Consider the following 55,814-nt stretch of genomic DNA (forward strand, 5'->3'; position numbering starts at 1 on the left):
CTGTTTATATACCCTCTCTAATGGAGCAATTGAAGGCGTTAATAATAAAATCAAGAACATTAAACGTTCTGGGTTTGGTTACCGAAATTATAGTCACCTGCGTGCGCGCATTCTCATCAGCTACCGCCTAACAGCCAGTCGTTTTGAACCGAAGGCGCTACGGCATAAAGATGAAGTGTATCGACAAGGAGAAAAAGAAAAAGCCAAAGCGAAAAATTAATTCTCGCTTTGACTTTTATAGGGTCCACCAACACGATTTGACATAGAACCGAAAAAAGCCAAAGTGACTGAAAATGTCAACTTTGGCTTTTTTTTAAAAATTAATTAATATGGCTACGGTAGAGACCCACGACCTTACCCAAGATACGGACATCATCTAAAATGATGGGTGCCATCGAATCATTTTCCGGTTGTAGGCGGATATGGTCTTTTTCCTTGAAGAAACGTTTGCATGTTGCTTCGTCCTCATCAGTGATAGCTATAACTATTTCGCCATTCACAGCGCCATTTTGTTTCTTGACAATAACTGAATCGTTATTCAGGATACCGACCTTAATCATGCTATCCCCTCTGATGGTCAACATGAATAAATCATCGGAGATATTTTTGAAATCTGGAGGGATAGGGAAGAAGTCAGTTGCTTCTTCAACTGCTAAAATGGGTTCTCCGGCAGTTACAACGCCAAGTAAAGGCATTTGATCACTTTTTATACCTAATTTACTTAGACCGAGGTCAGTTACTTCAATCGCTCTTGGTTTTGTCGGATCCCTAAATATTAATCCCGCTTTTTCCAGACGTGACAGATGACCATGTACAGTAGAAGTTGATGATAAATCAACTGCATTTCCAATTTCTCTTACAGTAGGTGGATAGCCTTTCTCCTGGACTTGCGAATATATATAATTTAAAACTTGCATTTGGCGAGTATCCTTGCTTCCAGCCATAATCACATCATCTCCGTTATTTTTTATTAGGTTTATTGTACCATAGCGAAAAAACTAAATCAAACAAACGTTCGGTCTCTGTTTGAATAAACAATTCGCACCCTCGTGACGTTAGACGTGAGTCGTTCAGATATATAAAAACACAGTTTCTATTTCTTTTTTATCTGAAATCTTGTAATATAATATAATGAACAGTTTCTTAAAGAAGGAGGAGATTAAATGACTACTGGAGCTTGGATATTTATTGTTATAATAGGAATCCTTCTAGGCGCAGTTGGCGGATTTTTCTTGGCACGTCGTTATATGATGAATTATTTCCAAGAAAACCCACCAATTTCTGAAGATATGCTACGTGGCATGATGATGCAAATGGGCCAAAAACCATCAGAACGTAAAGTTAAGCAAATCATGGCATCAATGAAAGCACAATCTAAATCAACAAACAAAAAGAATAAAAAATAATTTCAAAAAAGAAGTGATGGAACCCATCACTTCTTTTTATATTCGTGCTTAAATTGTGGATTGATTTTCTTGTCCAGGGTTTCAAATGCTTTTTCTAGCTGATTATCTATTTCAGCCATTTGCTCTTTTGAAAGCCTGCCTTCCGGAATGTGAATCGGTTCAGCAAAACGGACATATGCCTTTTGGCGGGAGATAAGTTGCCCGAATGTAAATGGTCCTTGGTAAACAACTGGCACTATCGGAACTTTGGCCAAACGGGCAATGGTTGCTGTACCACCTTTAACTTCAGAATCATAGCGTGTGCCTGTAGAGAAAATAAAAAAGTTTAATTTTCCTTCTTTCAGGACTGATACTGGATGCTTTATAGCGCTTGGACCAGGATTTTCCCGGTCAACTGGAAAAGCATGCATTTTCCTCAAAAATTTATCGGCAAACTTATTTTTGAATAGCTCTTTTTTGGCCATCGTCGTATATTTATGAGGAAAGGCGGCAATGGCAATAAATACTGGATCCAACCAACTGCGGTGGGGTGCTGCTAAAACATAAGTGCGGTCGCTAGGTAAATTTTCGTTATTTTGAACATGGATCCGACCATTTAATATTAAAAGTATAAATTTAACGATATGAATGACAGTGTTATAAAACATCAGGGAATACCTCCAAAATTAATGAATTGTTTCTAGTATGCGCTATTTAACTGTGTATTTCAAGACAGAATAATGGTGCTTTTTCGACAAGGGAATTAACACCCGAATATTCATCATAAAAAAATAATATTTTCGCTAAGATATTGCTTGCATTTTTTTATGGACCTTGTATAATTGATTACGGTGCTTAAGCACTAAATTTCACACCTTAGTTGATATGAGAGTGGGTGCTTCTCACGGGAGTCACTTTTTTAGGAGATACTAGGGGAGGAAAAATAAAAACCAAAATGGAGGAAACAAATCATGGCAGTTATCTCAATGAAACAATTGCTTGAAGCAGGTGTTCACTTCGGTCACCAGACACGTCGTTGGAACCCAAAAATGAAACAATATATCTTTACAGAAAGAAACGGAATCTACATCATTGACTTACAAAAGACAGTGAAATTGGTAGACAATGCTTACAATTATATGCGTAATGTTGCTGAAGACGGCGGCGTTGCTCTTTTCGTAGGTACTAAAAAACAAGCGCAAGATTCAATTAAAGACGAAGCTATCCGTTCTGGTCAATACTTCGTTAACCACCGTTGGTTAGGTGGAACTTTGACTAACTGGGATACAATCCAAAAACGTATCAAACGTTTGAAAGCTATTGAAAAAATGGCTGAAGACGGAACTTTCGACGTACTTCCTAAAAAAGAAGTAGGTATCTTGGTTAAAGAACAAGAACGTCTAGAAAAATTCTTGGGTGGTATTAAAGATATGCCAAGAATCCCAGATGTAATGTTCATCGTTGACCCAAGAAAAGAAAGAATTGCTGTTCAAGAAGCTCATAAATTGAACATTCCTATTGTTGCTATGGTTGATACAAACTGTGATCCAGATGAAATTGATGTTGTTATCCCATCTAACGACGATGCAATTCGTGCAGTTAAATTAATTACTGCTAAGATGGCTGATGCTTTCATCGAAGGTAATCAAGGTGCAGACCAAGAAGTAGAAGAAGCATTTGCTTCTAAAGCTGATGAAGCAACTTCATTAGAAGAAATCGTAGAAGTTGTTGAAGGCGACAACGCTAACGCTTAAGCCTTTTAACGATTTAACAAGATGAAACCAAATGGCTGTCTCATAAATAAGAAAGATATTGCAGCAAAAGCCAGCATCTCTCTATTTTTGGGACAGCTTTTTATATGAAAACACATATAACAGGAGGAACTTATAAAATGGCACAAATATCTGCAAAATTAGTTAAAGAATTACGTGATATGACTGGCGTTGGTATGATGGACGCTAAAAGAGCTCTAGTTGCTGTTGAAGGCGACATGGAAGCAGCAGTAGATTACCTGCGTGAAAACGGATTGGCAAAAGCTGCTAAAAAAGCGGACCGCATTGCGGCTGAAGGTTTGACAAACGTTGCAGTTAACGGTAACACAGCTGTTATTGTTGAAATCAATGCTGAAACAGACTTCGTAGCTAAAAACGACCAATTCCAAGGTTTGGTTAAATCTGTAACTGAATTGTTGGCAGCTAACAAACCGGCTGATGTAGAAGCAGCTTTAGCTCTACCTACTGAAGAAGGCACATTGAATGAAACAATCCAAACAGCGACAACAAAAATCGGAGAAAAAATCTCTCTACGTCGTTTTGAAATCGTTGAAAAAACTGATTCTCAAGCATTTGGCGCTTACCTACACCAAGGTGGACGTATTTCTGTATTGACAGTAGTTGAAGGTGCAGACGAAGAAACAGCTAAAGATGTTGCGATGCACGTAGCTGCTATCAACCCTAAATATGTATCTCGTGATCAAGTTCCTGCAGAAGAAATCGAGCATGAAAAGAAAGTTCTTACAGAACAAGCTTTGAATGAAGGCAAACCAGCTAACATCGTTGAAAAAATGATTGTTGGACGTTTGAACAAATTCTTGGCTGAAATTTCATTAAACGACCAACCATTTGTTAAAGATCCAGATGCTACTGTAGCAAAATTTGTTGAATCTAAAAATGGTTCTGTATTGTCATTCATTCGTTTCGAAGTAGGCGAAGGTCTAGAGAAACGTCAAGAAAACTTTGCAGAAGAAGTAATGAGCCAAATTAAAAAATAATGGTCTTTATGAGTAGCCTGGGGCAAATGTCTCAGGCTCTCTCAATATATAGTTGGAAAAAGATTTCTGAACTTATCAATGGAGGATAGAATTATCATGGGTCAACCAAAATATAAACGCGTCATTTTAAAGTTAAGCGGTGAAGCCTTGGCCGGTGAGTTAGGTTTCGGAATCAATCCACCGGTTATCAAAGAGATGGTTAAAGAAATCAAGGAAATTCATAAACTTGGTATCGAAATCGCAATTATCGTCGGTGGTGGAAATATCTGGCGTGGCACTACAGGTGCTGAAATGGGTATGGAACGCGCACAAGCTGATTATATGGGGATGTTGGCGACGGTAATGAACTCGTTGGCACTACAAGATGTACTTGAAAATGAAGGTGTTCCTACACGTGTACAAACTTCAATTGAAATGCGTCAAGTAGCAGAACCATATATCCGTAGAAAAGCAATGCGCCATTTGGAAAAAGGTAGAGTTGTTATTTTTGCAGGTGGAACGGGCAATCCATATTTTTCAACAGATACTACAGCTGCTTTACGTGCAGCAGAAATTGACGCTGATGTCATCTTGATGGCCAAAAATAACGTGGATGGCGTTTATTCAGCTGATCCAAGAAAAGATGAGAATGCAGTCAAATTTACTGAGTTAACTCATTTGGATGTTATTTCAAAAGGTTTACAAGTAATGGATTCAACTGCAAGTTCATTGAGCATGGATAATGATATTCCTTTAGTTGTCTTTAATATGAATGTACCAGGCAATATTCTTCGTGTTATAATGGGCGAAGAGATTGGCACAACTGTTAGGGGGAATAAATAGTCATGAAAGATATTTTAAATAATGCATCTGATCGGATGAAAAAAGCAGAAGCATCACTAGAACGTGAACTGGGTTCAATTCGTGCCGGCGTTGCTAATGCTAGCCTTTTGGATCGGATTGAAGTTGAATATTATGGTGCTCCAACACCAGTTAATCAACTTGCATCCGTGAATGTTCCGGAAGCCAGAATGTTAACCATCACACCATACGATAAATCAGTTTTATCTGATATCGAACGTGCAATTTACCAAAGCGATTTGGGAATCAGCCCAACGAATGATGGCACATTGATTCGTTTGGTTATTCCTGCATTGACTGAAGAAAGAAGAAAAGAACTAGCTAAGCTCGTAGGGAAAAATAGCGAGAATGCTAAAATTGCTGTGCGTAATATTCGTCGTGATGCTATTGACGCTTTGAAAAAAGCTGAAAAAAGTGGCGATATTACTGAGGATGAGCTACACACTCATGAGAAAAAGGTTCAAGAATTGACGGATGCAAGTACGAAACGTATTGACGAAATTGCAGCTAACAAGGAAAAAGAATTGTTAGATAAATAACCTCGAGCCTAAAGCCTGGTCTAAAACCAGGCTTTTTTCTTTGGATTTATCATTTATGGTGTTGATAGGTATTTTTATCGGAAATCCCGAAGGTAGTTCCTTCACCAACTCCAAACAACCAAAAACCTTTTCTTAGTGACACAATTTAAGGAACAAATAATATATTCTTGGTTGGTAAACAGGTGATTGTTTGCTAAAATGAAATGAGTTAACTAGTTGAAAGTAGGTACAGAGATATGGCTTTTTTTGAAAAAAAGAAAACCTACCCGTTTGATAAAGAAGGGTTAATTCCTTCCCATATAGCTATCATCATGGATGGCAATGGCAGATGGGCAAAAAAACGTATGATGCCGCGAGTATTTGGGCACAAAGAGGGAATGAATACTGTAAAAAAAATTGCCCTACATGCGGATAAACTTGGCGTTAAGGTTTTGACACTATATGCTTTTTCGACCGAAAATTGGAAACGTCCCGAGGAAGAAGTATCCTTCCTGATGAACTTGCCAATTGACTTCTTCGATGTTTTTATGCCGGAATTAATTGAAAATAATATTCGGGTGAATGCAATTGGGTGGGGGGAACAACTACCGGCAAGTACTAAAGAAAAGGTCATGCAGGCCGTTGATCAGACTAAAGACAACACCGGTATGATCTTAAACTTCGCTTTAAATTACGGCTCTCGTCAAGAAATTACACAAGTGGTAAAGAAAGCAGCTGAAAAAGTATCATCAAAGGAAATAGACTTGGATGATATTACTGAAGATTACATCTCTAATGAATTGTTTACGGGGCAGCTTGGGGAAAATCGTGATCCCGAACTCATGATTAGAACAAGTGGTGAAGTGCGAATCAGTAACTTTCTTCTTTGGCAGATTGCTTATAGTGAATTGTACTTTACGGAAGAATTTTGGCCCGATTTTACTGCTGAATCCCTAGAAAAAGCTATAGCAGATTATCAACATCGCCATCGCCGTTATGGCGGATTGTGAGGTGGAATATGAAAACTAGAGTTATTACTGCATTAATGGCTTTTGTAATTTTTATACCTATTGTTTGGTATGGTTCGTGGCCGCTTCTGATCGGTACCCTGATTTTGGGTATTATAGGGCTGTCTGAAATATTTTCAATGAAAAAAATTCCATTTTTCAGTTTGATAGGATTATTTACGACCTTCATTACTATTTTGATTATGCTACCGACAGAATATTTAACGTTTATGTTGGATGGTCTCGGTATTTGGCATGTATATTTTGTTTATGCCATGTCTTTGTTGGTCATGACTGTTTTATCAAACAATACTTTTACATTTGATGATGCCGGGGTATTCTTGTTATCATCATTGTATATTGGAACGGGATTCCATTATTTTTATGAAACGGCTAAGATTGGATTTCTGATGGTGATGTTCGTGATGTCCATTATTTGGGCAACAGATATTGGTGCTTATTTGATAGGCATGCGTTTCGGAAAAAATAAGTTAGCACCTATTATCAGTCCCAACAAATCCATTGAAGGAGCAATAGGTGGTGTTGTTACTGCCGTTCTTGTTTCATTAATTTTCATTCAATTTTATAATCCATTAAATTTTTCAGTCCCTATTGTTATCTTGATTGCTGTCCTTTTATCAATTGTAGGACAATTAGGCGACTTAACTGAATCAGCTTATAAACGGTATTTCGGTGTCAAAGACTCCGGTAAAATATTACCAGGACATGGCGGAATTTTAGACCGATTTGACAGTACATTGTTTGTAATGCCACTGTTCCAGATTATTCTGCATTTCGTTCACTGAGCTTAGATAGATAGGATGTGCTTTTTTTGTTACAAACAATTCTGATATTCTTGATTATATTTAGTATCTTGGTGATTATCCATGAATTTGGACATTTCTACTTTGCAAAAAAAGCCGGGATTTTAGTACGCGAATTCGCAATTGGAATGGGTCCAAAAATCTTTTCACATCGGAAAAATGGCACCACATATACTGTACGCTTATTACCATTGGGTGGATATGTGCGAATGGCCGGATACGGTGATGATGAGACTGAGTTAAGAGCCGGGATGCTTGTCAAAATTCTGCTCGATCAAAATGAGAGAATCACTCATATTGACTTAAGTGATAAAGAACAATTGGAGGGCGTGCCGATGGAACTTATCGGTTATGACCTTGACGAAACAATGTATCTTGAAGGAAATGTTCCCGGCAAGGACGGGCTCGTTCGTTATACCGTCAACCGTGATGCACTCATTACAGAGGCAGATGGTACCCAAGTGCAGGTTGCCCCATTGGATGTACAATTCCAATCGGCGCCACTTGGCAAGAGGATGATGACAAACTTTGCAGGTCCCATGAACAATTTTATTTTAGGGATTATTGTGTATACCATCCTTGCTTTTGCCCAGGGTGGGGTAGCAGTTAACGACAGCATCTTGGGTGAAATTGAAGCCGACAGTCCCGCTGCTACTGCAGGTTTGGCTCGGGGTGACCGCATTGAGTCAGTAAATGGAGAAGAGATTTCAACATGGATCCAGCTCGTTCAAAATATTCAAGCTAATCCTGAAGAAGAAGTGGAATTGCTTGTTCAACCCGTGGAAGGGGGAGCAGTCGAAACGGTGACTGTTGTTCCTGAAAAACAAACGGCTGAAGATGGAACCGAGTACGGCCAGTTAGGCGTTTATCAAGCATTTGATACTTCTTTTCAAGCCAAAATAGTATCCGGTTTTGTTCAAACCTGGACGATTATCACATCTATCTTTGGCTTAGTGGCTTCAATGTTTACGAAAGGATTTAATATCAATGCTTTTGGTGGTCCGTTGGCAATCTATGCGGCTACTGAAGAAGTTGCGAGTTACGGATTTTTGAGTATTGTCAGCTTTCTAGGCTATTTAAGTGTGAATTTGGGTACCGTCAATCTACTCCCAATCCCAGCTTTGGATGGAGGTAAACTTCTTCTTAATGTGATAGAAGGCGTACGAGGAAAACCATTAGAACCAGAAAAAGAAGGAATTATTACTTTTGTGGGAGTCATCTTGCTTCTTATGTTGATGGTATTAATTACTTGGAATGATATCCAGCGCTTCTTTTTTGGATAATAAATAACAGAGAAATTCAAAGATTTCGATTCGATTTCTTTGGATTTCTCTTGGTTTTTGATAGGAAAGTAGGTTAGTGAGTGTGAATAAAAAAGAACTGTTTCAAACGTTAATCGAACAAATCAACCTTCATCATGTTCCGGAATACCAACCATATTTGGTTGATGCTGCGGTTGAACAAGTTTTGGTTTATAAAAAAGAAAAACATTGGATTTTTATTTTGGAATTCAATGATATTTTGCCTTTCGAAATTTTCCAGGATTTATTGAACCGTTTAAAAACAGCATTTAAACATGTAGCAACGGTCGACGTGCGCATTAAAACACGTCAGCCACTTCTTACAGATGAAAAAATTGCTGATTATTGGCAAATTGCAGTGGAGAGAAGTAATATTTCTTCACCAGTCGTTAGCGATATACTGCGTAAAAATGCGCCTAAAATAGCAAATAACAGTGTGACATTGACGCTCGCAAATGAAATTACGCAAAACCATTTGAAAGATAACTATTTAGGAATTATCCAACAAAACTTCAATGTTTTAGGTTTTCCAGAATTCCGTATTCAAGTTGATATAAATAAAGAAGCCTCAGAAATGATGCATCAACAATATATGGAACGCAAGCAAGAGCAAGAAGAGTTACTGATTCGTCAAGCGGAACAAAATTTAGCTAATCAAGAAGCAGTTCAAAATAAGCGTAATGAAAATGGCGGAGAGAGTGGCCCGATTCAACTGGGAAATCGCATCCCTGATAAAGAAGAAATCCGCCAGATGATTACCATAACGGAAGAAGAACGCTCTGTTGTAGTGCAAGGTAATATTTTCGATAGTGAAATCCGAGAATTGCGATCAGGAAGAAAATTATTGGTCTTCAAAGTTACAGACTATTCTTCTTCCTTCAGTATCAAAATGTTTTCCAACAATGAACAAGACGAGATGACCTTTGAAAAAATAAAAAAAGGCAAGTGGGTTAAAGTACGTGGGAACGTCCAGGAAGACACCTTCATGCGTGACTTGGTTATTAACGCCCGTGATGTGAACGAGGTTAAAGTTCCAGAACGTACAGACCGTGCCCCAGAAGAAGAAAAAAGGGTTGAATTACATTTACATTCCAACATGAGCCAGATGGACGCCACTAATTCAATCAGTGATTTGGTTGCTCAAGCAGGTAAATGGGGACATAAAGCAATCGCCATAACCGACCACGCTGGTGCTCAGGCATATCCAGATGCCCATGCGGCAGGGAAAAAACATGGCGTGAAGATTCTCTATGGGATTGAAGCAAATATTGTGGATGATGGTGTTCCGGTAGCGTATAATCCAGCCCACCGTGAATTATCAGAAGATACTTACGTCGTTTATGACGTTGAGACCACCGGCTTATCTGCTGTTTATGATTCCATTATCGAGTTGGCAGCTGTAAAGATGTACAAAGGAAATGTCATTGACACTTTTGAAGCGTTTGTAAATCCAGGCGTTCCTCTATCACAACTTATTATTAACCTGACCGGTATTACCGACAGTATGCTCCGAGATGCTCCATCTGAAGCAGAAGTCATACCAAAATTCCGGGAATTCTGTGGTGATGCAGTGTTGGTCGCCCATAACGCATCTTTTGATATGGGCTTTTTAAATAAAGGCTACGAACGATCAGGTTTTCCTGAAGCGACCAACCCTGTAATTGATACGTTAGAATTATCTCGTTTCTTGCACCCCCAATTGAAATCTCATCGTTTGAACACATTGGCCAAGAAATACAATGTCAATCTGGAGCAGCATCACCGGGCGGTATTTGATGCGGAGACAACCGGCCATCTGTGCTGGATATTCCTAAAAGAAGCGAAAGACGACCATAATATCACCTATCATGATGAGTTGAACATTGGAGTGGGAAGAGGAGATTCTTATAAACAAGCCCGTCCGTTCCATGCCACCATTTTAGCTAAAAATCAGGCAGGGTTAAAAGAACTCTTTAAGTTAATCAGCGCTTCAAGTGTTCAATACTTCTACCGCACGGCACGTATTCCACGAAGTTTATTGATAGATCATCGGGAAAACTTGTTGGTTGGTTCTGCTTGTAGCAATGGTGAAATTTTCGAAGCCATGATGCAAAAAGGGAAAGACGAAGCACTTGAAAAAGCAAAATTTTATGATTACATCGAAGTGATGCCAAAAGGAGTTTATAAACCGTTAATCGAAAGAGAATTAGTCAAAAATGAATCTGACTTGGAAGAAATTATCAGCGAACTCGTGGCTATTGGTAAAGAATTGAACAAACCGGTTGTTGCAACTGGAAATGTTCATTACTTAAACCGGGAAGATGCCATTTATCGCGAGATTCTTTTAGGTTCCTTGAAAATTAATCAAGGGAAAACCTTGAATTTACCTGAAGCGCATTTCAGAACCACTGATGAAATGTTAAATGATTTCAATTTTCTTGGAGCGGATGTCGCCAAGGAAATAGTTGTGACCAATACCAATAAATTGGCAGATGCAATTGAAGAAGTAACACCTATTAAAAGTGAACTATACACCCCCAATATCGAAGGTGCCAATGATGAGATCAGAAAACTCTCCTACGATGAAGCGAAACGGCTGTATGGCGAAAAACTGCCGGAAATCGTTGAAAAACGACTTGAGAAAGAACTTAAGAGTATTATCGGTAACGGTTTTGCCGTAATTTATCTGATTTCCCAAAAACTCGTTCTCAAGAGTAATCAGGATGGCTACTTGGTAGGATCACGGGGGTCTGTAGGATCGAGTTTCGTCGCTACGATGACCGGAATTACGGAAGTTAATCCACTACCGCCGCACTATCGTTGCCCCAATTGCCATTACAATCATTTTATCCAAGATGGTTCAATTGGTTCTGGGTATGACCTTGAAGAAAAACCCTGTCCTGAATGTGGCACCTATATGGATCGCGATGGCCATGATATTCCGTTTGAGACGTTTTTAGGTTTTTATGGAGACAAGGTTCCTGATATCGATTTAAACTTCTCTGGTGAGTATCAAGCCAAAGCCCATGCTTACACAAAATTACTTTTTGGCGAGGACTATGTGTATCGGGCAGGAACTATCGGAACCGTAGCTGACAAAACTGCATATGGTTATGTTAAAGGCTATGAGCGGGACCATGGTAAGCACTACTCCTCAGCAGAAATCGATCGATTGGCCAAAGGATTTACCGGCGTAAAACGTACGACTGGGCAACATCCTGGCGGGATTATTGTTATACCCGACTATATGGACGTATATGATTTCACACCCATTCAATTTCCAGCAGATGACCAAAAGTCGGAATGGAAAACGACTCACTTTGATTTCCATTCGATTCATGATAACGTATTAAAACTCGATATACTGGGCCATGATGATCCGACCATGATTCGTATGCTTCAAGATTTATCAGGAATAGATCCACAGACCATACCACCAAACGATCCTGAAGTCATGAAAATATTCAGCGGTACGGATGTATTGGGAGTAACCCCAGAACAAATATTCAGTAACACGGGTACGTTGGGAGTTCCGGAATTTGGAACACGTTTCGTTCGAGGGATGTTAGAGCAAACGAAACCATCTACTTTTGCAGAGTTACTCCAAATTTCTGGTTTGTCCCATGGTACGGACGTTTATTTAGGTAATGCGGAAGTACTGATCCGGGAAAATAACATTCCGTTGGCTAATGTTATCGGTTGTCGGGACGACATCATGGTTTACTTGATTTATCACGGATTAGAAGATGGTTTAGCCTTTAAAATCATGGAAAGTGTTCGTAAAGGCAAGGGGATTCCAAACGAATGGCAAGCGGAAATGCGTGCGAAAGAAATACCGGAATGGTATATTGAATCATGTCTGAAGATAAAGTACATGTTTCCTAAAGCCCATGCGGCTGCTTATGTTTTGATGGCGCTGCGGGTAGCGTATTTCAAGGTGCATGATCCGATTCTCTATTATGCGGCTTATTTCTCAGTCCGGGCTTACGACTTCGATTTGGTAGCAATGTCCCAAGGGAAAGAAACTATCAAAGTTAAAATGAAAGAAATCATGGACAAAGGTTTGGATGCTTCGGTCAAGGAAAAGAGTCTCTTGACAGTTTTGGAAATCGCCAATGAAATGGTTGAACGTGGCTTTACTTTTAAAATGGTTGATATTGAAAAGTCGGACGCAAAGAATTTCTTGATTGAAGGGGACAGCTTGATTGCACCGTTTCGTGCCATTAACGGATTGGGTGAGAACGTGGCTAAACAAATTGTTCAAGCGCGTGAAGAGCAACCCTTCTTATCGAAAGAAGATTTGGCGACCAGAGGTAAAGTATCCAAAACAATTATTGATTACATGGATGAGAATGGCGTCTTAACCGGTTTACCAGACGAAAACCAATTATCACTGTTTGATTTTTAATTACAAGAGAGCTGAATAGCGGTTTTCTTGCATTTCAAGCATTTCTGGTGTATGATTAGTAAAGAAATAAACTTTGGAGGGAGTGAGCGGAAACGCTCGCTCTTTTTAACGCAATCGACCATTTTTTGGAAAGTTTGTTGATATTAAAGGGAGGGTTTTTGTGAGCCGAGTAATTGATATTGTAAAAGAAGTAGTCTCACCAATCGTTGACAGTCATAATTTTGAACTTGTAGACATTGAATTTTTGAAAGAAGGCAAAAATTGGTTTTTACGTGTATACATTGACAAACCAGGCGGAATTGACATAGAAGAATGTGCTTTGGTGAGTGAACAATTGAGTGAAAAAATGGATAAGATGGATCCAGATCCAATTCCACAAGCCTATTTCTTGGAGGTATCCTCGCCTGGCGCAGAGCGTCCTTTAAAAACAGAAGATGATTTCATAAAAGCAATCGGGGAATACGTTCATCTTTCTTACTATCAAGCAATTGAAGGTGAAAAATTCCATGAAGGCACGCTTCTATCTGTTACTGATGAAACAGTAGAATTAGAAATCATGATAAAAACACGCAAAAAAGTAATCGCAATTCCTCGTGAAAAAATTGCAAAAGCGCGTTTGGCAATCAAATTTTAATGATGGAGTAAGGAGTGAAATAGAGAATGAATAAAGAGATGCTGACTGCTCTTGATATCTTAGAAAAAGAAAAGGGAATCTCTAAAGAGATTGTGACCAGCGCTTTGGAGGCTGCACTTGTATCTGCCTACAAACGTAACTACGGTCAAGCACAAAACGTGGAAGTTCTTTTCAATACTGATTCTGGTGATATCCATGTATATTCCGTTAAAGAAGTAGTTGAAATGGTATTCGATTCAACTCTGGAAGTTGGGCTTGAAGAAGCATTAACTATTAATAAAGCATATGAAATAGGCGATAAAATTCGTTTTGAAGTAACACCTAAGGACTTTGGCCGTATTGCAGCCCAAACAGCGAAACAAGTAATTATGCAACGTATCCGTGAAGCAGAACGCAGTATCGTATATGATGAATTCATCGCATATGAGAATGACATCTTGAATGGTGTTGTAGAACGTCAGGATTCCCGTTATATTTATGTTAACCTTGGGAAAATTGAGGCGGTACTAGCAAAGCAAGAACAAATACCTGGAGAAGTTTACCAAGCTCATGACCGTATTAAGGTCTATATCACTAAGGTAGAAAATACTTCTAAAGGACCTCAAGTATTCGTAAGTAGAAGTCATCCAGACTTGCTAAAGCGTTTGTTTGAACAAGAAATCCCTGAAATTTACGATGGTGTTGTTGAAATTGTTTCTATTGCCCGTGAAGCAGGAGATCGTTCCAAGGTCGCAGTAAGATCTCGTGACGAAAACGTAGATCCAGTCGGTACATGTGTAGGACCACGTGGTCAACGTGTTCAAGCAATTGTTAATGAACTTCGTGGCGAAAATATGGATATCGTTGAATGGAGTGAAGATCCAGCAACCTATATCGGTAATGCTCTGAATCCAGCCCAAGTTATTCAGGTTGATTTCCACCCAGAAAACAATAGCTGTACTGTTGTGGTTCCAGACTATCAATTATCATTAGCTATTGGTAAAAAAGGACAAAACGCACGTTTAGCTGCTAAGCTGACAGGCTTCAAAATCGATATTAAATCTGAGACAGACTACAATCGTATGTTGATTGACTCCGAAATCGCAGTTGCAGCAACCGAAGACTTTGTTGAAGAGTTAGAAGAGCTGACTGAAGCAGAACAAATTCTTGAAAACGATGAAATCGGTGAAAACATTATGGACGCTGATGACGTTGAAGAACAGATTGCAGAAGTAGAATTGGATCCAGAACAAGACTATAATGAATTGTTGGATGAATCCGAACAATAAGAGGTGACGACTCATGAAGAAGAAAAAAATTCCAATGCGCCGTTGCATTGTTTCTAACGAGATGAAGCCAAAGAAAGAAATGCTTCGCATTGTTAAAACACCTGAAGGTGAATTGGCGATTGATCCGTCTGGAAAGAAAAACGGGCGTGGAGCATATGTTTCAATGGAACCGGAGTTAGTTGAAAAAGCCAGAAAAAATCGTCTTTTTGATAAACAGTTCGACATGACAGTCACTGATGAATTCTATCAAGAACTCTATGACTATGTTGAGCATCAAAAGGCTAGGAGCTTACTAAAATGACACCACAAGAAAAACAGCTAAACCTTTTAGGTTTAGCTGTTAAAGCAGGAAAATTGATCACTGGTGAGGAATTAACCATCAAATCAATCCAACGAAACGAAGCAAAACTTGTTATTGTTGCTAGTAATGCAAGTGACAATACCAGGGAAAAATTAATAAATAAATGTAAGTATTATAATGTTCCACTAGATATTTCTTTTACCACTGACGAAATCAGTGCAGCAATTGGAAAAAGCCGTTCGATTTGCGCCTTTACTGAAAAGGGTTTTGCGAGCAGTTATCTAAAACTGAAAGGAACGAATAATATGAAATAAGGATGGTGAAGACATGGGTAGTAAGAGGGTCTACGAATTTGCCAAAGAGCACAAAATGTCCAGTAAGGATGTTATGCAAAAAGCAAAAGAAGTTGGAATCAACTTTCAAAGCCATATGTCAATAATAGGAGATGAGGAAATTAATAAGATGAATAAAGCAATGAATAATAAGAGCGAGGGTTCAGGTCAACCCAATAAGAATTCCCAACCAAAACAAGGCCAAGGGAACCAAAAGCCAAGTCGGCCAGCAAGTAGCACGAACAAAACACAAGCATCAAGACCAGCTAATAATACGAATAAACCTCAAACGAGTCGTCCAAGTTCTGGAGATGCAAAAACAACAGACACCAACCGTAATAAAAAGCCAGCCGCTAATCGTGCCCCACAAGGCCAAGGTCAAGGTCAAAACCGGAGCCAAGGTGGTGGCGGTTATAAAGGTTCAAAAGGCGGCTATAATAAACGTGGCCGTAATAAAAACCGTAAAGTTAGCAGCACGCCTAAAGCGCCAATGCCACAACGTAAATTCCGTGAGTTGCCAGAAGTGTTTGTCTACACTGAAGGCATGAACATCCAAGATGTCGCAAAAAAACTTCACCGTGAACCGGCTGAAATTATCAAAAAATTGTTCATGATGGGCATTGTGGCAACACAAAACCAACCATTGGATGCTAATACACTAGAATTAATTGCTACAGATTATGGTATTGAAGCGGAAGAGAAAATCGAAGTTGATATTTCTGATTTAGCGGTTCATTTTGAAAGTGAAAATGACGAAGATGAACTAGTAACACGTCCACCAGTTGTCACAATTATGGGACACGTTGACCATGGTAAAACAACTTTGCTGGATTCGTTGCGTAATACCAAAGTGAGTTTAAGTGAAGCTGGCGGTATCACACAACATATCGGAGCTTACCAAGTAGAAATCGATGGTAAACCAATTACATTCCTGGATACACCTGGTCACGCGGCCTTTACGACGATGCGTGCGCGTGGAGCAGATGTTACAGATATCACGATTATTGTTGTGGCAGCCGATGATGGTGTGATGCCTCAAACAATCGAAGCAATCAATCATGCTAAAGCAGCAAATGTTCCAATCATCGTGGCAGTGAACAAAATCGATAAGCCTACAGCTAATCCAGACCGTGTAATGCAAGAATTATCAGAACATGGTTTGATTCCTGAAGCTTGGGGTGGCGACACTATCTTCGTAAATATTTCAGCTAAATTTGGTCAAGGTATCGAGGATTTGCTTGAAATGATTGTGTTGGTTGCTGAAGTGCAAGAATTGAAAGCAAATCCATCTCGGTTAGCTGTTGGTAGTGTAATCGAAGCACGTTTAGATAAATCCAAAGGACCTATTTCAACTGTACTTGTACAACAAGGAACACTGAAGATTGGGGATCCAATCGTTGTCGGAAATACATTCGGACGTGTTCGGGTTATGGTCAACGATCAAGGTCGTCGTGTTAAAATTGCAACACCATCAACCCCCGTTGAAATCACTGGTTTAAACGAAGCGCCCCAAGCAGGTGACTTGTTTGCAGTGTTCGAAGATGAGAAAACAGCTCGTGCGGTTGGGGAAGAAAGAGCAAAACGTGCACAATTAGAATCACGTTCTAAACAAAACCGTGTCACAATTGATAACTTGTTCTCAAGCTTGAGCGAAGGTGAATTGAAAGAAGTTGCTGTTATCATCAAGGCGGACGTACAAGGTTCCGTTGAAGCACTTGCAGGTAGTTTGCAAAAAATTGAGGTAGAAGGTGTACGTGTTCGTATCATTCACTCAGCCGTAGGTGCAATCAACGAGAGCGATGTTACATTAGCAGCCGCAAGTAATGCTATTATCATCGGTTTCAATGTTCGTCCAACACCACAAGCTAAAATTCAAGCAGATCAAGAAAGTGTAGATATTCGCCTACACCGTATTATCTATAATGCTATCGATGAAATCGAAACAGCTATGAAAGGGATGCTTGATCCTGAGTATGAAGAAAAAATTACCGGTCAAGTTCAGATTCGTGAAACATTTACTGTTTCTAAAGTTGGAACAATCGGTGGTGGATTCGTAACTGATGGTGTCATTAAACGGAGCAGTAAAGTGCGTGTCATTCGTGATAACATTGTAATTTATGATGGTGAACTAGCAAGCTTGAAACGCTTCAAGGATGATGTCCGTGAAGTGAAAAATGGTTTCGAGTGTGGTTTGATGGTTGAGAATTACAACGATATTAGAGTTGACGACGTGATTGAAGCGTACGAAATGGTAGAAATCGTAAGAAAATAATCCGTTTTGTCTAGGAGTGAAAAAAATGGCTAATTACAGAGCTGGAAGAATCAAACAAGAAATTCTTCGCGAAGTGAATGACATTTTGAAAAAGAATGTTAAAGATCCGCGTGTTCAGGACGTAACATTAACAGATGCTGAAGTAACAGGAGATTTACAAATTGCTACCTTGTACTACAGCACATTGAGCGATTTGGCAAGTGAGCGTCAAAAAGTCCAAACAGGGCTAGAAAAAGCAACTGGCCTCATTCGTAAAGAATTAGGCTCGCGCTTATCTGTTTATCGGACACCTGAACTCATCTTCAAACGGGATGAATCCGTCGACTACGGTAATCGTATCGAAGAATTAATCCGTAAAATGAAAGATGAAGAACTTGATTAAATAATTGATTAAAGGACTGGAGAAATCCGGTCCTTTTTGTTTTGCCTCTCGCTTCTATGCTAAAATAGAGGTCAAAGAAAGCATTTTTGGAAAGAGGTTGATGATGTGAGCCTGCAATTTATAATCGGTCCTCAAACCGCAAATAAGCGGGAATCTTATATCAAAGAAATAAAAGCGATAATGAACGAAAAGCCGGAAGCGAAATTCTTCATTATCGTACCGGAGCATGCAAAGTTCGAAGGAGAAATGACCATTCTCGAAGACCTATGGAATCTGGATACATCTGCGAATTCTTCTTTTATGGGTTCTATTAATCTTCAGGTTTTTAGTTTTAGTCGGTTAGCTTGGTACTTTTTGAAGGATGAGCAAATCTTTCAAAAGAAACAACTCAGCGATGCTGGGATGGCGATGTTGTTACGAAAAATACTGTTGGAAAATCGGGAGGAATTAGTTTTATTCCGGAAAGAAGTCGATAAAAAAGGCTTTATAGAACAACTGATTAATCTTTTTAAAGAGTTTTTAGCCGGGAATATAACCACGGATGATTTGCAACAATCAATCCATAGCGAAGAGACAACTGTTAAGTTGTTAGATCAAAAAACAAAAATCAGTGAATTGATTATGTTGTATCAAATGTTTGTTTCAGAGATGAATAAGAATGATTATATCCGCTATGAAATAATTCAAGAGGAAATGGTTAAGGAAATTTATCGGAATGATTTGACCGATACCTACATTTATATTGATGGCTACTATTATTTTTCGGCTCGGGAAAAAGATATCATATTGGCTTTCTTGGAAAAAACAACAAAAGTCAGTATCGTTATGGATTTAGATAAACCTTATACTGAAAGTCCCCCGGATATGCATCAGTTGTTTTATGTCGCAGGAAAAACGTATTATCAAATGTACCAATTTGCACGCAACAACAATATCCAAGTTTTACTTGATAAACGCGTTCCTGCCAAGGAAAATGGCTACACTGCAGGTTTCGTGGAACTCGATGCGTATTGGAGAGACACAACTTCGGGAAGCAGACAAAACAATCGTGTTGAAGAACAAAATAAAGAAATAAGAGATATCTTGGAGGTTTGGGCATGTGATTCCAAGCAAGCCGAGATATTTCATGTAGCCAATCGTATTAATCAGTTGGTTAAGGATGAGGGGTATCGTTATCGTGATTTTTTGATTCTTTCCAGGCGGGTAGAAGATTACGAAACGATTTTGAAACCACTCTTTAATCGGGCAGAATTACCCGTCTTTTATGATAAGGCTGAGGAGATGCGACACCATCCCTTTACAGACTTTATCGATACGCTATTCCGGATTCGTGTGAATTATTGGCGCTATCCCGATATGATGCGCCTCCTGCGGACTGAATTACTCGTACCCCATGAAACAACTCCTGAAGTTTTCCGTGACTGGGTAGACAGAACGGAAAATATCCTTCTTGCTTATGGTTTTGAAGGGAATGCGTGGTTTAACAAGAATGATTGGCAAGCGCATATCTTTCAAGAGGAAGAATTACAAGTTGAAGATGAAATGGACTTATTTAAAGAAGCAAACCAAATTAAGAACTTCCTGCAATCAACTCTGTTGCCATTCTATCAAAAGGTAAATAAAATCAAAACCGGTCGTGATGCAGCAACTTTGCTATACATGTTTTTAGTTGAAAATGGTATTGATAAACAGATCCTTCATTGGCGGGATCAAGCCATTGAAAAAAACCATTTGGAAAAAGCCCGTCAACATGAACAGCTATGGCAGACTTTTAATACGATTTTAGATGAGTATGTGGAGACATTGGGAGATTATCCTTTTGATGAAGCAACTTTCCACGATATTTTAATGACTGGTTTTGAAACGGCTACTTACAGTATTGTTCCGCCGACCTTGGATGAAGTGGTCTTCTCAAGCATTGAAGGAGCCAGATTCAAGCCAGAAAAAATTGTTTTCTTGATAGGTGTTACCCAGGAAAATCTGCCTCGCATCTATGAGAATAAGACGTTGTTAACAGAAGAAGAACGGCAGTTGATTCAGTCAAATTTAGGTGAAGAGATAAATAAACACTTGAATTTGTCAGTATCGGAATCGACAGCCAGTGAACCATACGTTGCTTATCAAGCTTTTTTATCCGCAACTGAAAAAATATTCGTCACTTATCCGTTGAGCATTGACGGAAATAATCGCATCTCGAAATTATCTCCCTATGTGGCTCGAATAGCTTCAGATGCTGGAGTTACGGTGCAACATAGAGCTGCTAACGTAACTGAAGCTCACTATCCGATTAATTTTGTAGGCTCGAAAATCCAAAATATCGGTCAATTGGTTCAACTGTTACGTGAACAATTCATTTCCCAGTCAAAAATGCCCCTGCTTTGGCGACATATATTATCCTATTTGTATAAAGATGAAAGCATCCAGGAGAATCTGAAGCGTGTTTTTGCAAGTTTGAAATACAAAAACGTACCTGCCCAATTGACCCCGGAAATAGCTGAAGCCCTATATGGGAAGAATCTTTACTTATCTGTATCGCAATTGGAAAGTTATTATCTGGATTCTTACAGCCATTTCTTAAAATATGGCTTACGCATTAAAGAACGGCAAAAATATGAATTGAACAATGCAGGAACAGGCGAGTTTTACCACGAGGCTTTGGAACATGTTGTGAGCGAAATCCGTGGCCAAAAAGAGTTAAGCCCACAAGAATTAAATAAGTTGACCACGCGAATATTAGAAAATCTGTATGGCACTTATAAGTATGAAATACTGTCCAGTTCTAATCGCATGCAATTTATCCGTGATCAATTATCGGAAACAATTCAAAGGATGGCATATGTCATCAGTAATCAGCGGGCCAAAACGACTTTCGAAAATCTGAGAACAGAGGCTGTTTTTGGAATAGCAAGCGGAAAAGAGATGTTAAAAGGCATCCAGTTCCCGCTCAAAGGCGGGCGTTCCATCAACATCCGCGGAAAAATTGACCGAATCGACCGGGTAAAAACAGAAGATAAGCAGTTCCTGACTGTTTTGGACTATAAATCGAGTAAGCATGCTTTTGATTTTTCAGAAGCTTACTACGGCCTAGCCATGCAGATGATAACCTATTTAGATGTTGCCATGGTAAATGCTTCCCAGCTCGTTGAAGGAGAAGCAACACCGGCCGGAGCATTTTATCTGCATATCCAAAATCCATACCTGAAAGTAACAGATCAACCCACAGAAAGCGAATTAGCAGAATCACTTATGGCTAATAGCAAATTAAAAGGACTTTTGATTGCTGATAAAGAAATGACCGAGCAAATGGATCCGCATGTTAATGAAGGGGAAAGCTCATTAGTTTTGCCTTTTAAATACAAGAAAGACGGTAGTTTTGCAAAAGTGGCGGATTTAGTGGCGGCCGATGAATTGGAGCTTTTAATCTTGAACAACCGCCGACGCATTGTAGAAGCTGGGGAAAATATTTTATCCGGTGAACTGAAAATGAATCCAATCAAGGATAAATTGTTTATTCCAACCGTACAGGGACCTTACCGGGCTATTTCACAGTTCGACAGTACACTGCGCGAAAACAAATACCGTCGAATAGAGAAATTAGATAAAAATACTGTTTTGAATCGTCTTCGTGAAGAGTTAATAAAAGAGGAAGAGGAGGGATCTGATAATGGCAATGATACCGCCAAAAACAGCAAATGATCGTTTTACTGATGAACAATGGCAAGCTATTTATCAAACCGGGGATAATTTATTAGTCGCTGCCTCAGCAGGTTCGGGTAAAACGACAGTTTTGGTTCAAAGAATCATTGAAAAAATAAAAAATGGTGTCAACGTCGATGAACTGTTGGTCGTGACATTTACGGAATCAGCAGCTGTTGAAATGAAAGAGCGTATCAGGATTGCCATTCAAAAAGCCATTAATCAAGCCGTTGATGATGACCAGTATCGGCACCTATTGCGCCAAACAACCTTATTGCCACAAGCGAATATCAGTACCATTCATGCTTTTTGTTTGAAAGTCATCCAAAGGTTTTTTTATCTGATTGATGTGGACCCCGTTTTTCGCATCATGGCAGACACTATTGAAGTTGAGATGTTGAAGGAAGATGTCTGGGAAGAGTTAAAAGAAGAATTATATGCCGATTTCAGTACGGATTTTCGTCACTTGTCCAAGGCTTATTCAAGTGAACGAAATGATGAGGGTCTGAAGGACTTAATCTTCTCATTGTATAATTTTTCCCGGGCGAATCCGGAACCTGCTTTATGGCTGGATCACATGGGACAATTATATGATGTAGAGAATGGCCTGGAGCAAAGCCAACTCTTTCAAACGCTTTTAAAACCTCAAATTGAACAGGAATTGTTGGGTATCATTTACGATTGCAACCAAGCGATTCATTTGGGCGGTGAGGCCGATGAGACGGCAGTCCAAAGACAACTACTAGAAAATGAAAAGAATGCCATAGAGGCCGTTTTTGAGGCCATCAGACAAGATGATTACCAATCGGCATATGAGAATATTTCAAACCTATCTTTTAAAACCTGGCGAAGTGCTACCAAGAAAAATGAAACGTACAGAGAAACAATCAATTTTATGAAGAATTTGCGTGACAAATACAAAAAATCCATCCAAAAACTTCAAGAAAATTTCTTTATTCGTTCGCGTGAGAACCACGAAAAATTAATATTTGAAACGAAACATTTTGTAGATGAGATGGCACGCGTCACTAAATTATTCAATCGGGCTTATTGGGAGAAGAAGCTGTCTGGAAATACGCTTGATTTTAATGATTTGGAACATTTAACCTTGGAAATACTCATGCCCTTAAAAGAGGGTAAAAGACAACCAAGTGAAGCAAGTCTTTATTACCGGAATAAATTCTCTGAGGTTTTAATTGATGAATACCAAGATGTCAATAAGCTTCAAGAAAGTATCCTATATGGGGTAACACGCCACCATCCAGAAACGGAAAACTTATTTATGGTGGGAGATGTGAAGCAATCGATTTATGCCTTCCGTTTGGCAGACCCAAGCTTATTCTTGAAAAAATACGAAGATTTTGCTACATCAAAAAAGGGTGAGCGTATCATCTTGGCCGAAAATTTCCGCTCACGGGATGATGTCATTTCTTTTACTAACTTTATCTTCAAACAGCTTATGGATAAGCAGGTCGGTCAAATGGATTATGACCACCTGGCCGAATTAAAACAAGGGAATCTTTCATTCCCAGAAACAGATAGCTGTCAAACCGAGGTCTTGATTTACCTTAAAGGTGAAGGCTCAGTGGATACAAGTAACGACAATGAAACAACCATTCAAGCCGATCCAGAAAGTATCTATGAAATAGATGACAAAGCAACGGGTGAAATTACGATGGTTGCACAAAAAATAAGGGATTTGATGGAAGCCAAAACAGAGATTTATGATAAAGAAGCTAAAGGAAACCGGGTAATATCTTACAAAGATATCGTATTATTAACGCCAACCAAAAAAAATAATCTGCTTATTTTGGAAACCTTCATGGAATATGGTATTCCCGTGGTGCTTAATGACTCACAGAGTTTCTTCCAGCGGACAGAAATTTCCACTATCTTATCTGTCCTGAAAGTAATCGATAACCCAAGACAAGATATCCCACTTGTAGCAGTTTTGCGGTCTCCGATTGTTGGCTTAAATGAGAGGCAATTGGCAAGTATCCGTTTAACGGAGCCAAACGGTGATTTTTATGAGGCGGTTGAAACATATCTGGGTGGCTCCAATGAGAAGCAAAACTTTGAGGAAAGGGACACTCATCGTAAATTGAGCCGCTTTATGGAGCAATTGCGTGCTTGGCGAACTTTCACGAAACAAGATAATTTAGTAAACCTCATTTGGCGCATATACGAGGATACACTTTTTTTGGATTACGTAGGCGGTATGGCGGCCGGAAAACAAAGAGTTGCGAACTTGCATGCCCTTTATGAACGCGCCCAAAAGTTTGAAGCTACCAACTTTAAAGGTTTGTTCCAATTCATTCGTTTTATCGAGCGTATTCAAGATCGCGATCAAGATTTAGCGGAACCGACAACGTTCAGTGAGGATGAGGATGCCGTCCGTATTATGACGATCCATGCCAGCAAAGGGTTGGAATTCCCGATTGTATTTGTTTTGGATATGTCAAAGCGGTTCAATAAGAAGGATATCCAGGGGAAATACGTTTTCTCTGAAAAATATGGAATTGGGACCGATTATTTCGATGTTGAAAATCGTCTTCAATATGTCTCACTAGCTCGGATTGCTCTTGCAAATGAAAAAGAGAAGAATATGATTGCCGAAGAAATGCGTAAGCTCTATGTCGCTTTGACGCGGGCCGAACAAAAATTATACTTGGTTGGAACTTATGACACAGAAGAAAAAATGTGGCAAGAATGGTCTGCTGTCGATGAATCCAGAGAAACAGTCATGCCTAACCACTTACGCCTACAAGCGAGTAATATGATGAAGTGGGTAGGTTTAGCTCTTTACCGTCATGGAAGCGTAAATCCTGATGCATTTTCCAAGCAATATAGGGGCGAATTATCTGTTGAGCCGGTTAAATTTAAGGTTTCAACCCAAAGTGAAGGGGATATATTGGGAAATATACTGACTGTTAACCTGGAGGAAGAAAAAGACGTCGATGGAACAATCAAGGATTTGGCCGAAGTACCAACAGGCAAGGAGATACTGAAAGAATACAAACTGGCTAAAAATTTGATGGAAGCCACGTATCCAAACCAAGCTGCGACATACACAACCAGTTACCAATCCGTATCAGAAATCAAACGTTTATTTGAAGACCCAGATCAAAGTCAATTATTACAAGTTGATTTTGAAAGACAAAACAATCCGGGCAGATACGTCGAACCAGACTTTCCACGACCAAGTTTCTTGCAACAAGTAAGGCAGCCAACCAATGCTGAAATCGGAACAGCGGTCCATTATGTCATGCAACACGTGGACTTGGATACGCCCATTTCCGATGCATCTATCTCGCTATTGATTCAACAATTGATGACTGCAGAAGCCATTGATGAAAACGTGGCACGGAGAATCGATGGTACAATCATCAGTGGCTTTTTCCAAACAGAACTAGGGCAGCGCATTTTATTTGATCACGAAAAGGTCCATCGTGAGATTCCCTTTACCATGTTAATGAAAGCGGGCAATCTCTTTGAGGGAATAGACAAGAATGGTGACGATAACCTCTTGATTCATGGGATTATGGATGGTTTCATTGAATATGAAGACCATATTATCCTGTTTGACTTCAAAACGGATTATGTCGGGGATAATCTCGATCAGCTGGTTAACAAATATCGTGGTCAGATGATTGTCTACCGGGAAGCACTAGAAGAAATAAAAAAGAAAAAAGTGACTGAGACATATCTTTGCTTACTCAATATCCAACAGAATATTTTAGTAGATTAGAAAAACAGCCCCGGAGTCAACGACTTCAGGGCTGTTTTTATGTTAGTAACTAATCTTAGTAACTATAGACATTACCTGCATTCCATAGCAAGAATTCGGTAACGCCGTGGTCTTTCAAAGCTTGAACTTGGGCCATTACTTCAGCATGCCCATATTCACGGTAATAACCGCTACCCAAGTAACTGGCAGTAAAGTCCTGCAGCCATGGGCGCGTGGTAGGGGTGTGATCCAAAGATTCCAAAAGGGGTAATTCAACTTTCATATACTCATCGACAAGTTCGTAAGGATACAAGTCTGGAGCGGAAAGCCCAAAATAGCCAGGCCCCCAATGACTTGGATAAATCATGGATGAAATGACATCGACATTATTGGAAATCTGTGAAAAATCCTGGCCAATACCAGATGCCTCATCAACTGTTGCAGCATAACCAAAAATATCAACGGAAACCTCTACACCGTAAGGCATTAATTTCTCACGTGCATAAGCAACAAAGTCAGTAATTGCCTTCACACGTTTTTCGGTTGGATCCATATCTAAATCAGCAAATTCACCCATGTCATAATGAAGACCATTTGCATCGTTTGAGAAGATTTCCGGGAAGCGCACATAGTCAAACTGAACTTCTTTAAACCCTGCTTTTGCAGCTTCAATCCCAACATTAACTGCATAATCCCAAGTTTCCTTCAGGAAAGGATTGATGAACAATTCTCCATTTCCATATGCCCAAATAGAGCCATCGGGATTTAAGAAAGACATATGAGGCTCTTCCTCAGCCAGTACACTGTCCTTGAAAGCGACGATACGGGCTATAGGATAAATTTGCTCTTCTTCTAGCCGTTCCATTAATGCATCAATATCAGCAATAACCGGAACTGTGTTTTTCTTGATGTGGGCATCTTCAGAGTTGAAATCAGCTGTAACATGACCATTATCGTTTTTAATGTCGATAACCATGGCATTTAAATCATTGCTATTTAAATAAGCGATCAATTCTTCCACGCGTTCAGGATTGGCTGCCGTGTTTTCAGTCAAGTAAATACCTTTTACACCATCTTCTGGGTAAGCAATATCAATTCCACTGTCGTATAAGAATTTTTTTGGCATTTTTGCCATTTCCGGAGCAGCCAGGAAGGGTTGTTGCCTTAAGATAAGTTCAGTAGGGGCTGATTCTTCTGCCGCTTGGACAGGAGTATAAATTGTACTCAGAAGGATGCTAGCTGCTAAAATACGTTTTCCAAATTTCTTCATGATCCAGTTATTCCTCCTCAGGTGATTCTATCAATTTAGGGTCTACCATTTCGTAACCTTGTGCCCGCAGACCGTCGATGATGTCACCGATGGCAGCCGAAGTCCAAGGACGATCATGCATCAACAGGTTCCCACCACTACCCAGTTCGGGAGCATGAACCATGATATCTGCCAATGACGACTCATCCATATAACCATCAACCCAATCATAGCCATAGGTCCAGTTCATCAAAGTCATATTTTCAGAATCTGCAATGTCTTCAGTATCGCTATTATAAGCTCCATAAGGCGCTCGGAAGAAACGAGGACGTTCACCTGTAATTTCCTCAACTATATCGTTGGTAGCCTGAATTTCTTCAAACTGATCATCGTAGCTCAAAGAGGACATATCAGGGTGCGAATAAGAGTGGTTACCAATCTCAAAACCCATTTCATGAATTTCTTTAACAATGTCTTTCGCTTCTTCAGATTCCAAAAATTGGCCCATGACGAAGAAAATGGCATTTGCACCTTTATCCCGAACAGTGTGGGCAATATCCAAGGTCTTGGAGTCGGGTGGTTGGGGAGCATCATCGAATGTAAGCAGGACGACTTCCGTATCAGCATCCGAAATGGGCTCAACTGTAAATATCACCGGATTAATTTTGTATTCATAAGGTACTTCGATAGATATTTCATCGTTTTCATCGATTGTTTCCGAGAAGCTGCTTTCACTTGCCTGTGATTCCACTGCTTCAACTTCCACGACTTCATTACTTTGGCAAGCGGCAAGAAAGATACTTGCGGCTACAGCTATCATCATTTTTTTCATTATTTAGTACCTCCTATTCATCATCAGGTGTTAAAGCATCAGTCAATAGATTCATTTGTGTTTCAAATACTTCAGATTCTTCTACTAAAGGCTCAAGCTTAGCCAAGTTATCGCTACCATTTTTATTCAGAGTGTTGACACCATCATACAAGGTATTGAAAGTTGCATCCTCTGCTCCGAATGAAGCGAAGATTTCTTCTTCTGCCTGGAGTTGTTCAGTATAAGCCGGTAAATAGGCCTCCACCTGGTTAATGAACGTTTGAGCGGTATCCAGCATTTTCTGCATTTTTTCTGCAGGTACTTCCTCTACTTCCAACTTACTTAAATCCATGACATGACCCTTCATTTTTGAAAGATTTTCTTCTAAATTAGCGACTTCTTCTTGTCTTACCGAAATGTTTTTAAAAACAGGGGCAGAACCATCGCTAAAGGTTGCTAATTCTTCGTCTGCTGTTAATGCCTCATCAAATTGTTTCTGTATTTCCATTTCCTTTTGTTGAATAGTATTCAAGGATACAATAATGGCTTCCTTTGAATCTGCCAGTTTATCGACTGACTTTTGCGTTTTTTCAACCCCACTTGAACAACCGGCTAAAACAATTCCGGATGCAAGCAAGAACCAAGCACTTCTTTTAATCACATTACCGACTCCTTTTTTGCAATTATCCTTTTCATTATAGCGAACATGGAAGAGATAATTCAACATTTAAAGGAATTTCGCTTGATTTGCTTTAGGTTTTTCTTTTTATCGTTTACAATGGAAGGAGTATTTCGAGATTAATCGGTGAAAAGGAGTCTGTATGATTTATTATTTAATAGCACTGGTTTTGATTGTCATTGATCAACTAACCAAATGGGGCATTGTCCAAAATTTCGAGCTTTATGAAGAAAAAGTTATTCTTCCCGGTCTATTTTCTTTGTTTTACATTCAAAATAAAGGGGCAGCGTGGGGGATATTCGAAGGGAAAATGATTTTCTTTTATATCATTACAGTAGCTGTCGTCGGCTATTTAATCTATATGTTTCAACAGGAAAAAAACATCAGTAGATTATCGGGAGTCAGTTTTTCTTTGATTCTTGCTGGCGCCATCGGCAATTTCATTGACCGTTTGCTCAATGGTTACGTGGTGGACATGTTCCGCCTGGATTTCATTAATTTTCCCATTTTTAATGTGGCAGATATTTGCTTAACTGTCGGAGTAGTATTAATGATTATTCATGTCATATTTTTTGAAAAAGAGGAAGAATTATAATGGAAATGGATATACAAACACTAAAGATTAACAACGAAAGCGGACGGATCGACAAAGTTTTATCCGAAGCTTTTCCTGAATACACACGTTCACAGTTGCAGGCGTGGATTAAAAGTAACCATATTCTGGTGAATGATCAGCCTATAAAACCAAATTATAAAGTTCAGGCCGGAGATTTCATCGCCATTTCAGAGCCTGAAGTGGAACAGCTGGAAATTGAACCAGAGAATATTCCCTTGGACATCGTTTATGAGGATGACGCTTTATTGGTAGTCAATAAACCAGCAGGCATGGTTGTGCATCCATCAAAAGGCCATTTGCACGGAACATTAGTAAATGGTTTGCTTTACCATGTCAGTACATTGTCTGAAGGAACTAACGTGGTTAGACCGGGAATTGTTCACCGCATCGATAAAGATACATCTGGCTTGTTGGTGATTGCCAAGAATAACCAAGCTCATCAAAGCCTGGCAGATCAATTTTTTACCCACAGTATTGAACGCGAATATGTGGCATTGGTTCACGGTGAGGTACAACACGAAGAGGGCACAATTGATGCTCCAATCGCCCGCATGGCTACCAACCGATTGAAACGGACGGTAAACCGAGATGGCAAGTCAGCAGTGACACATTTTACGCGCCTTGAACAATTCCATGATTTTACCTTACTTGGATTAAAATTGGAGACGGGAAGAACGCATCAAATTCGGGTACATATGGAATATATCAATCATCCAGTAGTCGGTGACCCGATGTATGGACCTGGTGACGATGTAGATAAAAACGGTCAATTCTTACATGCCCGGGTACTTGGGTTTATCCATCCGGTAACAAACGAAAAAGTTCATTTTGAAGCTCCTTTGCCTGATTACTTTGAGAAAAGATTGGCAGAGTTACGAAAGATGGATTGACTTTAAGTCAGAATAGTATTATCATTCTTAGCAATAAACCTTTAACGAAGTCCAGAGAGGCTCGAAGGATCAAGCACAAATATTTATGAACATTGATCCCTTATGCTCTTTTTTGGCATGAGGGTATTTTTTTTGGATAAGGGGAGATTCGATTGGTAAAAGAAGTTATTGGAATTATGGATGCTGCTACCATGCAACGGTCTTTAACGCGTATTACACACGAAATTTTGGAAAAAAATGGTGGAACCGAAAGCCTTCTACTTGTGGGTATTCGCACACGGGGTATCTACTTAGCTGAACGTATTGCGGCAAACATGAAGAAATTTGAAGGCGTTGAAGTACCGGTAGGTGAGCTGGACATTACTTTGTATCGGGACGACCAACACTTCACTAAAGATAATAACCCTGTCTTGAATAACACAAATATACCTTATTCCCTGGAAGGAAAACATGTCGTTTTAGTCGATGACGTCTTATTTACGGCCCGGACGATTCGCGCCGCAATGGATGCGGTTATGGATATCGGACGGCCGAAACGCATTACTGTAGCTGTATTGGTAGATCGTGGGCACCGCGAATTACCAATCAAGGCTGATTATGTGGGTAAAAATATCCCAACTTCAACCAGTGAACAAATTTCTGTCAAGATTACAGAAGTGGATAATGAAGAAAAAGTAACCTTGATCAAAGGGTAATGGGGGATAACAATGACAGATAAACCAATGATTGCCCTTGATTTTTCAACGGCAGCAGAAACGAAATCATTTTTGAAGCAATTCCATGACGAACCACTCTACGTCAAACTGGGTATGGAGCTCTATTACCAAAACGGTCCAGAAATAGTTAAATGGGTAAAATCATTGGGACATGAGATTTTCCTGGATTTGAAATTGCATGATATCCCTAATACGGTTTACCGGGCAATGAAAGGCTTGGCTGCCCTGGATATTGATATGATCAATGTCCATGCCTCTGGTGGTTCTGCCATGATGAAAGCTGCTTTGGAAGGTATTCATGAAGGAACACCAACTGGTTCTGTTGTTCCCAAACTAATTGCCGTCACACAGTTAACTTCGACAACCGAAGAAGCAATGCATCAAGAACAACTCATCCGCGTCCCTTTAATGGAGAGTGTCCTGCATTATGCATCCTTGACGGAGCAATCTGGTCTCTCCGGTGTTGTCTGTTCTGCCTTGGAAGCAAAAAGTATCAAAGAAGTTACAAATCCCCAATTTATTTGTGTAACACCCGGCATTCGGCCAGCTGGATCACAAGTAGGGGATCAAAAAAGGGTTGCAACACCACAATCAGCACGTGAAATGGGATCTTCCTATATCGTTGTCGGTCGCCCGATTACACAAGCCAATGATCCGGTTGCAGCCTACAAAGCTATTAAAGACCAATGGAATGGAGTTGCTGAATAAAATGAGTACAGCTGAAAATGTCGCAAAAGCGTTACTGGAAATCGAAGCAGTCAGTTTGAGTCCAAAGGAACCATTTACTTGGGCGTCGGGAATAAAGAGTCCCATTTATTGTGATAACCGTATCACGATCAGTGTTCCAAAAGTACGTACCTTGATAACGGATGGATTGGTAGCCTTAATCAAGGAAAAATATCCAGAAGCAGAAGTAATTGCTGGAACTGCCACAGCTGGTATTCCCCACGCTGCATTTGTAGCGCAAAAGATGGATTTGCCGATGATTTACATTCGCGGTAAAGCAAAAGACCATGGTAAGGCAAAACGCATTGAGGGACGCATCCAACCCGGGCAAAAGATTGTCTTGATCGAAGATTTAATTTCGACTGGTGGAAGCGTCATTGAAGCGGCAAAAGCTGCTGAGAGTGAAGGAGCCGTGGTGTTGGGTTGTGTCGCTATCTTTACCTATGAATTACAAAAAGGAAAAGAGAATTTTGCTGAAAGTGGCTACAAGATTGATACGCTCTCTAATTACAGTACATTATTGAAAGTAGCACAAGAAATGGATGCAATTACCGCAGAAGAACGCGAAGTATTGAAGAAATTCAGTGCTGATCCTCACAATTGGAACAACTAAAAACACGAAAAAAGGATATGCCCTATTTACGGGGCATATCCTTTTTTCATTATTTGGCACGCAATGCATCCACCCGTTCTTTATCAGGCGTGACATAGAGTGTCTGCTGATCTGTGTAGATAACGAAACCTGGTTTTGCACCATTTGGTTTCTTGACATATTTAACGGGCACATAATCAACCGGAACATTCGCAGATTGTTGGAACTTGGAGTAGTAGGCGGCAATAATGGCAGCTTCCTCCAACGTTTGTTGAGATGGCTCGCTTGATTCAACGATGACATGTGAACCAGGTATGTCTTTGGCATGGAGCCAATAATGATTGTTTCGGGCTTTTTTCATGGTGAGCTCGTCATTTTGTTTATTATTTTTACCGACGCGAATATCTGTGCCATCACTGGAACGGAAGTGGTGCGGTTTACTTGTTGTTTTCTTCTGTTTCTTAGACGTTTTTTTCGCTTTTAGATAACCAGCATCTTTTAATTCATCCCTGATATCTTCCAAATCTTGTGGGTCGGAAAGCGTGATTTGCGTTTCAATTGATTCCAGATAAGCATTTTCGACTTTTGTTTTTTGAATTTGTTCATTGACGAATTTCACGGAATTTACCAATTTGTGATAACGCGTGAAATATTTCTGGGCATTTTGTGGAGCTGTTAGCGCAGGATCCAGTGTAATAGTAGTGGGCTCTTCGTCCGCATAAAAGTTATTTAAGGTTACCTCTGTCGCTGATTTAGGTACTTGGTACAAGTAGGCGGTCAGAAGTTCTCCTTTAATCCGGTATTCATCCGCTTCTTCACTTCTGTGTAAGGTATCTGCCAGTTTTTCTAATTTAAGCTCATTTTTATGGAGTTCATTTTTGATGATTCCTAATAAATCAGAAGCTACTTGTTTAATGCGATCCTTATGGGCTTTATCAATATAGTAAGCATCCAACAATAGACTGGCACTCCCAAAAGATTGGGTTTCACCCGCCATTGTTTGATAAGGATAGGGGGCAAACGTCTCTTTTCCTGACTGGTCTGTAAAGAGCGTCGGAGGACCAACTTGCACTTTATCAAGGTAACCAGTCAGGGCGGAAGGAAAGCCTTCGACCATTAAAGAAGCAATCTCCTTAGCAGTATCACGCCCAATCCCTTGGAAAGAACTTTGAATGTTTTTGCTATTGTTGCCTTCTTCCCATTTCGCACTCACAGTTGCAATCTCACTCGGTGTAGCATCAAAGGGATTTAACTTGTCCTGGTGTGGTGGTAGGACATAAATAGCGCCAGGCATAATGGTCCGATATGAGTTTTGGTAAGCTGGAACGTGTTTTAAACAATCCATGATTTTACCGGTTTCACTATCCACCAAGAAAATATTACTGTGACGTCCCATCATTTCGACAATCAGTAATAAATGCTTTAAATCACCCAGATCATCAAATTTCTTTATTTTAAATGTGACAATCCGGTCATTTCCCAGCTGTTCTATCGCTTCTATTGTCGAACCTTCAATGTTCTTTCTTAAAAACATGCAAAAATTAGGTGCTTGCTCCGGGTTGGATAAAGGTTCCTCTGTTAATTGAATACGGGCATAAGAGGGATGGGCCGATAATAATAGTTTTTGATTTTTTCGATTGGCCCGAATCGTCAAAACGATTTCATGTTGGAACGGTTGATAAATTTTGGAAATACGACCATCCATAATTTTCTCATTCAGTTCCTCAACAATAATATGTGTATAAATACCATCATAAGACATATAAATGCCTCCTCTCTAACTTAATTATTATATCATATTCGATAATTGGCTACAAAAATACCAAAACAACTGAAATTCGTGCCAAATAAATTGTTTATCGGCCGACATTGCTAAGCTATAATAGGAGTATATCAGGTATTGGTATTATGATAGCTTTGAAAACTGAGAACAAGTCAATAGTGATGCAGAGATACTACTGGGGGGATTTGGTGATTGCCAATATCAATGTGTATCTTGTATCTAATTATGGGATGGGGGATGACCTTATCCCTTTTCTCATTTTTTCTTCATTTTTCTGTTGACAAATTTATTTCCCAGGGTTAGTATGAATGTATTAAAATTTTCTAAGAAAAGGAGCAGTTAATATGTCTATATCATTTACAACAAACTTTATGAATTTTTATTGGCAAAGCCACATGGGGTAGGTTGTTCTTTGTGACGTATTAATTGTCCATAGATACAGCCTCAGAGCTATCTGAATGTATCTATGTGGATCACTGAATATATAATTTATTCGCCACGTAGACCAACGAGAAAAGTCTATGTGGCGGTTTGTATTTTAAGCTGCCCTGATGTCATTCAGATGGCAGCTTTCTTTTTATACAAACCAATATTATATTCGGAGGGATTCATTATGAAATTTAATAAAACGAACACTAAATTCGCATTCTTGGCTTCAGCTGCTTTATTGCTAGGTGCATGCGGTTCTGATTCTGAAGAAACAAGTAGTTCTCAAGTTACTGATGCATCAAATTTGCCCTATATAGGGATTATGCAGCTGGCTTCTCATCCCGCTCTAGATGCAATTACCGAAGGGATTATTGATCAACTAGCAGATGAAGGTTACGTAGATGGTGAGACAGCTACCATTGATTTGCAAAACGCCCAAGGTGATCAATCCAATATGCAACAAATCGCAGAACGTTTCATTTCTAACGAAGCGGATATTACTGTTGGAATTGCGACTCCCGCTGCACAAGCTTTGGCAAATGCAACGACGGATATTCCGATCATTCTTGGGGCTATTACGGATCCTTTGGCCGCTAATTTGGTTTCCTCGCTAGAAGAACCCGGTGGGAATATTACGGGGGTGAGTGATAAGATACCGGTAACGGAACAATTTGAATTAATCATGAAACTTGTACCAGAATTACAAACTATTGGTTTCTTGTATTCCTCCAGTGAAGACAATTCCTTGAGTTCCGCTAAAGAAGCTGAAGAAGTTGCTAATGCCTTGGGACTTACAGTTGTGACCAAAACAGTTAATAGTTCCAATGATATTCCTCAAGTATCCGAAGCGTTGGCTCAGGAAGTGGATGCAATCTGGATTCCAACGGATAATGTTATTGCAACAAGCATGTTAGCCTTGATCGAAGTAACAGATGCCTATCAGATACCTGTTTTTCCGTCTGTTGACACCATGGTTCAGGAAGGCGGCATCGCTACAGTGGGACTAAACCAATATGCAATCGGAATTCAAACGGGTGCTGTTACTGCAGAAGTATTAGAAGGCGCTGATCCAAGTAGTTTTGCCATCCAATATCCGGATGAAATTGAATTAATCATCAATACTGAAAAAGCAGAAGAATTGAATATCGAAGTCCCAGCAGATATTCTGGAAACTGCCATCATAATCGAATAGAATTGAAAAGAGGAATCATATATGAACATGATAATTTCTGCAATTGCCCAAGGTCTGATATGGAGCTTGTTGGCATTAGGTCTGTATATTAGTTACCGTATTTTGAATGTGGCTGATATGTCGACAGAAGGCTCATTTACGCTAGGAGCAGCTGTAGCAGTTTCTGCTATTACAATGGGATTGAATCCTTTTGTGGCAGTGGGACTAGCTTTAGTGGCAGGGGCACTTGCAGGAGCAGTTACTGGATTTTTAATCACAAAACTTAATATTTCCAGTTTATTAGCCGGTATTTTGACCATGACAGGACTTTACTCGATTAACCTAAGGGTGATGGGAAAAGCCAATGTAAACTTGCTCGGTCTGGATACGATATTCAGTGGTGTGGCTGCCTTGGAATTGCCCAGACATACGGATACTATTTTGATAGGCTCTTTGTTTGTAGCCGTCATCATCGTACTTTATACGGTATTCTTTAAAACGGAATTTGGTCAAGCATTGATTGCAACCGGTGATAACCAGGCAATGGCACGTTCTTTAGGTATTTCAACCAACATGATGACGACAATAGGTCTGATGATGTCAAATGGTGTTATTGCCTTGTCCGGAGCAGTCATTTCCCAAAGCAACGGCTATGCGGATATCCAAATGGGTATCGGTGCAATCGTTATCGGGCTAGCATCCATTATCATTGGTGAGGTACTCTTCCCACATGTATCTTTGATCATTCGTCTGGCTTGCTTAGTAATTGGGTCCATTATTTATCGTCTTGTAATGGTTCTGGTGTTGGAAGCAAATTTGAACCCCAATGACTTCAAGTTGATTTCAGCTGTCATGCTGGCATTGTTCTTGGCATTACCGAAAATCAAAGATATGTACTATGTAAGTAAATACCGTAAGAAAATGGCAAAAACAGTTGGTAAGCAGGTGAATCGCTAATGTCAAAGAATGATAATATACTGGAATTGAAGAATGTAAATAAAACGTTCTACCCTGGTTCCATCAATGAAGTCGAAGCATTGAAAAATATTAATTTAACCGTTAAGCGTGGTGAGTTTATCACGTTGGTGGGCGGAAACGGAGCAGGTAAATCGACCTTGCTAAATGCAATTTCCGGATACTTCTTCCCTGATGCGGGAAGCATCACCGTAAATGGTAAAGACATTACCTTACTTAAGGAAGAAAAAAGAGCTCCATACATTAGCCGTGTTTTCCAGGACCCGAAAATGGGAACGGCACCCCGGATGACTGTACAGGAAAACTTATCCTTGGCATACCGCCGTGGTGAAAAAAGAACGTTGAAATTTGGATCCACCAAAGAAGAAAAAGAAATCTTCAAAGAACAGCTGACTTCTCTTGGCTTAGGCTTGGAAAATCGCATGACAGCTGATATTGGATTACTATCAGGTGGTCAGCGTCAATCGATTGCCTTGTTGATGGCAACCTTAAAGCGTCCAGATATTTTATTATTGGATGAACATACGGCAGCCCTTGACCCCAAAACGGCACAACTTGTACTGGAACTCACCAATAAAAAGGTTCAAGAAATGGGATTGACGAGTATCATGATTACCCATAACCTACAAGATGCGATTAAATACGGAAATCGTATGCTTGTCTTACACCATGGGCAGATCGTGAAGGACTATAATGCTGAGGAAAAAGCAGCATTAACGACTGAAATGCTCTTCTCCGAAATTCAAGAACTGGCTATCAGCGATCTTTATTAGCACACTTCATATGAAGTGTGTTTTTTTTAACATTAATCTTATCTGTAACTAAATAACAAACTTTGTTTTCATTTGTTTTGATTAATGTTAAGATAATACCAACAAACTTGAAGGAGAATTGCTGTATGAAGTTATTAGAGGATGTCATTCGCGAAAAAGGTACGATACTTGAAGGCGGCGTCTTAAAGGTAGATAGTTTTCTGAATCACCAGATAGACCCTGAACTAATGAAAGCTTTAGGTGATGAATTTGCGCATGCGTTTAAAGAACATGGTATCAACAAAATATTGACTGTTGAAACATCGGGAATTGCCCCGGCTGTATTTGCAGGTTTCGAATTAGGCGTGCCAGTTGTTTTTGGACGTAAAAACAAAAGCCTGACGTTACAAGATAATATGTATACGACAAGCGTTTATTCTTATACCAAACAAATTTCAAATGAAATCTCAATCTCCAAGGATTTTCTGGATTCAAATGACCGCGTTTTGATTATTGATGACTTTTTGGCTAACGGTCAAGCAGTCGCAGGGTTATTATCTATTTGTAAAAATGCTGGTGCCTCTGTAGCAGGGATTGGTATTGTTATCGAGAAATCATTCCAAAAAGGCCGCCGCTTTGTGGAGGAATCTGGTATCCCAATTCTTTCTTTAGCACGTATTGCGAGCCTGGATGAGCATGGCATTACCTTCGTTGATGAATCAACTGATCAAAATAATGACTAAAGATGATGCTCTTTTCCATACAGAAGTCGTAAATGAATATGCTTTGGATGGGGAAGCCTATGTAAAGGACGGTTTAAGAGTTCTCATAAGTGACCCACTTTCTCAAGACCCAGGCTCCAATCCTGAAGAATTGTTTGGTTTGGCATGGTCAACTTGTCTTAATGCGACCATTCAAGCTTTGTTGAAAGCAAGAGGGGTTAACACAAGAAGTCGAGTAGAAGTTGTTGTTGATTATAAGAGAGAATCTGATGGGAGAGGCTATTACTTTGATTTAACAGCCTCAGCCGCCATTGAAGGTTATGACGAAGACCAAACAAAAAAATTATTTACTAACGCTCATAGGAGATGTCCTGTTTCAAAAATAATCGGATCTTATCCTCATGTATTTTTAAATGTAATGCCGTTCCATTCATGACGGCATTTTTTTATGGGTAAAATGATAGCGATTCCAAAAATACCGCATTTAAAAAAGCCAATATAATTACTTGTTTATAATAAAATACAATTTTGTATAGAATAAATGAACTTTGTTAAAAAAGTTCATAATTCATGATAGGGAGTCAAATCATAGCTGGCCTATTATAAATGTATGTTTATTTTTTGTTAATTTTAGTCAATTGAATACGTGTTCAATCAATCTTAACGTTTATTAATGAAAACACTTTAACGTTACCATAAGGTTATATACAATTTCACAAGATTAATAACAACAAAATAATATTATTAAGCTTCCGCTTACATAAAAAGACCTGATATACCTACGTTTTCATTAAAGCGCTTTCTCATTAGAAAGAAGAGAATGGTAAATCACTAACTTGACTCCAAGATAATGGTAGATATAATGATTTATATCGCTTCCATATTTTTATGGAATAGTAGAATATCCAAGGGGGATAAAGAGTGAGTGCAATAACGAAAGCTCAAGAGAATATAAAGATAGATTCAAGTAAAGAAAAATTAGGAGTGGTTGAGAAAGTTTCTTATGGTTTAGGAGATCTTGGGAATGGGTTAATGTTCCAAATGGCTCAACTTTACCTGTTGAAGTTTTATACAGATGTGTTGGGTATTTCCGCTTATTGGGGTGGGATGATTTTCCTTTTAACCAAAATAATTGATGCCGTTACCGATACTTTAATCGGCACGTACGTCGACTCTCGTAAAGTGGGTCCCAAAGGCAAGTTCCGGCCGTTTATTTTATACGGAACAGGTTTCTTGGCAGCCTCCACAGTCTTGGCTTTCTTTGCCCCAGACTTAAATGAAGGAGCAAAAGTAGTCTTTGCCTTTGCTACTTATAACTTAATGTCTGTCGCATACACGGTTGTAAACATTCCTTATGGTTCGTTATCATCCGTAATGACTGTTAATTCAGAGGAACGTACGTCATTAGCTGTATTTCGTAACTTAGGCGGAACCGGCGCTTCTTTATTGGCTGGTATTGTAGTACTGCCGCTTGTAAACCTATTTGACACACCAACGGTTGGATATCCTGCCGCAGTAGCAATTATCGCTCTATTCGGGGTTGCATTCCACCTGGTTTGCTACCGTAATACGAAGGAACGCTATGTTTCGACTAAAGCACGTGAGAAAGGTGATGGAATCAAGGCAGTCAAAAACTTGCTGACTAACAAAGAATTCCTAGTTCTTGCTGCTTATACAATCTTGACTATTGGTGCGATGTTCCTGAAGATGGGTATTCAATTGTACTACTTCCAATATGTTTTAGGGAACCAAAACCTTGTTGCACTTGTAAGTACGTTGAGTATCGTGGCGCTTGTGCCTTCAATTTTCCTTTCGACTACACTTGTTCGGAAATTCGGTAAAAAACAACTTTCTATTTTCGGTATGTTTTTCTTCGGCGTTTTCGAATTGGTAAACTTTTTCTTTGCTGGGGATAACGTGACATTCTTCCTGATTGTTAACGTTCTTTCCTACACATGTCTATCCTTTGCCAATACGGTGTCCTTCGCATTTGCTGCGGATTTGATTGACTACTCACAGTGGAAACATGGCATGCGCACAGAAGGAATCATCTATTCCGGATACAGTTTTGTTCGTAAAATTGCCCAAGCTGTTGCAGGGTTTGTACCTGGTATCGCATTGACAATGATCGGCTATGTAGCGAACCAAGCGCAAACTGCAGATACTATCTCAGGCATGCAATTTACATATTTCTTAATTCCAGCAATTGCCAGCTTTATCGGAGTTATCTTATTCCAATTCGGATATAAATTAACTGACCAGAAACATGCAGAAATCACTGCAGAGTTGCGAGCGCGTAACGAAATTTAATGAAAATAAAAAACGATGTAATCCTAAAATCATATAGGAACATCGTTTTTTTGTGTGAAGATAGCAATCAGGATAAATAAAGTTTTTGATCTCGATATGGTAAAATAAGAAAAAGGATTTCACTAAATGACGGAGGTAGGGTATATGCTGAAAGATTTTGATTTTTCCAGTGTAAAAGTTGAAAAGGTGAAACGTTCCGAATTGGGCGAAGATTTGGCAAAACTTCAACGACAGCTAAAGAAAACAGACTCTAGAATGTTAGTCATCGTGGATGGTTGGGAGTCGTCAGGAAAAGGTTTTGTGTTGAAAGATTTGACCCGTGAATTGGATCCTCGTTACCATGAAGTCAGTGTATTCGAAAATCCAACCGAAGAAGAAGAAAACCGGACATTTTTGTGGCGCTTTTTTAGAGCGCTTCCCAAAAAAGGAAACATTGCCTTTTTTGATCGCAGTTTCTATTTTCAAATATTAAACGAACTGCAGTTATCAGATAAGAAAATGGAACATTATTTAATGGATATCAGTTTGCTTGAACGTTTACTGACGGCAGACGGCACACTCGTCGTTAAGTTATTCCTTCATCACAAAGAAAAAACAATGAGTAAACGAATTAAAGAGTTGGATACTGATCCTTTACGGAATTTTTTAATCTCCACGAACGATAAAAAGCAACTGAAACACTACAATAATTATTTGAATCATTTTGATAATGTACTGAAAATGACGAATTTTGAATCTTCACCATGGAAAATCATCCCAACAGAAGATTTGAAAGATGCATCAAGATTAAGTCTTAATTACATTATTGAGGCCTTAAGGAAGCATTTGGAGACTTCAGAACAAATACCTTCATTCAACGATGAGTGGAAACCAGAGCTTATCAAGAGTGAGAAACCACTCTACGAGCTTAATCTGGACAAAAAAATAGCCATCGAGGAGTATGATGCCAAGAAAGAAAAACTGCAAGAAAAAGCAGGAGAACTTTTATACCATTTATGGATAAACAAAGTTCCATGCTTGATAGTTTTTGAAGGAACAGACGCAGCAGGTAAGGGCGGAGCAATCCAACGCCTTTCCCGGCATATGGATCCTCGGGGTTATGATGTCGCAACTACTGCAGCTCCAACAGAATATGAGAATAATTACCATTACCTGTGGCGCTTCTTCGATACTTTTCCAGAAAAAGGGCGACTCACAATCTATGATCGTAGTTGGTATGGCCGCGTACTGGTGGAACGTGTTGAAGGTTTCACCCCTGAAAAACGCTGGAAAGATGCTTATGCTGAAATCAATGAAATGGAACATAATTTAATTCACGAAGGGCATTTGCTATTAAAGTTCCTCGTTGTTATTGATAAGAAAGAACAAAAGCAACGTTTTGAGGCTCGTCAAAATGATCCAGAAAAAAACTATAAATTAACTGATGAAGATTGGCGAAATCATGAAAAATTTAACGAGTATGAAGCCGCCATGAATGATATGATAGAGAAAACAAACACGAGCGAAGCGCCGTGGACAATTGTAGAAGGAAACCAGAAAGAGTATGCCCGTATTAAGGTATTGGAGACATTTATTAAAGAAGCTGAAAAGTTTCTAAAGCAAATATAAAGTCACCAGGGCGAATCGAACCTCCTTGGACTTAGGCATACTCAATAAATAACTGGGGGAGATAAGGTGTTAGAAAAAAAACATGTAACGGTCTTCGTTACAGGAGGTATTGCCGTTTATAAAGCGGCTGATTTAGTGCGGAAATTTATTAAAGCTGGAGCTGAGGTACGGGTTGCAATGACGGAAAGTGCGACGCAGTTTGTCCAACCACTGACATTTCAAATATTATCACGCAATGAGGTATATACGAACACATTCGATGAAAAAGAACCTGAAAATGTATCACATATCCATCTGGCGGATTGGACCGAATTAGCAGTCGTCGTACCGGCAACAGCTAATATTATCGGTAAAATGGCGAATGGGATTGCTGATGATATGGTATCTACGACGCTAATGGCAACAACAGCACCGCGTCTAATTGTCCCAGCCATGAACCAAAATATGTTGGAAAATCCCGCGACCCAAGCTAATTTAGTCAAATTAGAGGGTTATGGTTACACAATCATGGAACCTGATACAGGTTTCTTGGCAGAAGGCTACGAAGGAAAAGGGCGCATGCCTGAACCCGAAAAGATAGTTGAAGCAGCTCATCAGTTAGTTTTAAGTAGAGCAGTCGATTTACCGCTTGAAAACAAAAATATCATAATATCAGCTGGTGGGACGATTGAACGGATAGATCCGGTTCGTTATATTACCAACGATTCATCCGGTAAAATGGGACATCGATTGGCAGAGGCAGCAAGGGACTTGGGTGCGAATGTCACTTTAGTTACTGCATCAAAATTAGAACATCCGTTCGGAATGAACGTTGTGCCAGTTCAAAGTGCACGGGAGATGCAAAGCGCCATCATGGACAAATTCGAAACAGCGGATATCGTTATAATGGCAGCCGCTGTATCTGATTATCGACCAAAAACACAGGCTGACAAAAAAATGAAGAAAGCACACCAAGACATTCAAATTCTACTTGAGGAAAACCCAGACATATTAGCAACTATGGGACAGCAAAAAACGCATCAGTTTTTGATTGGATTTGCTGCTGAAACAAATGATGTTGAGATGTATGCAAAAGATAAACTTAAACGTAAGAACGCAGACATGGTTGTTGCAAATGATGTGTCCAAGGAACACGCAGGATTCAACAAGGATACAAACGAAGTAATTATTTATCAACCTGATCAAGAACCAATCCATATTAATACAAACACAAAAGCCGAGATTGCTAAAGAAATATTATATACAGCAATGAATAGTATAAAATTGTAAAATATTTATACAGGAAAACAGCCAATTCGAAAATTACACGAATATGGCTGTTTTTTTACCTGAATACGGTAGTAGAGGGATTACTTATTTTATATATTTAACTTAGTATAATATATATTATGTAAACTAAAATAAACATAAATAAAAGGCCTTGATTACTACGTACTTTATAGTAACCTATGCTCTTCTGCCCGATATGAAAACACAAAGATTTCTGCTATTATATTTTTCTTTACATCTTAAAGACTTTTGAAGCATCTATGATCTTTTAGATGTTGAATCTTTTGCCGCTCATGTCTTTCTTTAATTGTAGCCATACATGATTCTTTATTAGCTAAATCGACCTGCATATAATTTCTATTGATTACTGAATTTTTATGTGCTCTTAATAGCTTTTAAGTTGAATCATGCGTAAATGTAAATTAAACGAGCATTTAATTAACGGAAGCAGATTCTGCCTAAGATTTAAGCAATAGTAAGAAATAACCAGAAATTAACTGAGTAATAGTTTTGTTTTCGCATTGTGCTATAATCGACTAATGAGATTTTAATTTTGAAAGGAGAATGAAGATGGAATTAGGGACAAATGCTCTTATTCAAGCCCCCTCGTTACTAGGATTATTGCCTTTAGTGGTCTATATTGTGCTAATTTTTCTGAACCAAAGTAATCTTTTTGCTACTATTATTGGAATTACAATTGGCGCTGTTTTAATTGGCCACGATTTAGGGACGCTTGCTGGTGATTTTGCTGCTAGTTTGGGTTCTTTTGTTGCAACAATTGGTTTTATTATCATGCTGGGAGCAGCGCTTGGGCGATTAATGAATGCCAGTGGCATTACTGAAACATTGGTCTATTGGATTGTCAGCGGTTTAAAAGTCGACTCTAAAAATAAAGGTCGATTTGCACTTATGCTTATATCAATCATTATTTGCGGTCTTTTAGGGACACTTGGCGGCGGAAATGCGATTATCGCCCCGATAGTCATCCCTGTATTGGCAAGTATCGGTCTAACGCCTACAACTACAGCATTAATTCTTAAAAATGCCGGTGAAGTCGGTTTGATTTGGGGACCTTTGACAGGTGTTACACTTGCAATGCTGGAGTTAACCGATATGACTTACGGTGAATATATGTTCTTTGCTGGCCTACCTTTTGGTCTTTTATGGTTAGCCGGAACTTGGATTGCATCTATTTATGTACAGAAAAAAACAGAAACCCACGAACAATATGATCTCACGCAAGCTATTGACTTTGACAGTTACGTTGTCAGTTCACGCGAAAGAAACGCCACACTTGCTTTTATTATTTCTTTTTTGGCGCTGGTTATTTTCGGTGTTGTCACCGGGCAAGGTACAAGTTATGCAATTATCGTGATGATTATTTTAATGGTTATTGTCGCCCTCTTCGGTCGTATCCACCCCAAAGTTGCAGAGAAGAAAATCGTTGAAGGTGTTGCCAGCATGGCCGACCTCTTCCTTATCTTCATCACCATTGATGTCTTACTTGAAATGGTGACAGTAGCTGGGGGCTTTGAAGCTTTATCTGAATTGCTTCAGACAACCTTCACAAACATTAGTGCACCCGCGGTTATGCTGATTTCAGCTGTTGTCGGTGGATTGGGAGTAGAGGCTGCCGCTGTAGCCGAGCTACAAATTATTACGGACATGTTTAAGCCGATGATTGAATCTTCTGGTTTACCATTACAGATGTTTGCCCTTTCTCTGCTTTCAGCAACACGCCTAACTGGCAGTATCTACCCTACTTCAAACATGATCGGACAATTAGGTATCGCTCAATCATCCAACACAAAACTCATGCTTCAGGGAAATTGGTTGAGCATCGGTCCTCTGGTTATCTGCATCATCATCTGGGCATTTGTCGGAGTTAACTTTTTCTAGTCGCAAAGGAGGAAATACAATGAAATATATTGATTTACACGCAGATACGATTCTGCCTTTAATGCAACATGGCGACCAAGCTTCGTTGTATGATGATCCTGAAACCCATATTAATATCCAGAAGCTACAAAAAGGCGATGCTTTAGCACAATGCTTTGCTGTATGGTTACCAGACAGTAATTTTGATTTGATGGATGTCGACCCCCTCTTCAGTCCACAAAACCACGAAGAAGATATGGCTTATATCCATCAAGCTGTGAACCGTTTAAATAAGGAAATTAACGCCAATAGCGCGCATATTGCTTGGGCAAAAAACGCTTCGTCTATACGTGAAAACCATGAAAATGGCAAAATATCGGCAATCCTCACCTTGGAAGATGCTCGTGCGGTAAATGACTCACTTGATAATCTCACTTACCTACATCACTTAGGATTTAATATGATGGGTCTTATCTGGAACCATGAGAACTGCTTCGGATTTCCGAACTCCCTTAACCCTGAATTGAATCAGAAAGGTTTAAAAAAATTCGGAATTGAAGCGGTCCAGTACATGAATGATTTAAATATTACGATTGATGTATCGCATCTTAATGATGGTGGAATCACGGATGTTTTAGAGCATAGCCAAAAACCCGTTGTGGCGACACATTCAAATGCCCGCGCGCTAGCACTGCATTCGCGTAATTTGATCGACGAACACATCAAAGGAATTGCAAATACTGGCGGCGTTATTGGTCTGTGTATTTCGCCCCGTTTCTTAAACGGTTCAGGCGATGACTCCACTATCAGCGATATGATTCGTCATCTAGATTATCTGTATAATAAAGGTGGCGAAGATGTTTTGGCAATCGGAACCGACTTTGACGGGACAACCGGTCGCTTTGAAATAGGCTCTCCAGCTGAGGTGCCAAAACTATTTGAACGCTTAGAGCAGCACGGATGGCCTTTAAAACGTATTGAAAAACTTGCTTATCAAAATGCACTGCGTATTTTTGAAAAGTAAGCAATAAAAGAAGTATCTTGATAACGTCAGAATGGCTCCGTTGTCAAGATGCTTCTTTTGCGCTTCCCACATGAATACACTTATCCTCTAGAATATAACTGGATACGTTCGTATTAACTGATTTGGCTCGTTTAAATCAATGACTCGGGCGCCTTTAGGTTCAGAGCCGTAAGTGTTATAACCGGTACTTTGTCCATATACAAGATGGATGCCTTTATATATACCGTGAAAAGAGTTGTCGTGATCATGTCCGACAAACATGCCCCAAACTTCCTTATTTAGTAGCATTTCTAAGAAGAATCCGCTATTGACTTCTGGAGAAAACACACCGTTATCAAATGGAAGTGAGTGGCTATTTTTTTCATCAGGATCACTTGTCCAGTTTAAGTTCATGGAGATATCTTCATTGAAGTTACCATCAACGATGTTTTGACTTGCTAACCAATATTCCGGAAGTGGGATATGCTGAAAAATCAGGTTGTTCTTTACTGGATTCTGGCGTTTATATAACGCAGCTGTTTTCTGGAACCACGAGATTTGTTCGGGTAATACCCAAGCATAATAGCTATGTTCGGTGTTTGAATAATCTCCCGAATCAATCACATAAAACACATTTTTCACTTCGTCGCTCATGGAATCCAGCAGCTCAATCACATAGCTTTCACGATTTTCAACTATATGAGCATTCTTCTTGGCTACAGCGTTGACTCCAAATTGATTGCAAATTGTTCGTAATTCTTCTCGTGATACATGTTCTTCGGTGTCGTGATTTCCAAAAGTAACTGCATAGGGGATATGAAGACTTTCTGCGAAGATGATAAATTGTTTAAAGCTTTCTTTTGGGTTTGGTGCGTTATGATTGCTCATCGAATAGACAATATCCCCGGTAAAAATCAGTAAATCTGGCATATGTTCTTGAACGACTTTATCTATAGCGGATAAGGTGTTTTTGTCATGGCTGTTAAAGGGGTACTCACCCAAGTGCAGGTCCGTAAATTGTATGATTCTGAAATTTCCGGATTTGTTATATTTTAATTTCATACAGCTATCCCCTTCAATCTGATTTTAACCAATAAAAATTAAATCTTTCTTCAGTAGGTATAAGTCAATTGTCTCACCGTCGGCATGGAAATTTACGCTTCGATTAAGCTTGTCAATGACGAGTTCTTCACCATTAATATCAACAAAAAATCTTAAAACTGAGCCTAGCATTGATGAACGGCGAACGACCCCTTGAATGTGGTAAGCCTCCCCTGCTAACTCCTCTAACTGAACAGTTTCAGGTCTTACTGCTATTAACTGATGTTCTATCCGCTCGCCAAAAATAGTTTCGAATTGATTAGACGTGTATTTATTAAGATTACCGATAAATCCTGCCACGAATTCTGTGTTAGGTGCCCGGTAAATATCTGAGGGTGCCCCCTCTTGCTCTATATTTCCATTGTTCATGACAAATATTTTTTCTGACATTGTCATAGCCTCTTCTTGATCGTGCGTGACCAGAATAACTGTAACACCTAATTTTTTTTGGATATCCTTGATTTGTTGACGTAACTCGACTCTAATTTGTGCATCCAAAGCTGAAAGCGGTTCATCTAGCAGTAATACATCAGGTTCAGTTACTAATGACCGAGCCAAGGCAACACGCTGTTGCTGCCCTCCTGATAACTCACGTGGATAAGCACCCTCTCTCCCCTTCAAACCTACGAGTTCAATCATTTCTAGCGCTCTACGCTCTTTCTCATCTTTTGAAACTTTCTTGATATCGAGTCCAAATTTAACATTTTCGATAACCGACATGTTTGGAAATAAGGCATAGTGTTGGAAAACCATCCCTAAATTACGATTTCTTGGCTCCAACTCGGTTACTTCACGTTCACTAATATATACATGACCACTATCAATCTCTTCAAGTCCGGCAATAGAACGGAGCAAGGTACTTTTTCCAGAACCAGAAGGCCCTAGGAGTGTATTCAGTGTGCCCTCTTCCATTGTCAGTGATAAATTATTCAGAACCACATTGTGCCCATAACTTTTCGTCAAGTTCTTAATCTCAATATACGCCAATTTAAATACGTGCTCCTCTCTTTGTTGAGCGGCTTGTTAAATTAAGCCCTATGATAGTCATAACCGTTACAATAACAAAATAACTGATAACGATTGCGGAAGTATAATGGCCGCTTCTCGTCATGTTTTGGCGCAAAAATATTTGAATATTCGGGAAAGAGCCTCCAACTAAAAGATTTAAAATCCCAAACTCGCCAAATAACGTACTGAATCTAAACAAGGCAGAAGCAATTATACCGCTACTTATATTTGGTAAAATGACTTTCTTAAAAGCTTCGAATTTAGAAGTCCCTAATATTTCTGCAGATTCTACTAAAGTACGCGCATCCACTGCTCGTAAGCTATTCCTGGTTCCTAATTGGATAATGGGAAAACCGCCCACGATATATGAACCAACTACAAAGACCAACATCGGGATACCTGTCCTACTGTAAGCACTCATTAATGACATTGCCGAAATGACAGCTGGGACTGAAAATGACGCAATAACTAATGTGTCCAACACCCACATCCACTTGGGATGATAGATATAAATTACAAATACAGTAGGTACCACTAACAAAACCGTACCTATTGTTCCCAGTGCGGACAGTAATAACGTCCGGAACATGGCTCCATAGAAGTTTTCATCACGAAACAGTTGTGCATACCAATCTAACGTTAAGCCTTGTGGGAGTATTGTAGTAGTCCATCCTGTTGCAAACGAATAGGTAAATGTTCCCAACAGCGGGATAATCAAATAAAGAACAATACCAAGTATGATGAGATTAAAAAATAGCTTTCTAATAAATGCATTCTTTTTCATGATTATCAAACTACCCTCCTACTTCTTTTACTTAACCATTGGCCTAACCCCATGTTGATAAATAAGATGATCCCCAATACAACTGAAATCGCTGAGCCCACTTCAGGCAATGCAAAAATATCACCTTGGATGGTATTTGCTATGTTAATGGCAATCATATTGACACTTGTGCCTGTTAAGGCCACTGCAGTATCGTATGTTCCAATGGCATTAGCAAACATCATTGCAAAAACCCCGATTATACTTGGAAATAATACCGGGAAACCAATCTTTAACCAATATTGAAGAGAAGTAGCGCCCAAGATGTACGCTGCCTCTCTCCATTTTTTATCCAGTGCATCATAGATTGGAAGCAATAGCGTAATGCCCATTGGAATTTGAAAGTATACAAAGCCAAGTAATAATCCTCCGACCGAGTAAACACTAAAGTTTTCAAAAATATCCGAGTTTGTTACTTTCGCAATATTTGTCAAAATTCCCGCATTTCCCAATAAGAGGATTAAACCAAACGAAAGCGGAACGCCGACATAGTTTGCTGTTAAATTAGCCAGGGTCAGGAAAAATTGTTTTAATCTGGGCATGTAAGAATAGATGCCGTAAGTAGCCAAAACAGTAATGATTAAACCGATAACACTTGATATGATAGCTAGTGTTATCGAGTTTTTAAAACCGCTGATATACTGATATTCCGAAAAAATACGGATATAGTTATCCAACGTAAAGGCCCCCGTACTTGTATGTTGAAAACTTGATAGGATCATTACAACTGTAGGATAAATTAAGATACCAACGACAATCATGAAAAAGATGGCCATAATGATATAAAAGCTTTTAAGACCAGTCCTTTTTTTCATAAACACTCACCTTCCGTGCATCGACACATTAATTCATTTTACTGATAACATTCTCTTGCCACATGTTTCCTAATTGTGGTAGTAATTCGTCCCAAGCTGCTGAATCTTCAACTGGATAGACTTCAGCGTCTTCATACTCACTATCCGGTAACAACGCTGCAGCTGCATCCTCATCTAATTCAACCTCACGAATAGGGCGGGCATGACCACGTGCCAAGTTATTTTGTCCCTCATCAGAAAGGATATATTCACGTGCGAGAGCAGCAGCATGAGGGTTTTGTGAGTAACGATTTAAGATGGTCGTGTAACCGGACATCGCAGCCCCATCTTGTGGAATTACTACTTGGAAGCGATCTTCTCCTAATTCATCTTGTAAAGCTAATGCGTTAAAGTCCCACATCGGTACAACTTGATGCTCCCCGGCTTCCATAGTAGCCGTATCATGACCTTGAACGTTTAACCGTCCTTCCGATGCCAATGTGCCAAAGAAATCCAATCCCGGTTGTACATCCGACTCAGTCCCGCCAAAAGCTACAGCTGCCGACAACAAAGCAAATTGGGATTGGTTCGCAGAGCTCACGTCCCCCATTGTAAATTTATATTCGCCATCAAGTACTTCTTGCCATGAAGTTGGCACTTTGCCATCTGTAGCTTCAGTATCAATAACAAAAGCCATTGTTCCTGTATAAGACAACATCCAGTATCCTTCACCTTCCGCATCTTTTGCCCAGTCAGGAATCTCATCGTAATAAGAGGTCTTATACGGTAGTAATAATTCACGTTCTACAGCTTCAGGACCAAAAGCAATGCCAACATCCCCAATATCAGCTGAAGCATTATCCTTTTCATTTTCAAAAGTGGCTAGTTCTTCTGCAGATGACATATCTGTATCAACGTGTTCCAATCCATGAATTTCGTTTAAATCAGCCCATGTTTCTTCCCAGTTTGCCCACGTATCTGGCATCCCGACGGAATTGACTTCTCCTTCTGTTTCAGCCGCTGTAATTATTTCTTCAAGTGACATATTATTTAAATCCAGTTCTTCATTAGCTGCTACATTCTGATTCCCACATGCTGCCAGTAATAATGCCGAAGCACCTAAGACAGATAGCGAAGTAAAACGTTTCATTAAGTTATTCATTTTTTTCCTCCCATAATTCCTGAATTATGCTTTTGTTTGTTGCTATAAATAACTTATCAAACGAATGTAAATTCTAAAGGCACATTAAGTAAAGGTTCTGTTAACAAATGTTAAACATTGTAAATCAGTGTTAAGTTTAGGTATACATGGTGTTTTTAAAAAATCTATTTGTTATGATGACTGAAATGTCTATCATATTTAATGGAGGGATATCATTGCTAAAAGAAGAACGCCAAGAGATGATACTGGATTACATTAAGCTTTACGGTTCCGTTAAAACGGCAGAATTAACGAAATCATTTAACACGACACGCCAAACAATCCATAATGATTTGGATATTCTGAGTGAAAAGGGTAAATTAAAAAGGGTCCACGGCGGTGCAGTTCGGATAAGTAAATCAGAAGAACCGTCAATAGAAGCACGCAGGAATTCCAACCTGACGGATAAAACCATAATCGGGCAAGTTGCTGCCAGCTTTGTGAATGAAAGAGACACGATATTTTTGGATGTCAGTACCACGGTTAATGAAATGATTCCCCACCTTCTTGCGTATGAGCATTTAACGATTGTTACCTATTCCTTGGAAGCGGCTTATCTATTAAGCAAACAGACCACGTTTGATATTATTATGATTGGCGGTCGAATGAGGAATCGTGATTTGGCTACCGAAGGAACACAAACGCTTCAATCATTAAGAAATATTTTTGTTGATAAATGTTTTTTAGGAGCCGGCGGTGTCTCAATGGTAGCGGGAATAACCGATTACCATTTTTCCGATTCCGAAATTCGTAAAATTATGATTCAAAACGCTACTGAAGCCTATATCCTCTTTGATTCATCCAAAATAAATACAATAACGATCTCTAAATATGTCGATTTTGATACTGTCCATCAATTGATTTCCTATGATATCCGTGATACGGATTTTCTCAATTTTTTGAATGAGAACCAAATACCTTTTATTGATGCTAAAAATAATTTACGCAGCTAAAATTAAGCGCAAAAAAACAGTTATCATATTAGAACGCATGTCTAATTTGCCAACTGTTTTTTTGCTTCTATTATCAGAACCCCATATCCACGGTTGCGTACACGTTGTTGATACTCTCTTGGGTAATGCCAATATAACGTAACGTTACTGCTTGTGAGGAATGCTGAAAAATGGTTTGGAGTAAACTGATATCAACGCCTTGCTTATATGACAAATAACCAAACGTTTTACGTAATGAATGGGCACTCAAAGGTGTGATGCCGATCATATCACCCGCATGAGATATAATACGATGCGCCTGCATACGCTGGATGGGCTGATCAGGATTTTTTTCCGAGAAGAAGATATAATCATCATTCTTTAATTGTTCTTTTTTTACGTATAGCTTTATGGAGTGACGTAATTTGGGATGCAAATACAACATTTTCTTTTTCTTGGTTTTCTTTTCCTGTACCCAGACAAATTCCTGCTTATGAACATCACCGACTTTTAAATTTAAGATATCGCTGATTCGCAATCCGGTTCGTAAGCCGAATTCAAGGAGGAGGCGATTTTTGGATTCTGGTGGATAAACCTCCATCAAATTTTTTATCTGCTTTTTTTGTTTTATGGGATATGTGAAATTCATGGCTATCTATTCCTTTGAAAATAATATTTTTGTTTGTGATTTAATGAACGAGTGATTGGTACTCTACTAGATACCGGTAAAAAGGGTGGTTTTACCTGTTAAAAGCGCTTTTTGAGCATAGACCTGGCATTCTGCCCTTTTAGTGTACCATTTAACCCCTTGCTATATCAATCTTTTATATGATACACAATTGTAATTGTGTATCATAATTATTTTGGAGCGTTTTAAGCCGATTTCAAGTCAGTTTATGGATAAGTACCCATGAAACAGCCGTAAAAGCCCTTATTTTAGAAGTGACTAAAATATGCCAAAAAAATAAACGAAGAAAAGCAAAATAGCTCTTCTTCGTTTATTTAATCTCATCTTTGTGACTATTTCATGATATATGAATAAATCAGCTTGAAGGTATTTTCAAGCGCATCAATATGTGTGCGTTCCATCCCGTGACTGCTCGCAACTCCGGGACCGATCAATGCTGCACGGATGTTTGCCCCACCCCGGAGCGCCGCAGAAGCATCACTTCCGTACATTGGGTATATATCGACAGCGTAATTTAATTTTTCCTTTTTTGCCATGTCGATCAAGTTTGTGGTCATTTCATAATCGTAGGGCCCTGAAGAGTCTTTGGCGCAAATAGAGACGTCAAACTCCGTACAATCGAGATCCAATCCGATGCACCCCATGTCAACAGCTAGCAACTCACTAATGTCTTCCGGAATCCATGAAGCACCATGTCCAACTTCTTCGTATGTTGAGAAGATAAATGTCAGATTAGTTGCGGGTTGGATATTTTCTTTCTTTAACATACGAAGAATACTCACCAAAATTGAGACTGAAGCTTTATCATCTAAAAAACGAGATTTTATATATCCGGATTCAGTAACCACAACTTTAGGGTCATAAGCAATGATATCGCCATTTTGAATACCAAGCTTCTTGACTTCCTCTTTATCTTTCACGCGTTCGTCAATTTTTACGACTAAATTATCAATGTCGCGTTCTTTAGTGGCTGCATCTTTAAAGACATGAACAGAGGGTGTATTAGAAAGGATAGTTCCTGTATACACTTTGCCGTTACGCGTGATGATGTCGCAGTATTCTCCGTCCAGCGTCGGCGTTAAGGGCCCCCCTAATTTTGTTAAAGCCAAAGTTCCGTCACTATTAATTGAGCGCACCATTAATCCTAAAGTATCTATATGCGCACTCAGTCCCCGTGTGACAGTTGTATCTTTCCCACTAACCTTGACGATGACATTTCCTTTTGGGGTTTTATCGGTATTATATCCGAGTTCTTCGAGTGTTTTTTGCAGGAAATTCGTCGCATCTTTTGTATAGCCGGATGGACTGTTAATAGAAAGTAATTCTGTTAAAAATGAAAGTGTCTCTTCTTTATTGAACATGTTTTATTTGTATGAACACTAATCAAATGTCCATACACTCCTCTCCTTTTTCTAGAAATCAAGTACATCTATTATATCACTAAAAAAAAGAACCCGTCCTTTTTGGACAGATTCTTTCATGAGGGTTTGTAGTAAATTTTATAACTTGAAAGATTAACCGTTACTACATAAATCATGTTCAATAAAACCAATGGGTGTAGGTCCGGCAATACCTAGCATAACAAAACACTCTTGAGAATTATTGGTCATGCCATGTTTTTCTCCTTTTCTTGCTACGACAATATCACCAGCTTTAATTTTTACCATTTGACCGCATTCGGGATAGTAATCTGCTTCGCCTTGGATGACAATCCATATATCATCTGCTAGAGCATGAGAATGAATCGGTAGTGTTTGACCTGGGTACATACACCATACAGCCCCAACAGTATTCTCTGTTTCGTAAAATATTTCTTTATTTGCTGTTTGTTTATTAAATTTTTTGATTGATGGCCAATGGAATATCCGATTTGATAACTGTTCACGGGAAACTTCTGTTAGATTCATCGTCCATTCTCCTTAATTTAGAATTTTTTTCTGCAGACACAGCGACATCGTGATAGATCATTTATACTTGTTAATTGACAATATTTATTGGATTTCCGTTTAGATAAGCTATGGTATTATCAAAGGCAATCATTGCGCGTCTTACCATTGCCTCATTGGTTAAAAAACCGACATGTGGCGTTAAAACTGCATTTTTTGCTTGCAGCAATGGATAGTCTTGTGGAATAGGTGGTTCCATATCAAAGACATCAATCCCAGCTCCTGCAATCGTGCCATCATTCAATGCCTGTGCTAAGGCAGCGTTGTCGACAATCGGACCTCGGGCACAGTTAATCAATATTGCGGTCGGTTTCATCATTTCCAATTTTTCTTTTCCTACCAAGCCTTTTGTTGATGGCAATAGTGGAACGTGTAGCGAGACAATGTCTGATTGTTTAAATACTTCATCTTGAGGAAGATAAGTAATTCCTAATTCTTTTCCTTCTTCGGTTGGCATAAAGTCGTCCGCAATAACAGTCGCGCCGAAAGCTTTGAATAATTGTGCTGTCTCAAGACCGATTTTACCGGCTCCGATAATACCCACTACTTTATCTTTAATTTCAGCACCTTGGAAAGGACCTGAGAAATTTGGCTTACGAAGTTCTTCATTGCCTTTAGTAATACGGCGATAGACATCAAGCACCAGTCCAATTGCAAGCTCTGCGACAGCTGTATTTGCATAACCTGATGCGTTACACATTTTAATGTTATGATTGTCTAGTTGGACATGGTCAAAGCCTGTAAAAGCAACGTTTATTAGTTTTAATTCAGGATTACTTTCAATTACTTCCCTTGGGTATGGGTTGTTTGCTATCATAATGACATCCGCATGCTCACTGCGTTTTTTTAATTCGTCAATATCCGTTGTTTTTGTTGGATAATATACAAATTCATGCCCCATATCTTTCAGAGGCTGAGCAAGTTCGTTAATAAGGTCTTCAGATACATTTAGTGGTTCTAGCAATTTTATAATCATTTGGAATCTCCTTAGTTTTATTGTGATTAAATTCACATTTGATGCTTTAATCATAAATCGAATTGCATTCTAAGTCAATTGTTTTTGTTCGAAATGTCTAATGTTTGTTCATTTTGAACATACAAGTAACGATCATTTATGTATTATAACTTATGGTTCACTTTATCAAAAAAGATAAACACTTCTTAATAAAAGCCCATTTCGGTCGATTTAATGATACTTTTTTTAATTTTAAAAAGTCCATATTAGTTATTCTAGGGGAATTTTTATTTGATTGCATTTTTAGCGAAAAGATTCGTGTAGAAATCAACTTAATTGTGAATAAATATACTATGTTCGTGGCATAGTATATTTTTACAAGAAAAAAACAGACCTCAATTAGAGATCTGTTTTTTTAGGCTCTATAATATTTGGTGTTGGTGAATCATTTTGATTCACTGGCACCATTTTTGTTTTTAAATGCAAAAAGGCCAGTGAACCCCTATAATTTAGTTACCACACAAAACAACAGGAGGACTCACA

Annotated in this window: 49 protein-coding genes; 34 read left to right on the forward strand and 15 right to left on the reverse strand. The window is 39.2% G+C overall.

All coding sequences use genetic code 11. The features are described from left to right. Positions 1–220: transposase (locus tag ACTU7M_RS10160; protein WP_443474280.1), on the forward strand; the 220-nt coding region annotated here is incomplete at its 5' end. A 100-nt stretch (positions 221–320) separates the two neighbouring features. Here the strand turns inward: ACTU7M_RS10160 and lexA are convergent. Next, entirely contained in the window at positions 321–944 is a 624-nt protein-coding gene (gene lexA / locus ACTU7M_RS10165) for a transcriptional repressor LexA (RefSeq protein WP_443474281.1), read from the reverse strand. A gap of 219 nt (positions 945–1,163) precedes the next feature. On the opposite strand from lexA, the gene ACTU7M_RS10170 reads away from it, so the two are divergent. Further along, complete coding sequence (locus tag ACTU7M_RS10170; protein ID WP_443474282.1) at positions 1,164–1,406, forward strand: YneF family protein; 243 nt, start codon at positions 1,164–1,166, stop codon at positions 1,404–1,406. Between the two features lie 26 nt (positions 1,407–1,432). Here the strand turns inward: ACTU7M_RS10170 and ACTU7M_RS10175 are convergent, their stop codons facing one another. Then, entirely contained in the window at positions 1,433–2,053 is a 621-nt protein-coding gene (locus tag ACTU7M_RS10175; RefSeq protein ID WP_443474283.1) for a lysophospholipid acyltransferase family protein, read from the reverse strand. Positions 2,054–2,356: 303 nt separating this feature from the next. Here ACTU7M_RS10175 and rpsB point away from each other — a divergent pair, with 303 nt between their 5' ends. From rpsB to addA, 16 genes are all read left to right on the forward strand, one after another. Continuing rightward, positions 2,357–3,139 (forward strand): 30S ribosomal protein S2, encoded by a 783-nt coding sequence (rpsB, locus tag ACTU7M_RS10180; RefSeq protein WP_443474284.1) that lies wholly within the window; start codon positions 2,357–2,359, stop codon positions 3,137–3,139. Positions 3,140–3,276: 137 nt separating this feature from the next. Beyond that, positions 3,277–4,155 carry a translation elongation factor Ts gene (gene tsf, locus ACTU7M_RS10185; protein WP_443474285.1) on the forward strand — a complete coding sequence of 293 codons (879 nt, stop codon included), beginning with the start codon at positions 3,277–3,279 and terminating at the stop codon, positions 4,153–4,155. A gap of 96 nt (positions 4,156–4,251) precedes the next feature. Further along, entirely contained in the window at positions 4,252–4,977 is a 726-nt protein-coding gene (gene pyrH, locus ACTU7M_RS10190) for a UMP kinase (RefSeq protein ID WP_443474286.1), read from the forward strand. 2 nt (positions 4,978–4,979) lie between these two features. Continuing rightward, positions 4,980–5,534 carry a ribosome recycling factor gene (gene frr / locus ACTU7M_RS10195; RefSeq protein ID WP_443474287.1) on the forward strand — a complete coding sequence of 185 codons (555 nt, stop codon included), beginning with the start codon at positions 4,980–4,982 and terminating at the stop codon, positions 5,532–5,534. Between the two features lie 236 nt (positions 5,535–5,770). Continuing rightward, positions 5,771–6,523 (forward strand): isoprenyl transferase, encoded by a 753-nt coding sequence (locus ACTU7M_RS10200; protein WP_443474288.1) that lies wholly within the window; start codon positions 5,771–5,773, stop codon positions 6,521–6,523. Positions 6,524–6,531: 8 nt separating this feature from the next. Continuing rightward, positions 6,532–7,326 carry a phosphatidate cytidylyltransferase gene (locus ACTU7M_RS10205; protein WP_443474289.1) on the forward strand — a complete coding sequence of 265 codons (795 nt, stop codon included), beginning with the start codon at positions 6,532–6,534 and terminating at the stop codon, positions 7,324–7,326. Positions 7,327–7,352: 26 nt separating this feature from the next. Continuing rightward, complete coding sequence (gene rseP / locus ACTU7M_RS10210) at positions 7,353–8,627, forward strand: RIP metalloprotease RseP (RefSeq protein WP_443474290.1); 1,275 nt, start codon at positions 7,353–7,355, stop codon at positions 8,625–8,627. Positions 8,628–8,709: 82 nt separating this feature from the next. Beyond that, entirely contained in the window at positions 8,710–13,032 is a 4,323-nt protein-coding gene (locus ACTU7M_RS10215) for a PolC-type DNA polymerase III (RefSeq protein WP_443474291.1), read from the forward strand. Positions 13,033–13,192: 160 nt separating this feature from the next. Continuing rightward, positions 13,193–13,666 (forward strand): ribosome maturation factor RimP, encoded by a 474-nt coding sequence (gene rimP / locus ACTU7M_RS10220; RefSeq protein WP_443474292.1) that lies wholly within the window; start codon positions 13,193–13,195, stop codon positions 13,664–13,666. A gap of 26 nt (positions 13,667–13,692) precedes the next feature. Beyond that, entirely contained in the window at positions 13,693–14,934 is a 1,242-nt protein-coding gene (gene nusA / locus ACTU7M_RS10225) for a transcription termination factor NusA (RefSeq protein ID WP_443474293.1), read from the forward strand. Between the two features lie 13 nt (positions 14,935–14,947). Further along, positions 14,948–15,235, forward strand: a complete 288-nt coding sequence (rnpM, locus tag ACTU7M_RS10230; protein ID WP_443474294.1) for an RNase P modulator RnpM — start codon at positions 14,948–14,950, stop codon at positions 15,233–15,235. Then, a complete protein-coding gene (locus ACTU7M_RS10235; RefSeq protein ID WP_443474295.1) occupies positions 15,232–15,549 on the forward strand; it encodes a L7Ae/L30e/S12e/Gadd45 family ribosomal protein in 318 nt (105 codons plus the stop codon). The genes rnpM and ACTU7M_RS10235 overlap by 4 nt, the downstream gene beginning before the upstream one ends. A 13-nt stretch (positions 15,550–15,562) precedes the next feature. Then, a complete protein-coding gene (gene infB, locus ACTU7M_RS10240; protein ID WP_443474296.1) occupies positions 15,563–17,839 on the forward strand; it encodes a translation initiation factor IF-2 in 2,277 nt (758 codons plus the stop codon). A gap of 25 nt (positions 17,840–17,864) precedes the next feature. Continuing rightward, positions 17,865–18,221 (forward strand): 30S ribosome-binding factor RbfA, encoded by a 357-nt coding sequence (rbfA, locus tag ACTU7M_RS10245; protein ID WP_443474297.1) that lies wholly within the window; start codon positions 17,865–17,867, stop codon positions 18,219–18,221. Between the two features lie 105 nt (positions 18,222–18,326). Then, the gene (locus tag ACTU7M_RS10250; protein ID WP_443474298.1) at positions 18,327–21,917 is read left to right on the forward strand and encodes a PD-(D/E)XK nuclease family protein; all 3,591 of its coding nucleotides are present in this window, start codon (positions 18,327–18,329) and stop codon (positions 21,915–21,917) included. Beyond that, positions 21,886–25,665 (forward strand): helicase-exonuclease AddAB subunit AddA, encoded by a 3,780-nt coding sequence (gene addA / locus ACTU7M_RS10255; protein ID WP_443474299.1) that lies wholly within the window; start codon positions 21,886–21,888, stop codon positions 25,663–25,665. The genes ACTU7M_RS10250 and addA overlap by 32 nt, the downstream gene beginning before the upstream one ends. Positions 25,666–25,720: 55 nt before the next feature. Here addA and ACTU7M_RS10260 read toward each other — a convergent pair whose 3' ends face one another. From ACTU7M_RS10260 to ACTU7M_RS10270, 3 genes are read right to left on the reverse strand one after another with little or no spacing between them, the layout of a single operon-like run. Next, a complete protein-coding gene (locus ACTU7M_RS10260) occupies positions 25,721–26,914 on the reverse strand; it encodes a putative glycoside hydrolase (RefSeq protein WP_443474300.1) in 1,194 nt (397 codons plus the stop codon). A 7-nt stretch (positions 26,915–26,921) separates the two neighbouring features. After that, the gene (locus tag ACTU7M_RS10265) at positions 26,922–27,725 is read right to left on the reverse strand and encodes a polysaccharide deacetylase family protein (protein WP_443474301.1); all 804 of its coding nucleotides are present in this window, start codon (positions 27,723–27,725) and stop codon (positions 26,922–26,924) included. Between the two features lie 13 nt (positions 27,726–27,738). Beyond that, entirely contained in the window at positions 27,739–28,365 is a 627-nt protein-coding gene (locus ACTU7M_RS10270; protein WP_443474302.1) for a YkyA family protein, read from the reverse strand. A 160-nt stretch (positions 28,366–28,525) separates the two neighbouring features. Here ACTU7M_RS10270 and lspA point away from each other — a divergent pair, with 160 nt between their 5' ends. From lspA to pyrE, 5 genes are all read left to right on the forward strand, one after another. Further along, complete coding sequence (lspA, locus tag ACTU7M_RS10275) at positions 28,526–28,978, forward strand: signal peptidase II (protein ID WP_443474303.1); 453 nt, start codon at positions 28,526–28,528, stop codon at positions 28,976–28,978. Further along, positions 28,978–29,889, forward strand: a complete 912-nt coding sequence (locus ACTU7M_RS10280; protein ID WP_443474304.1) for an RluA family pseudouridine synthase — start codon at positions 28,978–28,980, stop codon at positions 29,887–29,889. Before lspA ends, ACTU7M_RS10280 begins: the two co-directional genes overlap by 1 nt. Before the next feature lie 176 nt (positions 29,890–30,065). Further along, the gene (gene pyrR / locus ACTU7M_RS10285; RefSeq protein ID WP_443474328.1) at positions 30,066–30,584 is read left to right on the forward strand and encodes a bifunctional pyr operon transcriptional regulator/uracil phosphoribosyltransferase PyrR; all 519 of its coding nucleotides are present in this window, start codon (positions 30,066–30,068) and stop codon (positions 30,582–30,584) included. A 12-nt stretch (positions 30,585–30,596) separates the two neighbouring features. Beyond that, complete coding sequence (gene pyrF / locus ACTU7M_RS10290) at positions 30,597–31,313, forward strand: orotidine-5'-phosphate decarboxylase (RefSeq protein WP_443474305.1); 717 nt, start codon at positions 30,597–30,599, stop codon at positions 31,311–31,313. A 1-nt stretch (position 31,314) separates the two neighbouring features. Further along, a complete protein-coding gene (gene pyrE, locus ACTU7M_RS10295) occupies positions 31,315–31,944 on the forward strand; it encodes an orotate phosphoribosyltransferase (protein WP_443474306.1) in 630 nt (209 codons plus the stop codon). A 49-nt stretch (positions 31,945–31,993) separates the two neighbouring features. Here the strand turns inward: pyrE and ACTU7M_RS10300 are convergent, their stop codons facing one another. Further along, on the reverse strand, positions 31,994–33,685 hold the full coding sequence (locus tag ACTU7M_RS10300) for an NFACT RNA binding domain-containing protein (protein WP_443474307.1): 1,692 nt from the start codon (positions 33,683–33,685) through the stop codon (positions 31,994–31,996). A gap of 634 nt (positions 33,686–34,319) precedes the next feature. On the opposite strand from ACTU7M_RS10300, the gene trpX reads away from it, so the two are divergent. The 10 genes from trpX to ACTU7M_RS10350 all read left to right on the forward strand — a co-directional run bounded on the left by trpX (position 34,320) and on the right by ACTU7M_RS10350 (position 45,844). Next, a complete protein-coding gene (gene trpX / locus ACTU7M_RS10305) occupies positions 34,320–35,327 on the forward strand; it encodes a tryptophan ABC transporter substrate-binding protein (RefSeq protein WP_443474308.1) in 1,008 nt (335 codons plus the stop codon). A gap of 21 nt (positions 35,328–35,348) precedes the next feature. After that, on the forward strand, positions 35,349–36,263 hold the full coding sequence (locus ACTU7M_RS10310; protein WP_443474309.1) for an ABC transporter permease: 915 nt from the start codon (positions 35,349–35,351) through the stop codon (positions 36,261–36,263). Beyond that, complete coding sequence (locus ACTU7M_RS10315) at positions 36,263–37,054, forward strand: ABC transporter ATP-binding protein (protein ID WP_443474310.1); 792 nt, start codon at positions 36,263–36,265, stop codon at positions 37,052–37,054. The genes ACTU7M_RS10310 and ACTU7M_RS10315 overlap by 1 nt, the downstream gene beginning before the upstream one ends. A gap of 125 nt (positions 37,055–37,179) precedes the next feature. Next, positions 37,180–37,776 carry a xanthine phosphoribosyltransferase gene (locus ACTU7M_RS10320; RefSeq protein ID WP_443474311.1) on the forward strand — a complete coding sequence of 199 codons (597 nt, stop codon included), beginning with the start codon at positions 37,180–37,182 and terminating at the stop codon, positions 37,774–37,776. Then, entirely contained in the window at positions 37,730–38,191 is a 462-nt protein-coding gene (locus tag ACTU7M_RS10325) for an OsmC family protein (RefSeq protein WP_443474312.1), read from the forward strand. Before ACTU7M_RS10320 ends, ACTU7M_RS10325 begins: the two co-directional genes overlap by 47 nt. Before the next feature lie 485 nt (positions 38,192–38,676). Further along, the gene (locus tag ACTU7M_RS10330) at positions 38,677–40,065 is read left to right on the forward strand and encodes an MFS transporter (protein ID WP_443474313.1); all 1,389 of its coding nucleotides are present in this window, start codon (positions 38,677–38,679) and stop codon (positions 40,063–40,065) included. A gap of 144 nt (positions 40,066–40,209) precedes the next feature. Beyond that, positions 40,210–41,673 carry a phosphate:AMP phosphotransferase gene (locus ACTU7M_RS10335; protein ID WP_443474314.1) on the forward strand — a complete coding sequence of 488 codons (1,464 nt, stop codon included), beginning with the start codon at positions 40,210–40,212 and terminating at the stop codon, positions 41,671–41,673. A 66-nt stretch (positions 41,674–41,739) separates the two neighbouring features. Next, a complete protein-coding gene (coaBC, locus tag ACTU7M_RS10340; protein ID WP_443474315.1) occupies positions 41,740–42,942 on the forward strand; it encodes a bifunctional phosphopantothenoylcysteine decarboxylase/phosphopantothenate--cysteine ligase CoaBC in 1,203 nt (400 codons plus the stop codon). 570 nt (positions 42,943–43,512) lie between these two features. After that, positions 43,513–44,841: a TRAP transporter large permease subunit gene (locus ACTU7M_RS10345; RefSeq protein ID WP_443474316.1), complete on the forward strand. Its 1,329-nt coding sequence runs from the start codon at positions 43,513–43,515 to the stop codon at positions 44,839–44,841. Between the two features lie 19 nt (positions 44,842–44,860). After that, positions 44,861–45,844, forward strand: coding sequence for a dipeptidase (locus tag ACTU7M_RS10350; RefSeq protein WP_443474317.1), 984 nt, complete (start codon positions 44,861–44,863; stop codon positions 45,842–45,844). Between the two features lie 87 nt (positions 45,845–45,931). Here ACTU7M_RS10350 and ACTU7M_RS10355 read toward each other — a convergent pair whose 3' ends face one another. Genes ACTU7M_RS10355 through ACTU7M_RS10375 form a run of 5 tightly spaced genes read right to left on the reverse strand, consistent with a single transcriptional unit; the run spans position 45,932 to position 50,711 of the window. Then, positions 45,932–46,885, reverse strand: a complete 954-nt coding sequence (locus ACTU7M_RS10355) for a metallophosphoesterase family protein (protein ID WP_443474318.1) — start codon at positions 46,883–46,885, stop codon at positions 45,932–45,934. 24 nt (positions 46,886–46,909) lie between these two features. Further along, positions 46,910–47,911, reverse strand: coding sequence for an ABC transporter ATP-binding protein (locus ACTU7M_RS10360; RefSeq protein WP_443474319.1), 1,002 nt, complete (start codon positions 47,909–47,911; stop codon positions 46,910–46,912). Between the two features lies 1 nt (position 47,912). Then, a complete protein-coding gene (locus ACTU7M_RS10365) occupies positions 47,913–48,716 on the reverse strand; it encodes an ABC transporter permease (protein WP_443474320.1) in 804 nt (267 codons plus the stop codon). Positions 48,717–48,721: 5 nt separating this feature from the next. Next, complete coding sequence (locus ACTU7M_RS10370; protein WP_443474321.1) at positions 48,722–49,570, reverse strand: ABC transporter permease; 849 nt, start codon at positions 49,568–49,570, stop codon at positions 48,722–48,724. A gap of 28 nt (positions 49,571–49,598) precedes the next feature. Beyond that, positions 49,599–50,711: an ABC transporter substrate-binding protein gene (locus ACTU7M_RS10375; protein WP_443474322.1), complete on the reverse strand. Its 1,113-nt coding sequence runs from the start codon at positions 50,709–50,711 to the stop codon at positions 49,599–49,601. 215 nt (positions 50,712–50,926) lie between these two features. Between ACTU7M_RS10375 and ACTU7M_RS10380 the strand changes: the two genes are divergently transcribed. Next, on the forward strand, positions 50,927–51,703 hold the full coding sequence (locus ACTU7M_RS10380; protein WP_443474323.1) for a DeoR/GlpR family DNA-binding transcription regulator: 777 nt from the start codon (positions 50,927–50,929) through the stop codon (positions 51,701–51,703). 73 nt (positions 51,704–51,776) lie between these two features. Here ACTU7M_RS10380 and ACTU7M_RS10385 read toward each other — a convergent pair whose 3' ends face one another. The 4 genes from ACTU7M_RS10385 to ACTU7M_RS10400 all read right to left on the reverse strand — a co-directional run bounded on the left by ACTU7M_RS10385 (position 51,777) and on the right by ACTU7M_RS10400 (position 55,292). Further along, entirely contained in the window at positions 51,777–52,331 is a 555-nt protein-coding gene (locus ACTU7M_RS10385; RefSeq protein WP_443474324.1) for a tyrosine-type recombinase/integrase, read from the reverse strand. 371 nt (positions 52,332–52,702) lie between these two features. Continuing rightward, a complete protein-coding gene (locus tag ACTU7M_RS10390; protein ID WP_443474325.1) occupies positions 52,703–53,731 on the reverse strand; it encodes a M42 family metallopeptidase in 1,029 nt (342 codons plus the stop codon). A 153-nt stretch (positions 53,732–53,884) separates the two neighbouring features. Beyond that, positions 53,885–54,277, reverse strand: a complete 393-nt coding sequence (locus ACTU7M_RS10395; RefSeq protein WP_443474326.1) for a cupin domain-containing protein — start codon at positions 54,275–54,277, stop codon at positions 53,885–53,887. 70 nt (positions 54,278–54,347) lie between these two features. After that, a complete protein-coding gene (locus ACTU7M_RS10400) occupies positions 54,348–55,292 on the reverse strand; it encodes a 2-hydroxyacid dehydrogenase (RefSeq protein WP_443474327.1) in 945 nt (314 codons plus the stop codon). Positions 55,293–55,814 lie beyond the last annotated feature (522 nt).

The sequence above is a fragment of the Jeotgalibaca sp. A122 genome, from assembly GCF_052266715.1.
In the GTDB taxonomy this organism is placed as follows: Bacteria; Bacillota; Bacilli; order Lactobacillales; family Aerococcaceae; genus Jeotgalibaca.

What these genes read in the sequence shown, in the direction of transcription:
- ACTU7M_RS10310 (WP_443474309.1), top strand. Translation starts at nt 35,349, where the DNA reads ATGAACATGATAATTTCTGCAATTGCCCAAGGTCTGATATGGAGCTTG.
- ACTU7M_RS10320 (WP_443474311.1), top strand. Translation starts at nt 37,180, where the DNA reads ATGAAGTTATTAGAGGATGTCATTCGCGAAAAAGGTACGATACTTGAA.
- pyrF (WP_443474305.1), top strand. Translation starts at nt 30,597, where the DNA reads ATGACAGATAAACCAATGATTGCCCTTGATTTTTCAACGGCAGCAGAA.
- ACTU7M_RS10370 (WP_443474321.1), bottom strand. Translation starts at nt 49,570, where the DNA reads ATGAAAAAAAGGACTGGTCTTAAAAGCTTTTATATCATTATGGCCATC.
- pyrE (WP_443474306.1), top strand. Translation starts at nt 31,315, where the DNA reads ATGAGTACAGCTGAAAATGTCGCAAAAGCGTTACTGGAAATCGAAGCA.
- ACTU7M_RS10325 (WP_443474312.1), top strand. Translation starts at nt 37,730, where the DNA reads ATGGCATTACCTTCGTTGATGAATCAACTGATCAAAATAATGACTAAA.
- pyrR (WP_443474328.1), top strand. Translation starts at nt 30,066, where the DNA reads ATGGATGCTGCTACCATGCAACGGTCTTTAACGCGTATTACACACGAA.
- ACTU7M_RS10300 (WP_443474307.1), bottom strand. Translation starts at nt 33,685, where the DNA reads ATGTCTTATGATGGTATTTATACACATATTATTGTTGAGGAACTGAAT.
- ACTU7M_RS10170 (WP_443474282.1), top strand. Translation starts at nt 1,164, where the DNA reads ATGACTACTGGAGCTTGGATATTTATTGTTATAATAGGAATCCTTCTA.
- trpX (WP_443474308.1), top strand. Translation starts at nt 34,320, where the DNA reads ATGAAATTTAATAAAACGAACACTAAATTCGCATTCTTGGCTTCAGCT.
- ACTU7M_RS10355 (WP_443474318.1), bottom strand. Translation starts at nt 46,885, where the DNA reads ATGAAATTAAAATATAACAAATCCGGAAATTTCAGAATCATACAATTT.
- ACTU7M_RS10200 (WP_443474288.1), top strand. Translation starts at nt 5,771, where the DNA reads ATGGCTTTTTTTGAAAAAAAGAAAACCTACCCGTTTGATAAAGAAGGG.
- rbfA (WP_443474297.1), top strand. Translation starts at nt 17,865, where the DNA reads ATGGCTAATTACAGAGCTGGAAGAATCAAACAAGAAATTCTTCGCGAA.
- rpsB (WP_443474284.1), top strand. Translation starts at nt 2,357, where the DNA reads ATGGCAGTTATCTCAATGAAACAATTGCTTGAAGCAGGTGTTCACTTC.
- addA (WP_443474299.1), top strand. Translation starts at nt 21,886, where the DNA reads ATGGCAATGATACCGCCAAAAACAGCAAATGATCGTTTTACTGATGAA.
- ACTU7M_RS10175 (WP_443474283.1), bottom strand. Translation starts at nt 2,053, where the DNA reads ATGTTTTATAACACTGTCATTCATATCGTTAAATTTATACTTTTAATA.
- tsf (WP_443474285.1), top strand. Translation starts at nt 3,277, where the DNA reads ATGGCACAAATATCTGCAAAATTAGTTAAAGAATTACGTGATATGACT.
- ACTU7M_RS10345 (WP_443474316.1), top strand. Translation starts at nt 43,513, where the DNA reads ATGGAATTAGGGACAAATGCTCTTATTCAAGCCCCCTCGTTACTAGGA.
- ACTU7M_RS10400 (WP_443474327.1), bottom strand. Translation starts at nt 55,292, where the DNA reads ATGATTATAAAATTGCTAGAACCACTAAATGTATCTGAAGACCTTATT.
- ACTU7M_RS10395 (WP_443474326.1), bottom strand. Translation starts at nt 54,277, where the DNA reads ATGAATCTAACAGAAGTTTCCCGTGAACAGTTATCAAATCGGATATTC.
- ACTU7M_RS10235 (WP_443474295.1), top strand. Translation starts at nt 15,232, where the DNA reads ATGACACCACAAGAAAAACAGCTAAACCTTTTAGGTTTAGCTGTTAAA.
- frr (WP_443474287.1), top strand. Translation starts at nt 4,980, where the DNA reads ATGAAAGATATTTTAAATAATGCATCTGATCGGATGAAAAAAGCAGAA.
- lspA (WP_443474303.1), top strand. Translation starts at nt 28,526, where the DNA reads ATGATTTATTATTTAATAGCACTGGTTTTGATTGTCATTGATCAACTA.
- nusA (WP_443474293.1), top strand. Translation starts at nt 13,693, where the DNA reads ATGAATAAAGAGATGCTGACTGCTCTTGATATCTTAGAAAAAGAAAAG.
- ACTU7M_RS10335 (WP_443474314.1), top strand. Translation starts at nt 40,210, where the DNA reads ATGCTGAAAGATTTTGATTTTTCCAGTGTAAAAGTTGAAAAGGTGAAA.
- rnpM (WP_443474294.1), top strand. Translation starts at nt 14,948, where the DNA reads ATGAAGAAGAAAAAAATTCCAATGCGCCGTTGCATTGTTTCTAACGAG.
- ACTU7M_RS10390 (WP_443474325.1), bottom strand. Translation starts at nt 53,731, where the DNA reads ATGTTCAATAAAGAAGAGACACTTTCATTTTTAACAGAATTACTTTCT.
- lexA (WP_443474281.1), bottom strand. Translation starts at nt 944, where the DNA reads ATGGCTGGAAGCAAGGATACTCGCCAAATGCAAGTTTTAAATTATATA.
- ACTU7M_RS10260 (WP_443474300.1), bottom strand. Translation starts at nt 26,914, where the DNA reads ATGAAGAAATTTGGAAAACGTATTTTAGCAGCTAGCATCCTTCTGAGT.
- ACTU7M_RS10365 (WP_443474320.1), bottom strand. Translation starts at nt 48,716, where the DNA reads ATGAAAAAGAATGCATTTATTAGAAAGCTATTTTTTAATCTCATCATA.
- pyrH (WP_443474286.1), top strand. Translation starts at nt 4,252, where the DNA reads ATGGGTCAACCAAAATATAAACGCGTCATTTTAAAGTTAAGCGGTGAA.
- ACTU7M_RS10385 (WP_443474324.1), bottom strand. Translation starts at nt 52,331, where the DNA reads ATGAATTTCACATATCCCATAAAACAAAAAAAGCAGATAAAAAATTTG.
- ACTU7M_RS10315 (WP_443474310.1), top strand. Translation starts at nt 36,263, where the DNA reads ATGTCAAAGAATGATAATATACTGGAATTGAAGAATGTAAATAAAACG.
- ACTU7M_RS10350 (WP_443474317.1), top strand. Translation starts at nt 44,861, where the DNA reads ATGAAATATATTGATTTACACGCAGATACGATTCTGCCTTTAATGCAA.
- ACTU7M_RS10375 (WP_443474322.1), bottom strand. Translation starts at nt 50,711, where the DNA reads ATGAATAACTTAATGAAACGTTTTACTTCGCTATCTGTCTTAGGTGCT.
- ACTU7M_RS10280 (WP_443474304.1), top strand. Translation starts at nt 28,978, where the DNA reads ATGGAAATGGATATACAAACACTAAAGATTAACAACGAAAGCGGACGG.
- ACTU7M_RS10205 (WP_443474289.1), top strand. Translation starts at nt 6,532, where the DNA reads ATGAAAACTAGAGTTATTACTGCATTAATGGCTTTTGTAATTTTTATA.
- infB (WP_443474296.1), top strand. Translation starts at nt 15,563, where the DNA reads ATGGGTAGTAAGAGGGTCTACGAATTTGCCAAAGAGCACAAAATGTCC.
- ACTU7M_RS10265 (WP_443474301.1), bottom strand. Translation starts at nt 27,725, where the DNA reads ATGAAAAAAATGATGATAGCTGTAGCCGCAAGTATCTTTCTTGCCGCT.